This is a genomic window from Brevibacillus sp. NSP2.1 (assembly GCF_000470975.2).
Lineage (GTDB): Bacteria > Bacillota > Bacilli > Brevibacillales > Brevibacillaceae > Brevibacillus > Brevibacillus agri.
In genome coordinates, this window is the sequence record NZ_CP048274.1 from 5,153,934 (window position 1) to 5,202,500 (window position 48,567).

The window sequence follows — 48,567 nt, forward strand, 5'->3', positions numbered from 1 at the left end:
CGCCTGCACCGTCGTGTCGTTAAACGCGGTCGCAAACGTCGCCGCCGTCTCGTAGACGGCCGCGTCAGGAATCGTATACTTCGGATATTTGGTCGTAAGCGTGCGAGAGGCGACGTTTAACAATCGTGTTTTCTTCGCTTCGTCCGCGTCCGTCCAGTCTTCGTTATCAACGACCCACGCCGCGATGTAGGCGTCGGCATCCGTTATCGTTACCGCCATGCGCGGTCACCTCCGTTCGTGCGGCCGTGAGGCCTATTTTGCGGAGGATTTACGCGCTGGCTTGGCGGGCGCTTCGGGCTCCTCCGTTTTGGGTTCGGGTGTATCACCGGTCGCGTCAATATATCCGTAGTTGTTTACGAGTACATTTCGCGTCGCTTCGTCTTTCACTTCGGCGACTCCGTTCACGAACGGAACGCCTTCGGTAATGCCGTTGTACTGCGCGTTCGGCGTTTTAATCGTGTAGATCGTAACCACCTCCGAAAATAATAGGGGCGATCATAAGGACCGCCCGTTATCTACCGTTTATTACGCCTTTTTGAGTACGCCCTTCAAGCGTGCAGCCGCTCTCGGGTGAAATACGGCCATCCCCGCATACCATTCGATACGCGTACGGAATACCGGCTTTTCATCCAATTCACCCAGGTCACGAACGCTTACGCCCCCGTTTTGGAGTCCGGACACATATTGCTCCGCACCGAATTTCACTGCGTAAATAGAACCGGTGTTAGAGGCGATTCCTTGTGTCTCGTTAAACCCGATGATCTCGTTACCGATATTGTCCGTCTCGATAACACGGATCGGGATTCCGCCGTAAGTCATGACCGGACGGCCGAACGCATCATACTGCGACTCGCTGTAGCCGTTGTGTCCCTGAATCACGCGCTTAATTTCGCGACGCATCGCCTTGGAAACGAACAGTGCGTCAGGCTCGCCCTCTACCGCGTCGATCAATTCATCGAGCATCGTGATAGTGAGTTCTGCGCCGTCAGCTCCGGCGGAAATTACTTGATTTCCGGTCAAACGCTTTTTCAAGCCGTCGAACCCTTTCGCATTAACGGCCTGGTCTCCGTTAAAGTATTGGTTCGTGATAGCCAGCGCAAGGGCTTTCGCTTTCATGTCCGTATGGATCGCGCGAACCTCGTTCACGTTGGAGCGAGTCTGGATGATAAAGCGGTCAACGTCAACGTCGCCACCCGCGATGTACAGGCGTTCGGACGCCGGGTTGATTACGCCCTCAGATGCTACGTATCCTTCATTAACGTCACGAAAACCAACGCCAGGCAGCGCGCCCTCAACGTTATACGCGTACGCGTTCCCGCTAATCTCCATCTGCGGAAGCATTTCCAAGAAAGAAGATGTGCGTGCGAACGTTTCGATTACTCCGCGTTGCAGGGTATCTTGCGAGAGTTTCGCTGCTTCGGTAAGAGTCAATGCCATAGTTAAATCTCTCCTTTAGGTTTGATAGAAAATAAAAAGACGCCAATTAAGGCGCCTTATTTAGAGCCGTATCCGGCCATAAACAACTGCATGGGGTTTAAACTGTTGAGATCAACCTTTTGTTTATCTGGCGCGTTCGTGTCGTCGCCAATTTGTTGCTGCGGTTTTTTCGCGAACAGACCTTTTTTCTCTGCGGTCGCGATCCATTCCAACTTTTGCTCGACCGTAAAGTTTGCGGGAATCAAGTCGCGGAAATCCTCGGGAATATTTTCGAGCTTCGCATCCAGTAATTGAGAAATGACGCTTTCAAGCTGCTGTACCCGTTGCTCGGTAGTCTCTGCCTTTGTCTTGAACTCCTCGGCCTGCTTTGTAGTATCTTGGTAGAGTCGCTCGTATTCGCCGCGCTTCTCAGCTTCCGCCTTTTCGCGATCCTGCTTCTCTTTTAGCAACTCTTCAAGCTGGCGCTGAACATCCTTAAACTTCGTATTTACCTCATCGAACCGTGTTTTCGGAATCATAATTTCGGGCTTCTCGGTCGTTTCCGTTTGTGTTTCGGTGTTTACCGTCTCCGCAGACGTTTCGGAATCTTCCGCGAAATATTGAATGTCCATAGGGAAACGGAATTTAATCGACTTTGTTACAGTCATCTCGATACCTCCATTCGTTTTTAACGAGCTACGCCTCGGTATTTGCGTCTTTTAACGTCTTACGCCAGGACACGCCTACTCGACCGGTTTCCTCACCGGCGTTACTACGTGTTTGCAATTCGGGTGAAAGATTTCACGTCCGCCCCGCAAATCTCCGAGATACGGGTAATTGCCGGGAGCGTCCGGGACTAACTTTACGACCTTGCCTTCCCAATTCCGGCAGGCGTCCGTCGCCCCATGTCGCGAGATCACGCCGTAAAACGCCTCGCGTGCCACGCCCTCGTTGATCGTCGCCTCCATGTGCGCCTCCATCGTCTTCGTTCGCGTCACCATATCAACGTAAACTTCCGGCCTCCATCGCCGTCCCGCCGCGTCGATAATCCCGGTGTTCACGGAGTCACCGAGTTTCATCCTCAACCCATCGAGAATGTCGCGGCTGACCGTGCGCCTCCCGTTCACTCCCCGCGCCATGTTCGCGCGCATCGAATCAGCGGTCACTTGGCGGACGGCTGCGCGGACCTTCCGCTCGACGTTCTGTGTCACCGCGAGTAAGTCCGCTTGGGTGTCCGCGATTACAGCGTCAACCATCGCCTTGTTCATCCGGTTAAATTTCGCGATCCTGCGTGCCTCTTCGAACGTATCCGCGACACCGAGTGCGTAGATGGCCGCCGCCACTCCGTCCGCAGCCGCGATTGGAAGATTGCGTGTCACCCACTCGGCTGACTGTCCGTTGAGTTCCGCGAGGATGCGGACGACTTCCGCGAGTGCGGCCGCTGAATTGGCGCGGGTGATGTCCGTAACGTCCAAGCGTTGGAGTTCGGTCGCGATCCGGTACATGGCCTTCGTGTACGCGGATACGAGGCGGGCGATTTCGTATTCGTAGTTGGGTTCAGGTGGCTGGCGCATGGATTACCGCCCCACCTTCGCGTTGTACCAAAGGGTGATTGCGAGAGCCAGCGCGATTACAGCGGCTTTAAACCGATTCACGAGCGCCACCTCCCGGCTCATTAAAAACGGACGAGTCGACGAACTCTTCTTCCGCCGTGATCCGTTTCAATTCTTCCTCGACCTGCTCGTCCGTCAGTCCATCGAGAATCTTGATCGCCGTACGTTGGCTAATAGTTGCCTTTCCGCCTGTCCTTACGCTCATGATGTTCGCCATCTCCATGTCATCGTCCGGCAGTCCGTCCTTGAAGTTGATTTTCGGCCATGTCGGCTTGTAATCGAGTTTATTTGGCGATTGGGCGTGTTCCAATAACTGAGCGATGTAAAGGACGTTCTTTAGCCCCTTGTCGTAATACTGGCGCTTGCGATTAATCTTCGCGAGCAGACTATTCATCCGCCACTTGATCGAGAGACCGGACGCACCGCTCGTACCCGCGTTATCTTTGCCAAGTGCTACCGCTGGTAACTCGGCCGCCGTAAGGAGCATGTCAATCAAACGCTCCAATTCCTTGAACGCGGCGTCTAGTTGGCCGTCCCAGGTGATGTACTTCGGAGGGGCATCTTCCTTGCCATCAACCTCGAACACTTTCATCGAACCAACATGGAAAAACGGCCTTCCGTTCTCGTCGACCTCCATCAATCCAGAAGGAATCGCGATTGCAGGGTCCGCGTGTTTATCGAGGATAACCGCGATCTGACTCAAGCGATTGTTGATCTCGTCAAAAAGCGAAATATGCTCGGTCAAGTCGTCTACGCCTTCCCATGAATCATCGAACGCGAAATTCGGTACGTGAACGACTAGCGGATACGGGACACCCGTTTCAACTTCTTCCCGCGCCTCCGTGATTTCCGCGTAAATCTTCCATGACACGACTTCGCTATCCACGTCCGTATTTAACGCCGTCATACGGAACTGCCGCTTTACGATCTTGCCGGGATAATGCGACTCCACTCGCAGAATCCATTCGAGGTTACGCTCGTCACCTACCGGAATAGGGATCGCGATGTGATACGCAACGATACGCTTCTTGTTCCCTGGCAATGTTTCCGGAAAAACGTAACTTGCGTCCTGCACCTCGATAACTGGACGGAACGGATCGACCGTTTCCGGAAGCTGTCCGCGCCAGGTCTGCGCCCACTTGATCTTGTAAAACGTGTCCCCGCGATAGGAGTTGCCGAGTGCCGCCTCGTAGTTCGTAATGTGGAGGTCGTTCTCCTCGATCAATCGCTCGATTGCAGCTTGCTCTACCGAACTCTCTTTACCTGCGGAAATGGTCGGCGTTTCTCCGAACAAAAAATCCGCGCTCTTCTTAGCGATAACGCCCGGAAGGTTCGCGGAAATGTAGATGAGGTCACGCTGCGTTTTCGATAATCGATTATGAACTCGCTCGAAAACGTCGTGATGAAGTCCCTGCGCCAGCTTTTTATTGTCGCGGTAACGCTTGATCCGCTTTTCGTGTTCTAGCGGCGGGAAGTATTCCCCTATCGTAAACAGAAGTTCCACCTCCGTTATAGTCCGTTTGGTTTCGTGTAGAAGGCGCGTCGTTTCGGTCGTGTTCCGCCTGCTAAATCGACCGCTCCCGCAAGTGCGTCCGGCAGGTCATCGTACGTACCTCCGGGGAAATGTTCGAGTTGTTCGATAAGCAATCGGTGGCTACGGTTAAAACGCAAAAAGCCGTTTTCGACCAACGGCTCAAGCGATTCGATCCGCTCCTCTTTTTTCTTGCGCGAGATAATAGGCTTTAGGCGCGTTCCGTAAATCCGTTCGCGACCTAACCGCTCCTGTAATTGACGGTAGAGGTCGTGCTGCGCTTGGACGGTTTCAACGCCAAACGACCGGTGACCGAACTCCCTGATCTTCTCGACCGCCTCCTCCAACGCTACGTGCGCCGGGCACCGCTTGGCCCACGCGTCCAGTACGTAGAGGATGCCGGTTTTCCTATCGCGGCCTACCGAAACAATGGCGTTATAGTCCGCCCGTTTCGATTTCCCGAACGCAATGTCCCAAAACGCGTAAACTTCGAGTGATAGACCGACCAGGTCCGACTCGTCGTAATAGCGGAATTTGTCCGGCACAAATATCTGCGATTCTTCGTCGATCGGCGTATTTTGATACTCGGTCGAGAACGCCTTGGACCCGTTGTCCCACTTCCATTTCATCAGTTTCCACAACGGCTGAACGTCCGGCCAGAGTACGGAAGCTCCACGGTCCATTTCGTCCTTGTTCGCGAGATAAAAGGCTTCGGCATCGTCCGCTCGGTTAGGGTTTTCCGCGTTGAGGTAGATGTCGCGGCACTTCTCCCACAGGTCCATCCGCTCCGGCTCGTCGATTAATGCTTTGAACAGACGCGATTTGAAGTCGGCACGATCCAGTACGTACCGCAAGAGCGACTCCGCGTGAACCATCGTTCCCATGAATACGATAGCGGTCTTCTTTCCGGCCGGGTCGCCCAACGGCATGACCGTCTGCGTAAACCAGTCACGCATCTCTTGGCGGAGTTCGGCCGTATTCGTATTCTTCTTCGACTCTAGGTCGTCGCATATAATCAAGTCCGGACGGTATCCGTTCCAGTTCCGACCGCGAAGCGCCTGTCCGGTAGATGCCGCCTGTACGAGCGTCAGGAGCCGCTGCTCATCGTTATCTCGCGCTTCCCACGCGATGAACTCGGACGTGTTATCCTTCGGATTCACCTGCTGCTTCGGGTGGAGCAACGGACCAAAATCCGCGCGGAGTTTCGCGTTCGATTTCAACTGATTCGCGAGCCAGTCGAGGTTTGACGTCGCGACCGCTGGCGTCTCGGAGATGATAATGATGTACTGACGCTTGCGGAACACGATCTCGTGCAACGGGAACGCCTTCGACAGATACGACGATTTGGCGTGCGAACGTGGCGCGGCCCATCCGATTTTCGCGTTGAAATCTCGGGTGGATACCGCGCTCATGACGTCGCATAGTTCGTGGTGGAAGGCCGGAGCCTCTTCGATAGGACACGGAATCCAGTTACCGGAGTTGTCCGGGTTGTACATTTCACCGAAATATTCGTACGCGAAGTAGAGGAGGTCGACCTCGGCGCGGTGAATACGTTCGAGACGTTTGATTTCCGTAATCCAATCGCGGAGTCGGACGGCCTCGTCCGCCGTTATCGTGCCCGCTTCGAGTTTCTTGCGGAGTTTATCGCGACCCAACCGCAGGGTATCGATCATTTCCTGGCGCGCATCACGTCCGATCCATTTACCGTTTACCCACGCGATGGGACACCGCTCCTTTCTTTAGCGTAATAAAGTCAAAGTTAATTTTTGATGCGCGGATTTTTCCGGTGCCTGTCGACGGGGCAAAGAGGGGGTGCCGGGGGTGGTGGCCCCCTCCGCTAAATCGTACCCATTCCGTTATGCACCCGTATGCACTAACGGTTTACCATAAAGCCGATTATCGGACTCAGCCCGTTCTCACAAACGCAGTAGTGGCGCGGGTTTGCGCAATCGCACGTAATTACCGTTTATGCAGCGTTTATGCAAATCGCATAACGGCGCGGGTTAGCGCGATCCGACCGTTTTTATTTCCCGACCGTTTATACATCGTTTATGCACGTAGGATAACGGTGCTAGCGAAAGTTTTCGGAGGGGTCACGCGCCGGGAGCGTGCAGCGGATGTAAACGGCCGCCCGTGAAACGGAACGCAACCGGTCATTCCCGTCTCTTCATTAGAGCGCGCCCTCACTCGTCAATTTCAGCGACCATCCGTTTCAGCTCGTCCAGGTCCGGTGTCTCACCGCTCGCCTTCGTCTCCACTTCGACCTTATCCGTAAGGAGTCCGACCTGCTGATACAAGAGCTTGGCAGCCGCCGCGTTCCCTTCCTTGATCGCGGTGTCATACATTGCTTTGTTGACAGCCGGGATCATATCGCGAACGTTCCGCCTCATCTGCGCGATCAGTTCGCGTTCGAACGCGGGATCGTTCTTCCAGTTGTAGATCGTACGCTCTGATACTCCGCATTCCTTCGCGATCTCAGCGTGTGTCTTACCGCCTTGTTGCGGTTGCGCGAGATAACCGATAGCGATGTACTGTTCCGGTGTTAAACGTTTAGCCATCGTGTAGATTGCGCCTCCTTCCGTTAGTTAATGATACAAAAAATAAAACGCGGCGGCCCTTGGCCTTGCGACCTTCGGCGGACAAGCCGCCTCGGTAGCCACATACTCCGCGTCATAATTGGTATTCATATCTTACTCGCGATAACACAAGGCGTTAGCCGCAGTGTCGGCGTCAGCCGTCGTCTTTATGGGATAAGAAAGGGAAAACGCTAGAAACCGCGCCCTTATGCGGTTTTGCCCTTCGGATATGTTACGCTGGCATAACATATATGTTACGGTAGCATAACATATTGTTTACGTAATATCCCCGTCACCTTCGTTATCGATCGCCGCCTGCTCGAACAACCGGACGGCCGTCGCAAGTACACTCGTATCGCCCCGGTAAATAAAATGCGGATTGAGCATGTAGTATTTCTCGCGCCCGATCTTCGTTACGCCGAGTAATCGTTTATCTCGCGCCGTCAGTCCGTCAAGTACGCGAGCCGCCCGCTGTCTGCTCCATCCCATGAGTTCGGCCACGCGGTTAACGTTAAAGTAGAAAGACTGCTCGTCCTTTACGTACTGGTCGTAGTCCAGGAATATGAGGATCGAAAATAGCAGCGATTTTTCATCGTCAGACAACCGCTTGTTCCGCACCATCTCCCGGTTACTCGCGTGAAATACCATCGTAAACTCGTGCATCTTCTCGAACTTCTTCGGTCGGAACGGTTTCACACGTTGTCCTGGCGCGACTTCTACGATAACTTTCCGTGCTTCGTCCGTTCCGTTGTGGAAGTGACCGGATTCGATCACGTCAATAATTTCGCCTGTCTCCCTATCTACGTATTGACTCACTCACTCGCTCCTCCCGAATGTACTTCGATATGGCAGTCGCGGCAGAGCGTTAGTAGGTTGTCTACGTAGTTGCTCCCGCCATTACTCCGCATGATAATATGGTGAACGTGAAGGCCCTGCGCGTTCCTGCGTTTATGCTCGTGCTCACTGATCCCGCAATGGGAACACTCGTAATTGTCCCGTTTCAGCGCCTTCTCCCGTTGGTACCAAAACGCCTCACGCAAGAGCACCTCCGCCACCCACTGGCCTTCGTGGTCCTTTCCGCAATACCTCCGGCGGCGATCTGTCAGTTCCACGCCACACCAACGACAGAACGGGCGAAATCGCTCGTCATCGCGCAGATCAAGCGGTAGCGGGAATGTCAACCGCGATCACCGCCCGCAACGCCTTCGTAATGCGCCCGAAACTGTCCGTCAATGACCGCCTGCGCCCGTTGCAAGAATCCGCCGACCTTGCGTGCGGACTCCGGACCGTCTCCGTACATGAACGTGAGGAGTTCCTCCAATCCGGCCATTAGCGAGGATGTCGGTTTCAGGCGCTCGTCGTACGGCGTGTCTAGTTGATGGACGCCAAAATGACCGCGAATGGCCATTACCTCGTCCTCTCCGCGCTCCTCCACGTCGCGTTTAACGTGGTCGTACGCCGCGTTGCACAGCGCGGCAATCTCGTTGTGGAAGGCGTGGAGTTTACGTTCGTCGTCGATGATGAGGCGGCCGAGGTCGAACAGACCGTACATGACGTTGGTCCGCATCGACCATGCGCTTTCCTTTGCGGTTGCTCCCGTGCTCTTGCTTAACAATTTACCCATACGTACCCTCTCCCTTGTGAATAGAATAGGCGCGGTCGGCTTTCGTCATATGCCGCGCCTTTGCGCAAACAAAAAGAAAAACACCGGCACGCGACCGATGTCCTTCGTTTTGTTTGCGCTTTAGTCCATTTCTACGGTGATCGAATCCTGCCTGCAATTTGTGCATAAGAACGTGATGCGAATGTTCGTTACTTCGACATCGCCTTCGCTAATCTCTGCCATTTCCTCAAGATCGCCAGTATTAGCCACGTCCCACGCAACTTCGATTTCATTTCTCAAGTTGCTGTGTATAACACTTCTCCCTACATTGTCGGACTCGATTACGTTGTACTCATTGCACTCCTCGCACAGCACCAATAGTTTCATCAAAACACCTCCTCCCTGCCTAGTTCTTTCGACAGGGATTCGGCATTTCCTTCCAATTAGTGCCTTTCCACCTCCAATACTAACTATCGCGTAAATTGTCGCTAGTCACCGATCAAATATACCACTACGTCGCCTGCTCTTGTATCTTTCGCGTACTGCTTCATCCGCTCTTTGTTCCGTACCTTCGCGATCCTATCCACGAACATATTCTCGTAGTCCGACCGCCTCCTCCGCGTCGGCATCCGATAATTCCGCCCGTCTGTCCCCTCATAGTGCGCCGCATGTAACGGAGCGCTCGCGTTTTGCCGCCGTGTCAACTGCGTCTCGCTCATAATCGGGTACTCCTCGCGCGTCACCTTGTCCGGGTGTCGATTCGTCAACTCCTCGTGCAGCACCGCGTTCGCCAGCCGTTCCAACTCGGCCGCGTCCGGGCGCTGACCGATCGACTCCACGTATTCGTCGATGAGAGCCTCGATCGCGCGGGCCCGTTCGGTGCGGTCCGGGAACAGTCCGGCGCGCACTCCGCTGGCCAACTCGGTGACCGCCGAGGAGAAGGCGGATTTGTAGTCGTGGTTGTCGCGGAAGTGTTTCGGTGTGGTATCGTTAGACTTGCGTTTCATTCGGTGGCCTCCTCGGAATGTACGGCGTCTAAGCGCTTGTTGGCAATCTCAATGTATTCGCGCTCGATTTCAAAACCGATAAAGTTTCGACCCATCTTCAACGCTTGGACTGCGGTTGTCCCGGAACCCATAAACGGATCAAGTACGATGTCTCCTTCGCGAGAGAAACAGACGAGCAAATCATCGACCAGTTTATCCGGGAAAGTCGCCGGATGCTCATGCTTGATTGATCGTTTTTCTGATTTCGACGGGTCGATGTACCATATGGTTCCGCGGCACTTTTTCTCTGCTTGAACGTTGTCAGATGTGCCTACCAATTCTCCGTTGTTTTTCCGAGTTGTCCCGTGAAATCTGGTACCTGCGTATATCGCTGGGACTTTCAAAGGCTCTTTGTTGAAGTATCGCGGTCGATCGCCTTTGAGGAAAAGCAGGATGTATTCGTGGTCAACGCGAAACCGTTTGTTCCACCATGCGCCAGGCCGACCACTCTTGGCCCATATTACGGTTTCAAAAAGCTTGAATCCGATCTCGTCCACATATTTCACAATGGTTCTCGCGGTAGTACAGGACTTTCCGAAGTCTTTCGTTTGGTCCTGTATCACAACGGCCATGATCGCTCCGTCTTTCATCACTCGGAAGCATTCGCGGCCGACTTCGGTTAAATCTGCCGCGCTATTATATGTCCGGAGGTTATCGTACGGCGGGGAAGTCACGACAAGATCAATCGTTTCTTCCGGAATCATCCGCATCCCCTCGATACAATCGCGTTGATATATCCGGTTCAACTCGATACTCCCGAGCAGCTTCTTTTCCGCCAATTACTCGTCCTCCCCTTCGATCGATTCCGGAATCTCGTCGCCCAACTCCCATCCGCACTTCGGACACTCCACGTACGTCACGAGCATTCCACGATTCCCGTCCGCGTCCGTGTACTCGTTAACCTTCCGCGCCCGCAGCGGCGTTTTCGGGCCGCATACCGGGCACCACTCCTCGTACCAATCGTATTTCATCGCGATTCCCCCTCTATTTTCGCTTCTGCATCTGTCGCTTTCTCCCATTGTTCCTCGCGCGTCACTTCCCCGTAATTCCACCGGCTGAACACCGCCGCAATCCGATTCAACCCGGTAATAACGAGCCGACTCGCGCGCTTCCGTCCGCTTTCGAGGCCCATCCGTGCGCCCACGTCCTCTAGCGTCATATCCTCGACGTAATACAAGCGCAGGGCCTCCGTCTGCCTCGCGGTGAGTTTTGCCGCCTTGATCGCGCGGGCAAGGTCGATCAGGACGTCACACGCCGCGTAATCCCCGCGCTCGAACCGCCGTGAGGCCAGCCGGTGGAAGTCCGAGAGGAGCGCGTCGACGCCCTCTCGGTCGTTTAGCGCGTACTTGACGGTGTACTCGCGGTGACCTTTCGTTGTGTCTACTCGGCAGACTCCGATGTTAAACCGCCTCCCTTCTCGATCATTTCCGTTAACTTTACGTCTGCTTCTCGAACAAGCAATAACTCCTCATCTAGCGAGGTGCCCGTAAAGCTACGCATGAATGGCTCGCCGCGATAACGCCATGTAGTCATGCCGACGCCGCAATCATGGCGTTCTTCCCAATCGGCACCTAACGCTTCCCACCGCTCTTTGATCGCGCATATTTCTCGCGCTTTCGCCATCCACGCTTCCTCTAGCGCCTTTTCCGCCTCTTTTTCGCGTTCCAGGTTCCGTATATACCGATCAAGCTGCGCAATTCTTCGTTCTCTGAACGCCGCGTCCCTATTTTCTGTCAGGTAGGCCAAGTATTTGAGCGCATCATCCTCAGATAAGGTTTCTTCCCGTCTGATAAAATGAGCGATGTACTTACGCTCCATTTCTTTGATATCGATCATCTTCGCCTCCCTCCGCGTGATATTGCCGCACCAACTCGTCCTGCAACGCGAGCATACCGTCAACCCACGTTGGCCACTCGCGACCGTCCCACACGATCTCTTCGCCCGCCCCGAGCGTCAACTCGTTCCAACGGTAGGGTCCGTCGGCGAACGTGCGGCTTGCATCGCGGTAGCCGTCACATGTTTCGTTCCCATGCGAAAAGAAAAACGCGTCATTCCCACGCTCGACTCCGTACCAGGACGGAATGTGCGGGTACAAGTTCTCGCGCATGAGTCCGCCGTCCGTGAAGTCTTCGAGCAGCGCGTCCAGTTGCGCCGTGCCCGTTTCGCGACCCTTCGCGTCCCATCCGATGTCCGTCACCTGCGCGAAGTAGGCCGGAGTTTGGCCGAGCAGGAACCGCGCATTGTATTGCGTAATGTCTCCGAAATCGCTCCGGCGGAAGTTCGATCCCCACCGTTTAGTCGCGGGCTCGACAAGCGGAGTGTCCGGCGGTGCCTTGCGGAGAATGAGAATTTGCGTCGGGATTGTCGTTCCTACATGAACGAACGTTTCTCCCGGTAGCATGATTGTGGCAACGTGCCAACACGTTTCGTGCATGAGCTTGCGTATCTTGGTGGAGGCTTGCGAGAATCCGACGCCCATCGGAAGGATGTATGCGATGTAACCGCCGGGCTTGACCGCCTTGATCGCGAGCTCCAAGAACGCGTTTTCGGATTTGCCGCGATAGATACCGCGAGATTTCGATAGCGTAATCCAATCGGAACCGTCCGCCAGTTCGACCGTCTCTCCATACGGCGGGTTCCCGATCACCAAATCGTAGTAGTCGCGCCGCCCGTGTTCGAGCGCATTGCCGAGGATTACGTTGGCACGCGGATAGATGAGCGATGTTACCTTCGCGCTCGTTTCATCGAGTTCCAGCGTGGTCACTTCGGCATCGGGCGGTAGGTGTTCGAGGAATACGCCGGACCCGCACGACGGTTCCAGGACGCGAGAGCCAGGCGTGAACCCACCGGACAATCCCGCCAACGCCTCCGTGATGAATCGCGCTACGTGCGTCGGCGTAAAGAACGCGCCACCGTTGAACCCTTTCGGGAGCAGACCGCCCATTGACGTGTAGTTTTCGCGAAGAAACGCGATGTCTTCGGGTGTGATTTCTTCGCGCGGCTTTGCGACGATCTCCATAGATCGAACGTTTGCCTGCCAGCGCTGCCGGTCCATCTTCGCCAGTTAAACCGCCTCCTTCGCGTTTTCTTTTCGTATAACATTCGTTAACTGTTCCGCCAGCGCCCGTCCGAGATACCACGCCACCCGCGACGCCACCCCGTTGCCCACGATCCGGTATTGCGCGGAGAGCGATATGTCGTCCGGCAGCACGTACCAGTCCGGCACGGATTGAATGCGTAGGCATTCGCGGACGGTGAAACGGCGGGGCTGCGGTAGATTTACGATTCCATCCGGCGCGCCTTTAGCGAGATGCGCGGTTAGTGTTGGGCTTGGTTCGGAAAGTTCGCCCATCGGGTGTTTCTTGAAATACCTGTCGTAACCACCGGCCTCTAATCGTTGCATCACGCGCTCACTCAACGGCTGCGGGTTGTGGTTCGGAATGCCGTCCGGCGCCAGTGCCTGACAATGTGTCGGATTCATTGTCGCGCTTATCGTCCCGGCGGGCTCATTCCAATCCGCTTTCTTGTAAAAAGCCGGAGAACGGTATTCGTTCATGTTGTCGTGGATGTGCTTTAACCGATCGGGTAGCAGTTCGTAAGGAACGTCTTTCCAATTTCCTCCGTTTGGCACATGTTTTGCGACTTGTTCATCTGTAGCGGATAGATGCAACGCTGTGTGATTCGGCGGATAGAAACAATTCGCGCCGCCCGGCACGCCGTGAACGCCAGCGACTATTGCCTTTGCTGGCTCATCGAGAGCGGATGCGGTGTGTCCGGGATACTCTTTCGCGGGGACGCCTCCGGTGTGATTCGTAATCTGCACCGTCTGGCACCGGAATTGCGTCGTCACCGTCGGCTCCGGCTCGTTCATGTCCGCGACACGTTCCGCCTTCTTCACGTTCTTTCCGCAGGTATCGATAGGCTCCGGTAAATCCCCGATAACATCCCGTAGCACCTGCGTACGGTAATCCTCCGGTCGCGGCTCCGGGAACTCGAACGCGAATCCGACGTCAGCCCGCACACCTACGATAAACACGCGTTCCCTCTTCTGCGCTACGCCGTAGTCCCAGGCGTTGATGAGTTTCCATGACACGTTATACCCGATTATCTTAAATTGTTTCAGCAACGCATCGAATGTCGGGCGGTGCTTCTTTGTAATCAGTCCCTTCACGTTCTCGAACACGAACGCCTTCGGACGCTTCCGTTCGATGATCTCGAGGTAATGCCAGACGAGTTTTCCGCGCTCGCCCGCCTCGCCTGCGCCCGTTCCCGCGACAGAATAGTCCTGACAGTTGTGAGTGGCAATCAGGGGCAAGCAGTAAGAGTTGTCTTCCTTAACCTCGAAGTTAAATACAGGTAGATTACTTACGTATTCTTTTTCGAGTCGATCTACCTTAATAAAGACGTAATCATCCGTGAACTTCACCCCTACCTGTTTTCTCGCGCTCCTTACACCAGTCTTGAGAGTGAAGGAATCCTTAACGTTGACTTCTCTTCCTTCGATGTAGCGCTTACCTGCCTTGTGGCTTTGGACTAAGGAATAGAGTTTTCCTTCCGTCTTGAGTAGCAAGCGCTGTAAGCCCTCCAAGAGTTCAATGGATGTTGATGTGAAGCTAATGTACCCATTCGATGTGCACCCATCCCCGTTATAAAACCCGTTCACAAACGCCTTCGCTAGGTGGTGCGGTAGGTTCTGTGCGAATTCCGGGATCATTTTGTCGCTTGCCCTATTGCCTTTTGTGAATTGTTTGAAGAACAGCCAGTATTCTTGAGATGAAAAATGAATTTTGTAGCACGTTCTTTCTTGTGACACTTGGTACTTAATGCCAAGAGAGGTTAAAACCTGAGTAATGTGCTCTTTCTTTTTCTCATTGGCTGCTAAAACAACCCCATAATACTGCCGTTTCGTGTTCGATTTTCGTTTATGTCGGTCTCTTGTCCAACCGTCAGCGACCCAGTAACCCACCAATTCCCAAAAAGCGGTTAGGCCAAACGGCAGGTTTGTCTTGGTAGTCTTCTTCGTGGTCTGGTTTATAACAACCTCGTATTCCAACTGTTCAGGGAGTTTGCTCTCTTTGTTCAATGGAAACCCTAGGTAGTCGTTAGGAGTCAAGTCTTTTGCTTCCACGAAACCGCGCTCTGTCCAGAAAGGGTGCTCCGCCGTTGCTTTAATAGGGATACGATAATACTTTGGAGTTATCGTGTATAAATCTCCAGTGAAATCATGCTTCATAGGAACTACTACTTCACGAAATCTGCCTTTGTGTGTTAACACCTTGTCGCCCTTTTGTATCTCTTCGATCCGCTTAAATCCGTCTTGCGCGATAATGCGCTGCCCTGCCGGAAAACAAGGAGGTCCTCCTGCGATCACGTCAACGTCCGGAATGTCAGCGGGATCAATCGCGGTAATGTCGCCGTGTACGATATGGTCGCCGAGGTTATGGCGATAGGCTTTCACCGCGTTCTTATCGAAGTCGTTGGCCCATACGAGATTGTAACCGGCAGCACGTAGGCCGACCGCCATTAGACCGCCCCCTGCGAATAGTTCCGCGACGGTCAGGCCGCTGTCCGGTAATTGTGGCGTTACATCGAACGTCATGTACTCGCTCCTTTCAAATTGTCCGTATCTATCGGGATGCCACGGCTGTCCTGTAATCGTTCCCGCGCGTATCGTCCAAGACGGTTCATCCCACGGTGCGCCGTCGTTAGCCGAGTCAAATGCGTACTCGCGGTAAGCAGATACCGGCAGCCGACTTTGGTTCGGAACATCTAACATTACATCGCTCCTTTCGGAATTTGGTCCGGGGTGGAGTTGGCATGCGAGCTTTCGCATCGGTCCAGATGTTATTGCTCTGGCTGGCTCATCCCATGACATTCTGCGCAGACCGTTGCTACTTTCACCCTTTGTCGGAATTTTGCCGTTCCAGAACACCGCGATATCTTCGGGAGGCAAATCGTACCAATAGCCTCCGGGCGGAATCTTGTGCGCAAACGGTTTCTCATCGTTTCGCAATCCGTACCCGTAATGGTTACGAACGAACGTCAGTCAAACCGCCCCCGTTCGTCATATTTCGTGTTCCATGCGCTAAATGTCGCGCTTATCGTGCTTGCATGACCTGCGTTTTTTCGCGTATAATGGCAGATAATCGTTAGATGATCGGAGAGTGTCCGTCTTATGCCGTTTATACCGTATAACTTTCGCGCGGGCGACGAGCTGCCCGCCATTACCGTCGATAAATTCGGGCGCCTTTATCTCAACGCCGTCATGCGCGAGAAACTCGGAATTGTGTCGGGTCAACCGTTCAAATGTCACGTTGCCTTCGATCCGGACACGGGCAATATCGGAATCGCGCGCCCTGGCGAAGTCAACGTCGGCGACGAGGTGAGCCCGGCCTCCTTCGATGGCAAACGGTATTACGCAAGCGTGCGCGGATTCATTTCGAAGCATGGCGTCCGTCTCGGCAAGTACGTGTATATCGAGCGTCAGAACAATTGGTACGCGTTCCGCTATCAGGCGGACGAGGCTGCGCCAAGACGCTCGCGGAAGACGGATTAGGGGTGTCGTCCTCCCGTTGGTCCGGTAGTCGAGCGTCATACGGGCGGCCGTCGAGCGCGTCGTTGCGTCCGCGAAAATAGCCCATTTCGTACCAGTAGCGGTGGTCGTCGGATGGGAGGCGGTTGGTCATTCGGCAAGCACCTCCGCCATAATCTCGTCCACCTTCGCATACAATTCCGCCAGGCTCCCGTTGTTTTCGATCTCGTAGTCGACCGCGAACCCGTCCGTGTGCATTTCGGTTTCGTGCATCAGATCGCGCTCGTCGAACGTATCGCCTGCGTCGAGCATACGTTGTCGGCGGACGTCTTCCGATGCGATTACGCGGATGATGACGAAGCCTTCGGAACGGAGGCGGTCATATTCGTCAGGCTGTCGAAGGTCGGTAATTACGATGTTCGGAATACGCCGCATATCCGTTTGTTGTAGCCTGTAATCCACAATATCTCGCATGGTCGCGTTCACCCAAACGTCCGGGTTGAACGCCCGCATCGCCTGCCCCACGCCTTGCAGGAGCGCGCGGGGCTTGTGGGCTTGCGCCATTTGGTCCGGGAACAGCTCGCGGCAGACCTTGCGGATGCCGTCGCCGAATGCAAACCGGACGAATCCGTATTGGCGCGCGAGGTAGTCGGACACGCTGTCTTTACCCGCGCGGGCCTTTCCACAGAGAGCAACCTTTAACACTAGGAACACCTCTCCTTCTCTGAGTTCAACGGCGAGCACTTAAACAGCAATTTTTCTGCTTGTCTTCTCGCTGCTATGGCTTCCTCTATGGTTTCGTAAGTTCCTAAGTGAATGATCTTGTTATTAAAGCCGATTATCGCACGATATTTACCCGTGTCTTTCCGAAAATACACACCAAGAATCCCCGTCGATTCGTTGTCTGCATTTGCTCCCCATCTGTTTTGGATGTTCTCTTGGTGCGAAACTACGCGGAGATTATTCCTTCTGTTATCGAGCGGGTTTCCGTTAATATGGTCTATTACCATGCCATTCGGGAAATCGAACAGGTATCTATGAAGGGAAAAGGATCGCCGTTTTCCGTTTTCTCTTACTGATGCCCAAACGTACAAGTTGCCGGACCATTTCCCGTACCAAGAAGCGTTTACTTCATTGGCTTTATCGAAATCTTCTATGTCGATCAAAGCGATATACTCCTCGCCTTTATACCTGATCGTGATTTCCACTACACTACCGACGATCTTGTAGGGATTGTTTATAATCAAGACACCTCCGTTTCTCCGCGGGAGTCGTCGATGATCTTCACCTGTTCGACGCCCAACCATCCGCTATCGTACGTATGTCTAAACGCTTTCCCTTCTCCGTATAAGTCAAATTTCGGCTCAAACTTCGTCACTATCATCGTTGCGCCAGTAACTAGTCCAGGTTCCGTGACTTGCACGACATCCCCCACACGTACCTCCGTCGGCTGCGGCGCGTTCGTATACTCCGTAGGCACCTCGAGCTCCAACGCTCGGCGCAGCGCAATCGCACGGCCGATATGCGAGTTGAATACGTCACCTGGCGCGCATTTTGCGATGCCGCGATAGACAACTTCATTACCGCGAATCCGCCTCACCAACGCTACCACGGTTCTTTTTTTACGGTTGACCACGTATTCAACGTAGTGCACTGGTGTTATCCCTTTTTCTGCGCACGCTTTCGGCCAGAACGAGACCCTTTTTGCTGATTGCCAGCTCGCAATCCAGCTTCGTTCCAACTCCGTCACATCCCGTTTCGCCCGTTCCACGATCTCGTCGCGGAGCTGCTGCGCCGATTTCGGTTTCGTCTGCTCGACCCTCTTCGCCAACTCCGCCTTCACCGCATCGGCAATCGCCTGCACAGCATCGTCCATCGACGCAACGGTTACGCGGATGGCCGGAATGGTTATTTTGATCGGGGCGGCCGGTTGCGGAGACGGCTCGGTGATTGGCGTAAGGACTACGTATTCTTTAGCCTCGATATAGCGCCCGTCCCTCGTCCGCAGATCACCCTCAAAGTATTCGCTTACTGAATCGACAACGAAAGTATCTCCGTTTCGGTACGGTTCCTCCGCTTGAACATCGGCCGCGACAATCAAAATCCGCTCGCCCACCGCCGCCTTCCGCTTCTCCTCGCGGTACCGCACGCCGTCGATGGTCACTACGTCGGTCGGTTCGAGGACTACGTAGTCGCGATCGGAGTCGCCCGACGCTTCGAGAAACCATCCGTCTGCTACGCAGTCTTTATCTAATACCGTTATAGAGCCGATTGGCAATCCGTGGAGCATTCGGCACGATACGATCTTAACCAGTTCCCCCACGTTTGCCTTACGATTGACCTCGCGATACTCCCGTTGCACACCGTTTCCATCCGTTAAAACCGTTACATTTACGCTCATTCGATCGTTCCCCTTTCGATTATCTCGACTTCCAATTTCCGCCGCCCGAACCGGAGGGCCTCCGATCTGTCCGCGATATACACGTCCAGCCTGCGCCCTTTGATCGCGCCACCACGGTCGAGGCAAACGCGCTCGCCAACGCCCTCGATATGGACGCGCGTGCCGAACGGTAGCTCTGGCGGACAGGCGGCGGTTATGCCTTCGCGGACCCGTGCACCGGATGCGGTGATTCCGTGGGCCGGATGGTCGCGTGTTTTTCCGGTCGATTCCGGCCCTGCCGTGTACGCGGTAACTTCGTATAACTCCGTTTCTGCGAGTGGTACGGACGTAGCGACTGAGATTGCGGTGAGCAATGCGTGGATTAGCGTGATGGTTGCGATGGATGCGCGCTCCTTTCGTTAAACAGCGTCGAAGTACGGGTCTGTCCACGGGTCGACGCGCGTTACCTCTCCGCGCAAGCGTTCCGCGAGTTCCGCAATTTCCCATTGGGCACCGCGCCCCTTCCGGCGCTTGCCGTAGAAATCGAGGAGCGCCCGGAGGTTCGCCGTCAGCGTCAGGTTGGTCGCGGCAGCGTTCGGGAGGACCATGCGGGCGTCTTCGGCGGGGACTCCGGCGGCGCGCAGTTTGTCGTATGCCTCTTGTGCCGCCAGCATCGCGTCTTCGTATATTTCAATCGCACGCAACGGTGACTGTCTCGTCCAAGCTGCGGACGTGCCCTCGTATCGGTTAGTGTCCGGTACCTCCTGGTCGCCGACCGTTCTGGGGACAACGTAATCGAACCCGCCGCTCTTATCGCTCGACCCCATCCGCACGTAGCGCTGGCTCTGGACACTGAACGAAAATCCGACGCGATGTCGCGTGAGTTGCGCCAGGAGCGCCCGGCTGACGCCCTCGATTGCGAACGTGTACGTGATGTGCTCGCAAGTTGACGTGTGGCCCGACCGCGTGATGTGGCGGAACAACCGGTCGGCTTCCGTACCGCCCTCGCCGTCTGTCGCGACGTTGCCGAAGTAGCGTTCGCCTTCGAGCGCCACGATTTCGGACGGTTTGTTCGCGGAATAGCACGTACGGATCGCGGTAAGGGCGACGGCTTGGCCGTCATTTGCTGCGCCGTCTGTCGGCACGTAACCGCTGTCCTCGGCTGCTGACGCAACATTGCGGAAGGACATTGTGTCGGAACGTGTACTAACGTATAGGTGCCGTTTAAACTCGTCGCTCAAGCGTGTGTGTGCGATTAGCATGACGGACATTTGCGTTTCGGTCATCAGGTCGCCCCCTCTTCAAACGAAATCATCGCAGCATCGGCACCACGGGCCCTGTTCACTCCGCGCTCACCCCCGTACTTCCAAATCCGCCAGCCCCGCGCTCCGTCTCGTCCAACTCCGCCACCTCAACGAACGCCGCCCGTGGGACTTTCACGAGTACGCCTTGAGCAATCCGGTCGCCTTTGCGGATGAGGTACGTTCCTTCTGGCACCTCTTTTCTGGACTCGTACTCCCGGTCACCGTACCCACAACGCCACTCTTTTTCCGTAGGTTGAGTTGAGCCGTCCAGTAGCCTGTAGCTCATAGTCTTGTGCGGACCTTCGCCTCGCTCGATGTTATCAACCAGCACGCAAACTTCGCCGCGAAAATCAGCGTCTACCGTACCAGGTGCGTTACTTACGCGCAATTTTGTCTTCGCGCTCACTCCGGATCGCGGACGGATTTGCAGCTCGTACCCTTCCGGAATCTCAAACGCCAGTCCGAGCGGAACCTTCTTCGTTTCGCCCGGCGCGATGACCACGTCCTCCACCGCCACGAGGTCGAAGCCTGCCGCACCTGCCGTCGCGTATTGCGGAATTACCGCGTCCGGGTGCAGGCGCTTGATCTTTACGGGAATATCGTCCATCGGAACCCTCCGTTCGTATCTCGTTGGCTCGCGTAGCCACTCGATGAGATCGCGTTGTTCTTGCGTTATGCGGAACGTCATTGTCCGCCCTCCCTCTCGATTGCGTCCGCATCCGTGGCGAGTCGCCCTCGGAAGTTGACCGTTAATTGACAAACGTGCGCGTACGGTTTGTCGCGGAAATGCTCGATATAGTCCGCGAATCCCGACTTGCTGCCGACAAGATCGCACTGTCCGGTGTGCCCGATGAGGATGACCGTGCAGTCATCGTGAATCCGCGTCAGCACCTTACGGAGGTCCGACCGCGTGAAGTTTTGCGCCTCGTCGATAATCACCGTCATGCCGCGAATGTTCGTGCCGCGAGCGAATACGTGGGACTTCGCGGTCACCCACGCCGAACTTCCGTATTTACTCGTGCTCTGTCCGGCGATTGCCTGCGTCGGGTTTTCGTCGATTGCGAGAAGAGCGTCGACTAGCGGCTGCACGTACGAGGACTCCTTTTCCTCCTGCGTGCCAGGTCGGTAGCCCATGCGGCGCTCTTCCGTCGGGTTGAACACGTACAAGAGCGGCTTGCCGATGAGTTTCGCGGCGGCTACGGCGAGCGTCGTCTTGCCGGTTCCGGCTTTCGCGTTGACGATCGTAAGTTGACGGTCGAAGATCGAGTCGACGTACTCGCGTTGCTCGGCGGTTAGTTTCGGAGCGAATCCGAAGAACATGTTATCGCGTGGTAACGGCATTGGACTGCGCCTCCTCTACGACGAAAATTTTTCCGCGTTGCGCGATGATCTCGTACTTGGACGTGTCAAAGGCGGACATGTCCGTAATGAGGACTTCGTACTTGGGCGGGTCTGGCGTGAGGTAGTTCGTGCTTGCACCTATGCACACCAGCGTAAGAAAGACGAATCCGATGCCTAGGATAATCGCGAGTGAAGCCTCGCCATCCCTGACCGCGAAATAAACGAGGGACAGCAATAACAGTGCCATAAATCCGGACGCAACCGCCCCAAACAAATCCCCAAAGTTACTTGCCGGTTCGACCACGTTCAAAATCTCCATCTACCATCGCCACCTTTCGGATTTCGGATTATTGACCGGCCGGAGCCGGTAGGAGCGCCGGGTGGCGCCCGCCTTTACTCAGTTTCTTCGATTACGTTCTGAAACGCGAACTCACCGTGGTATTTACGTGCTGCCTCGTTATAAGCACGGGCCGCGTCGTGCTTGCTGGAAAAATGTCCGACGCACATCTTCTTTCCATTAAAACGGATAAGCGCCTGCCACTTACCGACATCTCTCCTCCACCATACCCCTCTATATCCACTAGAGTTATCAGACCTTAATTTTGTGTTAACCATATTCTGGCTTGGCGTTACAAACCGGAGATTAACACTCCTATTGTCACTTCTGTCCCTGTTAATATGGTCAACAACTTGTCCTTTTTCTGCTTTCATAATAAGCCTGTGCAACAAGAGTACTCCGCATTTTCCATCTACATGGATTGAAGTGCGCGCATATCCATTTCTCATCCTGTTCCACTTAAATTTACTGGCGAGGTTGTACCCGACCTCGTCGACTAGAAACTTCGATCCATCACTGGCGATAATGTAAAACTGCTTATCTGATTGGACAAACGTTTCCATCGCAACTGTCAGCCCCCTCTAGATCGCTGAGTCCATCGGTTTCGTATTTTTGCAAAACCGTAGGATCGAAAGGTTTCATTTTAGTTTTTAATGCTTCGTAGTGCTCCTTGGAGCATGCCTCGTACGGCGCGAGTTGGTATGTGCCACCATCAAGCGCTAAGAAACTCACACCTACGAAATCGTCCCAGTTCTCGTACACGATCCGTTCGACCTCCGGCCATTCATGCGGGCGCACCGTAATCGTGTTCGACGAGTTGTGCTCGGTGTAATACCGCTGGAACCGGAAGTACGTCTCGAACTGTTCCGCCGCGCTCACGTCGTCTTTCGTACGAGTCGCACCGGACGCTACCGGAAAGTCGATGACGAGCGTTCGGGCGTTCGCCATACGTTCCTCGTGCGTATCGCCTGGCGTTCCCACTTCGGGATGGACCGGCCATCCGAGGTCGATCACTGCGCGCGCCAACGGATCGGCCGCGTTAATCCGGATACGGCGGATGTAGTACGGCGAGTGCGACCAGTGGAGGCCGGACGATACTCCGCCCGCGACCTGCGATAACGTGCCTTCGGGCTTGACCGTGGTTACGAGGAGTGGCGCATTGACTCGGAGCTCCTTCGCGTACTTGTCCGCCTCTTGCCGTGCGACGGCGCCGAGTAATTCGATGAGGTCGCGCTCCTGCCATTCGGAAAGCCCTACGGCGGCTACCGCATCCTTAACGCCGGTTAGCGAAGTGCCGAGGAGTCGGTCGCGCTGCTGAACCGCGTCCCAATGCGGGAGTTCGAGCGTAACGAGTGTCATGCGGAGGCCAGCGCGGGCGGAACGGCGTTGTGCGTCGAGCAGCGCGGGAATGTCGAGATAAACGTAACCGTCCGAATGATAGTTGACGAATTGCATAATGTTAACGGTGGTCAAGTTGCAGACTCCGTAGGAATCGAGGAGTATCTCAAAACACGGATTAACACCCTCCGCGTTCGGTCGACGGCGTCGTGCTTCTGCTGCATTCCCCAGGCCGGGTTCGCCTTCAAGTTGCATAATTTCAAAGATAAGGTTCAGCATTTCTCGCGACGGTTTTTCTTCGAACCAGACGGAGTTGTTGCTCATTCGACGGTGATCGAGTCCGAATCGCCCGTCCCCCACCTTCGTGATGTCGTCGAACCATTTCGGCTTTTTGCTGATAGCCTCAAGCATTTCGCCGATCTTACGATGTCTTTCGAGTTGTTCTTCCGTCCACAATCCGTTAATACCGTATTTTGCGAGCATGCATTCGTAATCATCCGCGTCCATTAGAAACACTTCCGCCGTTCTGCGCACGCCCCCGACCACCACGTTCGCGCCGATGAGGTTTCCGATGTCCAAAACGTGGATCGGACGGACGCGACGGTAGTCACCATAACGTCGACCCTCGTCTTCGGCGTACAACAGACCGAGTGGGTCAGGATACGCTATTTCCAACGGTTCCAGCGACGGATCAATCTCGTTCTTGAGCACGCGGTCGATCCCCGTGAACATTTCCGCGAGTGGTTCGTGGCCGGACGCGGTTCCACCGAACGTATTCAAACGCTCGCCCTTCGGCCGGACGGAGTTGTACGAGATTTTTACGGTATGGACGTGCTCGTAACGCGGCTCCGTCAGGACTTCGAAGTAGTAGCGCAGGGCCTCGACCCACCCCTCCTTGCTGTCTCCGACGTAAATCTTCGCGTATCCGTTATCGAGTTCGGTAATCTTCGTCCGCTCAAGTCGGCGCTCTTTCGGAACCGGTTCGTATGGCGCGTTAATCAACGTCACGTTCGTGCGGATAGGTGCGAGGCCCGCCGCCATCTCCTTCGTACACTTGAATCCGGTGCCAGTACCTACAAGCAACAGATAAAACATATCGCCGAGGTCTGCCCAACTACGAATGTTCAAGAACGAGCAATTGAAGTTGGCCAGCGGATACTTTTCCGCGACTCCGCCTTCCGCACCGCCGACCCACATCGTCCGGCCGCTCAAGAACTGCCGCAGATTGAACATCGCGTCGAACAGCGCTTCCGCCTCCGCCCGCAACTCGTCCCACGGCACCGCGTACCCGATCTTGGCGTAATGTTTGGCGGTCAGCCCCACGTTATATTCGACCGCCCTCCGGCAAGTCTCGCGCCAGTTCTCGCGTCGCCCCTTCTCCGGCAGCCATCGCGAGTACGTCCGGTAGTACACGAACTGGGCCAACTCGTTCATATGCGCCGGGGCTTCCGGGTATTGTCCGATAAACTCATCCGTCAGCAATTGCGTCAATCCACATCGTCTCCTTCGCGTATATAGCGTTCATTATCGTTAATCGCGTCGATCAGCGCGTGCCTGCGCGTTACCAAGTCGAAGCACCTCCGCCGGGCCTCCGGTATCATCCGCTCGACATCCGCCAACTCATCGCGGAGATACCGCAGGTTGCGGATGGCGAACGGAGCCGACCAGTCGTCGAACCCTCGCGTCATTCCTTCGTCTTGCGGCGCAGTCCGCTGAACGCGATGTTGCTGAACACGCCGAGCAGCAGAATCGCCGCAAACGCCTGCCAAAATCCGAAGTCTACCGTGAACAGGAATGAGACGAGCGTTGATACGAGCCATGCCGTGATAGAAACGCCTGCGAACCACAACGCAATAGTCGCGGCGACAATCGCGAGTCCTGCGAGAAATGTGTGCATCATTCCGCCTCCTTAACGTCAATCAAATTTTGTCCGATCAACCACGCCAACACCACCGCGCACGCATCGGATTCATCGTCGGTCGCGAACTGGTAGTCCTCCGCCAGCCCGAGCAATTTCCGCACGCCCTTCGCCACGTCCGCCTTCTCCGCCTTGCCGCTACCGGCTATGCGTTTTTTGATGTCGGTCGGCGAAATTACGTCCGCGACCTCCACGCCATACTTGTGCAAGCCGCGATCCACCGCCGCCCACGCCCCGTAAATCGTCTGCGGCAGGCGGGCGTTACGGGATGGCGGGAGGGATTCGCGGATAATCGCCTTGATCGGCCCCGCCCGCAATTGCTCGCGAATGAACAGTGTCGTGAACGCCTCGATCACTTCGTAACGTTGCGCGTAATTCTCGTCCGTTCCCGTTTTGACGTGCGTTGCCGCGAGGAGTCGCGGTCGCCTGTTCCGCACTCCGATCGCCGCGAAACCGGGGCTGGCGAGCGAGAGGTCGAGTCCGATGTACACGTCATCCTTCGCGATTGGCGGGCACCTCCTCTATGCGGAACCAGATTCCTAGCGAGGAACCCTCGCGGGCTTTTTCCGCCACCCTATGCGCCGCCTCGTACGTGTCAAACTGCCAAGGCACATCTGTCCAAGGGCGGAGCAGATAGCCACACTCGTCAAACCCCGCAAACACCTTCACCCTGTACATTAATCCACCTCCACGACTTTTGCGTTATACGGAACGAACGTGAGCGGTCGTTCCGGCGAATTTACGACCACATTCCGGTACTCGATTCCGCGAGCCTCCGCAATCGGCGCCAATTTCCGGAACACTTCGATGGTTGCGAGTACGTCGTTCATCGCGCGATGGTGTCCGGTCAGGTCAACCCCGTGGCGTGCGCATACGTCCTTTAGTGAAGGCAATTCCGTTGGCTCAACGAGTTTGGCGAGGGCGCGAGTGCAGACGAAAGACTCCGGGTGAATATTATGTGCGTGCAGGAACGCAAGGTCGAACGGGGCGTTATGTGCAACGGCCGTAGACTCCCCGATAAACCACGCGAGAGGAATAACAGACCAATCGCCCCACAAGTCGTCGTGTAAGTCTTCCTTAATAATTCCCGTCAAATCCGTAATAAGCTCCGGCAACTCGCGTCCCTCTTCGAGACGTACGAACGTCTGAAACCGTCCATACTCACGCTCCAAATCCGTCTTTACAGCCGCGATCTCGATGATTTGATCCGTCCGATAGTCGAGTCCGGTCGTTTCCAAGTCGATGAACGTGTAAAGTTTGCTCATCACTCCGCCTCCTTTTGCTGCGTATTGGCGCGGTGTATCCCCGCATCCCGTTCGAGCGCCTTCGCAATGTCCACGAGCGCGTCGTAAATGCTATCGTGATCCTCCGTATGCAGCGTCGCGGCCAGTTGGCGCAGGTCATCGGTGGCGACGCGGACGGATGCGCGGATGTCATCGTACTTTTCCTCGATTTCGTGGGCGCGGTCGATGAACTCGGCGGGTACCTGCGGCATCAGGCGGTCACCTCTGGCATGTCCAGATGGCATTCGTGCATAACAGTAGCCTCGCGGTGTTCTTCGGAATATACGATATATACTTTGCCTTTCTCCGCGCCTACTGCGTCTTGATAGAATGCGACCCCTAGTACGTATACCTCATCACCAGAACTAAGTACCGTACGATCAACCACAAAGTCGTTATCGTCTTCATCCGCCCATCCGAAAACAAATGTCTGTTTGAGGGCTGCTTTCGGAAATTTTGTATAATCGATCATCACGCCACCCCCTTTTCGCGCAGAGCCTTGATAAACTCGTACGCGTCGTAATATTGTTGCTTGCGCCACTCCGGTTGCCGCGACTTAAGCATCGCGCGAACCTGACCGCCGATCTCCGCAAACTCCTCGTCTGTGAGCGAAAGGGCACACGCGGTCTTGTACGAGTTGAACGTCCACAGGTCGAGGTCGAGTTTCGGGGGTGTTCCGTCCTTGACCGCACGCACAACGCCAGCCAACTCGTCGAGCAGCGCCATCCGATCATCTTGCGTGATCGTGACGTGGAAGGCGGTCAGGTCCGGACTCTTCGCGTATTCCTCCTCCGTCATCGCCCATGATTTTTTCGCGGCATTAACGTAGACGATCAGGTAGTCGTCGAGGGGCTCCGCCGCTGTGCCGTACATTTCCGAGTAGCCGACCGTCTGCGCGACGTGCTTGCCTTCGGCCTCGCGCATGGAGCCGGTCTTGCTCGCGGTCGTCTGCTTCGACTTGATTTCGAGGCCAACGCGGCGACCGTCCTTGTAACGGAGGATTCCGTCTGGCTTCCCGTAGAGGGCGAACCGGTGGCCGTCATGCTCCACGACGTGGAGGCGCGTGGCGAAATCCTCCCAGGCCGGATAGCCCTCCGACGTACGCTCGACCGTGAATGGCGGAGCCTCACCAAATGTCCGCTCGTAATGGCGCTCGATGAACAGAAGGTCGCGCTGGATCATTCCGCCAATTGCCGTTCCCAACCGCGTCCAACGTCCTTGGTGCGGCGGTTTCGGTTGCACGTCGCGCTTGGCTCCGCGTAACTTTTCGTAGAGCTCACGTTTATCGGCGTTAGCGCTCGATGGCGAAAAGTACGGCTGCGACTTAAAGTCGAAGTAGCGTCGCGTCCGGAGAATTTTCGCCTGTTGTTCGCAGATCAGTGCGTCCAGTTGGTCGTCCCAAACTTCGGGTGCTGCATGCCAACGATCCATCATCGCCAAGAAATCCGTTGTTATTCCGCTAATGCAAACCACTCCTTCACACTTTTTCCTTCGCCCCACCGTTCGCTAATCTCAATGTCCGTCTTGTTCGGCACCGCGAGCGTAACAGTGTTTAACATGACCGACTCGAACTCACGAACGTCATCGAGCGTAATATCTTTCGGCGCGTACAAACCGATCTCGTCATGGATGGAAAACGCCATTTGCCAACCTTTACGTTTACACAACGCATCCAATGCGATCATCGTCAATTTCGTTTGTATCGCGGCCGACCCTTGGATGATTGCGTTCGTCGCCTGGCGCAGCGCACGGAACTGTTCGTAGCGGTCACGCGAGCGCACTTCCGGCAGTCTCCGCTTCCGTCCGTAGAGCATCTCGACGTATCCGTGCTTTTTCGCGAAACGTTCGTTTCCGTCAATCCACGCTTTCACATTCGGATACTTCGCGTAGAACTGCGCGATGAAATCGCGGGCTTCCTTTTCGTTGATTTCGAGTTGTCCCGCCAGCGTTTTCGGTCCAGTGCCGTACATGACCGCGAGGATGCCAGTTTTCAGCATCTTGCGGTACTTCGAGCCGTCTCCGCACTCACTTTCGGGAATCCCGAAAAGTTCCGCCGCCGCCGTCGTATACAAGTCCTTACCCGCGCGGTACGCCTCGATCAGTACGGGCTCTCCGCTAAAGTGCGCCAGCAATCGTGGTTCCTGCTGCGAAAAGTCACCTGACAAGATGACCATGCCGGGCGGCGCGACGAACATCTTACGCGCGTACTTTGGTTGGTTCTGAAAGTTCGGATTGTTCGACGAAAACCGTCCGGTAACGGTCGCCGCCTGGTTAAAGTTCGCGTGGATGCGGCCGTCTCCGCGAACCTGCTGCGGTAACGCCTCGACGTACGTGCCGAGGAGCTTCGTCAACTCGCGATACTTGAGCAGCAACCTGACCGCATCGTGCCGATCTTGTAACGCCTTTAGTGTTTTGACATCGGTGGAGTCGATCTTTTCGCGAACAAGCGCCTCGATTGCGGGCTTTAGCTGCACATGCGAGTTGTAGTTGATGTCTCCGAAGTGGATCGCTAGTTGCCGCTCGACATCCGCGAGCTGTCCGCGCAAGTCCTCGCCCAACTTGGAGGCGTGCTCCGCGTCCAATACGAAGCCCGTTCGCTCCATATCGAGTACAACGTCGATCAGCGGGTTCTCGATCCGCTCATATACGTCCAGTAACTTCGGTAGCCGTTTAAAGTGCTCGCGCTGGAACCGGTACAGTCGCCAGGTCAAGTCCGTGTCCTTTGCAGCGTAAACTAGCGCTACATCCAGCGGAATCGTACTGAATTGCGCCTTTCCGAATAGTTGCTCGAACGTATCGCTCGGCTCTTTGAGATACCGGGTCGCGAGATTCTTCAACGCATACGACGGTTCGTTCTCGTTCAGAATGTGCATCGCAATCTGCGTATCCCACCGGAGGCCGCGCATCCGAATCCCGTGCTTAATGAGCATGTGCGCGTCGAACTTGTAATTGTGAAGCACCTTGCCGACCGATTCGTCTTCCAACACCGGTTTCAGCCGCGCAAGTACATATTCACGCTCCAACTGCTCGCCCTCATCGTGCCCGACCGGAATGTAAACGTGATAGTTCGCGTTCGGAAGCGTCAGCGAAACGCCTACGATCACATCTGAGTCGTAGTAGTCCAGCCCGGTCGTCTCCGTATCGACCGCGACGATCGACTCATTCGCGAGGTCCGCCACCAACTCGTCCATCTGCATGACCGTTTGGATGAGGCGGTAGTGAGGCGGAGTGTTCCGTACCATCTCCGCCAACTTGTCCGCCTTCTGCCGCTCGTTCAACTCCGCCCATAACCGGAGCGCCTCCGCCTTGCTAAACCGCTTGCCATCGGTCGGGTAACCGCCTAAAGTACCCGACTCCATCGCGTGTTTTACCGCAAGCAAACGTTCTCGGTCCGTATCAGAGTTTTTCATCGCGAGAATCCGTTCCCACGCCTGCTCGATCGTCTCGGCCGCCTTCTTCCGCTCGACCGCCACCTCGACCCGTTTCGCGGCCTCTGCGGACTCGGCCGTTGGGGAACGGAGGTTTAAACGGAGGGATACGTTCACGCTGCGTCACCGCGCAGGTTTACGACGGATTCGACGGGGGCAACGAGTTTAAGCTGCTTATGTGGGAGCATATAAACAAAACCTTCGTGATCGTAGACGTTACCTCCCCGGACGTGCTTTACCTCAAAGAATGATCCGTCTGGCAACGCGCACGGGCTATCGACCACTTGAGCGAAGTCACCGACCTTAAACTCGCCCACCTCGCGGCCGATTGCGTGCCATTTCGCTTCGATCTCGTGGAGTTCCAGTTTCCGCTTGGCCTCCGTAATTTCTTCGTCAGTAGCGCGAGTCAATTGGCTCGGCGTGTGGATGTCGGCGCCCACTCCGTTTAGGTGTTCCGTACCATATACGTACTGCCCCGGTCGGTCATCTCGCGTAATTTTAACGATCTTACCGTAATTACCGTGTCCGGATTGTACGACCTTCGCGTAATCCCCGACTCTCAATCGCTGTGCTTCCGCCTCCACACGCTTAACCTCCGCCAGTTGCGCCTCCATTTCGGCAACCTTCGCCTTGGTCGCGGCAAGTTCCGTTTCGAGTGCGGACAGGGACGGAGCTACCGGTTCGAGTACGAGATATTCGTTGTCATCGCGATCCAACGACAGTTCATCCCCGTCATCGTCCGTAACCATCACGTCCTCGCCATCGATTCCGTTCACCGCGTACACTTTCCCCTTGGTAAGGAACGTGTATTCATCGGTCGTGCAGACAACGAACGCATCCCCTTCGCGAACAGGACGGTCGACCTTGCGGTACTGCTTGCCGTCGTGAACGATGATGTCTGCGGGAGCGACCGGTTCCAGGACGACGTATTCGCTGTGGAACACGATTGTTCCGTGCTCTTTAACACAGCATTCATCAGTGAAAACTAATTCAACGGTAAACACATCGCCATCTTTGTACGTCCTAAACGGAGAATCCGCGTCTACAATCTTGATCTTCTCGCCAACCTGCGCCTTACGCGCTACCTCACGATATTGAACTCCGTCAATTGTCGTCATCATATACTAAACCGCCTCCATCATCGTTTTATTTTCGGAGCCTGTCCGCATTCCCACCGTCAACTTCCGCCACTTCTCGTCAATCGCGCCCGCAGCCGCCCAATACTCGCTCTGACCCGTACACGGCACGATGTAGCACGCGTCACCCGCCACGCCGATCATGTAGTCGACCTCGTCCGGCCCATACGTTTCGCCGCTATTGCGCGTTCCGTTGAGCACGTAGTAGCCGCTATCTCCGCCCTTGTCCGCCCGGAACCGGAGCGACTTCACCTGGAACGTCTGCCATTCGCCCGACCCCGGCTCCTTCGCGACCAAATCGTACACTTCCGCCGCGACCGGATCGGCCACCTCGTAGCCTGCCGCAAGGAGCGCAGTCATGGCGATTAGTTCCGCGTGAGTTCCGATGTTGCTCGTATGGCTCGCCATCCGTCCGCCTCCCTTCGCCTAAAACGGCAAGTCATCGTCTGAGATTTCGATAGGTTTATCGGTCGCGTCCGGAGTTGTACCGCCTGTGCTCGCGCCTGCCCCGAGCGTCAGTCCGAGGATCCCGATGTCAAATCCGGCCACGACGAGGTTCTTGATCTGCTCCGTCTCGTCCGCGACGTACAAGCAATCCTCGAACAGTGCGAAATCGAACGGTTTCTCGCCGCACTTGGCGAAGTTTGCGCGCTCGGCATCCGTCAGGTCTTCGTCCATGTCGAGGATTGGCGTGAGCGTGACGGCCGTGTCCGTGGAAGAACCGGACTTGGACAGTTCGAACGCGATCTTGTCGAGCTTTTTCGCGTACTTCTGAATGGCGGCGATGATCGTTTTCGCTTGTTTCGCGGACAAATCGACTACGATGTCCTCGCCGGTTTCGAGCGATCCGAAACCCATCAGGTAGCGCGGCTTCCCTTTGAAGAGGTACGCAGCGTCCGAATGTTCCTTGGCGGCCGCCTCGTCGCCAGCCTCACGCGCCTTCTTAGCGAGTCCGTAGTAGTAGTCGGCCGCGCGGTCCCACACCGTCGGGTTCCCCGTAATGAACCCTTTCGCGTTACGTTCCGCAGGCTTTTCGGGGACGAACGTATTCACCTTTTTAAAGATCGAGTATCCGTAATACTCGGCGGAATCCTCGGCGGATTTCACACGCACCTTGAGCGTCGTACCGGACGGGAACGCCACCAGGGCGCTACCGCCTCCGTCCTTCTCCGCTGTTGCGGACGCAACCGCTTCGGAACCGCGCTTCGTAAAAATACTCATCGTACAACATCGCTCCCTTATCGTATTGGTTTCGTTACACCGCGCAATACAGCGTCAGCTATAGTCGCGCAGCATCCACGCCATCAGGCGGTCGCCGAGCGGCCCGTCCGGCACTCGACTAACGCGGAACACCTGGAACATCTTGAACTGCGGCGGCTGGCGGTCGGGGCGGCGGCCCCTTCGCCGATTACGTTGTGCCATCGTTACATCGCGCTCCTTTCGTATCTTTCTCGTTTCGGACACCGGAATTTCCCGCGTCCGCAAGACGGCGTAAGCGTTGCGCGCCGACTTTATCCCGATACACGGCCGCGCTGCGGAAGGTAACGGGCAGTCTCGCTTACTCCGCCTTGTCGACGCGAGATGGGCGGTCCCATCTCGGCCGTTTCCTCTAATAGTAGGCGGCGACCGTCTTCGCAATCGCTCGCTTGTTGCCGATAACCCTGCGTAGCTCTTCGTCCAATTCCGCTATTGCCGTATGGAGCGCGTTAATCCGCGCCTGGCACGCGATACGAACCGCCTCCGACCGAGATTTGACCATTCGAAGGTTGATCTGCGCAATCTCGACGACAATCTCCGCTTTTTCCACCGCAATCCTACGTGCAGTCTCGCGTTCCTTGCGTTCCGCATTACGTAGCTCTTTCGCCACCATTTCGCGCACTTTATCGCGAATGGCGGCTACGACCGGCTCGGTCTTGAATACGGTGACGACGACGGGGCCGCGCTCGTCGTGACGGACGATATAGCACGCGCCGCCATAAGCGTAGAGCACGCCTGACTTGCCGTCCGCCCCCGTGACCTCGGCTATGTGCGTCGCTCTCCGGACGTTTACGCCGATCCGGCTACGCGCCTGCTCGACCGTACCTCCGAAATCCTTTACGTATTCTTCCGCCGCATGCTGTGATACGCGGACTCGACCGTCGATCATGCGAGCCTCACCGCCTTGGCGCGAACCAGGCCGTGGCTGCGGCGATGGCGACCTCCGTACTCATCGTAATCGAACGCGGTGCCTTCGCATACTTCGCGTAGAAAGCGTTCGTAGGCGGATGGGCTGGCGCTGGTGATGCGCAGGTATGTCGAGCGAAATTGCGAAACTTCTTCGGTGCGGTTGCGTATAGTATCGTAAGTCATCGTTATCCCTCCGTGTGGTTAGCGTTGTACTAGCGTAGGAAAGCGTGACAAATATGCTTGACAAAATAGTGTCAAACTTATAAAGTAGTAAGTGTGGTTAAAATAATTGGAAAAAACCTACAGACGTTGATTATACGCAGCAATGACGGTTATACTTATGTTGAGGGGCGGAATTACGGCACAACGCCTAAGTACCGTAATTCCGATGGCCTCGCTAGACCGCGAGGTAGTCTTGGATGTCGCCAAAGCGATTGCCGTCGTAGTGGCGAGCAAGGGATTTCAACTTCCGGTCTACTGTGTTTCGCGAAAGACCCAGCGCTTTGCCGAGCGCGTTAAGGGTCTTGTGTCGGGGGAACTCTTCGATGATTGCCGTCATCGTCGAGTCAAACTGAATCTTGGCGGATTCGAGAAGGTAGTCGATGAGTATTAACTTATCGGCTTCTTTCTTTTTAGACATCTTGGTAATCACTTCTTCTTCGAGATTAAACGAACTAACAAGATAGTTTGGGTCGTTCTGATTACTTCCCTCGTCGTCGGTCATTGGTTGAATAGGTATCTCTCGATACTTCCGGACCCGCATGTACCTATAACGATCTCTCTTCGCGTTTTTATAACAAAAACTTAGTAGACTTACAAAGTCACCGCCTTTGAACGATGCGACCGCTTTGCAAAACACTTCATTAAACAAGGAGCAGTCATCTGGTCGTTGCGTACTAATTCTCCAAGATCGGCAGATAGACCGATATAGGTCATCCAAAAGGTCCTTGTTGCCTGTTTCGAAGTAGTCGTTTGCGGTATTATTCAGTTTTTCTTTATCCAAGTAGCTCACCTCTTTTGTGGTATATACTTCTTATAACGACTAAGATTGAAAAGTGTACAAGTTCTTGGTAAGTTTTTTTAGAATTAGACTTCAATAGACAACGAGGTGCCTCCGATGTCATTCAAGGTCGGTAGGTGCCTGCTCGCCGATAGATTACGTGAGGCGAAGATGACGCAGCAAGAACTTTGCGAAAAGCTCGACATGCCTCCGTCTCAAGTATCCGACTGGGCAAACGATGTAAAGAAGATGTCGCTCGGGAACGCAAAAACCGTAGCGCACGCTCTGCGCATCCACATTGACGATCTGTACGAATGGATTCCCGTCAAGCCCACGGAAAGAAAGCGAGCAAGGCGCCGTAAAGAGTAGGTCTTTCCTACTCCTGGCCTTGATTACTCTTTAAAGAGAACTGACCACGGTTCAATCATACCAAATTTTGTCGAACTTGCACCTCGGAAATTGTCGACTTATTGCGACAAAAGCGGAAAACCCTTCCATCCGTATTTTACCGCGCCTTCCACGATCCCCCTCACCTCCTCCGCCGACCTCACCTCGTTCACATCCTTGTACTCCTTCGGAATCACCACGTCATACAATTCGCAATAGCCCGCCATCTTCTCGACCACCTGCGCCTTTAACTTCGCCCCGGCCTCGTCATTGTCCGTCGCGACCCGCAGCTCCTCTATCGGACTTTTTCGCAACAGTTCCGCCTTTGCCTCGCCAAACGCGCTACCACCGACCGCCACCGCAGGCACTCCGGCCGTCCACAGATACATCGCGTCAATCTCCGCCTCCACCAGCACCGAACGCCGAATATTACGCTCGTACACGATATGTAATCCGTATACCATCTCACGGATCGGACGGCCTCCCTTCACGTACCAAAACGTCTTCTCGTCGACACGTCGGTACTTCACGTTACCCAACGTGCCATCCGCGTTAAACCACGGTATTGTTACGGCGCGGTGGCGTGGTGAATACCCAGTGCCGAACATCCGCTGCACCTCTTCGGATATGCCGCGCGAAGAAAGATACGGATGGGGCGCGGCATACTCGTCCAGGATGCGGACGTCGAGCGGTCGGTCCGGTTCGGCGGGCGGGCGTAGGGTCACCGACATGTCAAGCGTTAACTCGTCGGGACCGACCGTTACCCCGCCGCCATAACCGTAGCGCCACCGTAAGTATTCACGCGTCTCCTCCTCCGTTTCGTTGCGGAGGAAGGCGAGGAGCTTGACGGGACCACCGCGCTGGTACTCCGGATCGGACGCGCCGTAATCCTGCCAGTACCCGGCCTTTGCGTTGGCTACCGGATTGTCCCGGAGCCATACGTAGAACGAGGGCGTTCGGTCATAACGGAAAGGGCTCGCGGCGACTAGCTTGTCCTCCGTCCACGTGGCGCGGGTCCACGGGAAGGTGGCGAGTTCGCTCCGCATGTCCAACTCCATAGGTAGTCACTCCTTTCAACGGCAGAAAACCTCCGTCGATTTCGTGGCTACTGGCGTAGCCTTGGCGCAAGGGGAGCGCCAGTCGTTTCGGGGAGGCTGAATCGGGGGTCGGCGTTGAGGGGGTGCCGACTATATAGTTGAGGGGGTTGCGGCGGGGATGCCGCTTTCGGAATCGCGCGGGGTGGGTGCGCGATTTTTTGTAATGTGGTATACTTTCTTTGGTTAAATTTTCATATAGCGTTATCTGTGTATAACTATAAAACTTTAGGATAATACTGTCAATAGATTGGAGGAATATTTTTGAAAGTAGTTCTGTGTGTTCGAGAGTTACTAGAAAAGCACAACCTTACCCAACAGGAATTATCCTCTATGACTGGAATAGCTCAATCTACGATAAGCCCGATGGTACGTAACATTAAGGAGAGGATCGATCTCGACCATATCCGCAGAATCGCGGAAGCGCTGGATATAAGAGACATGAACGAGATTATCAGAATAATAGACGAGGAAAACTAGAAATTAAATTGTCCCGCTGCCTCCGCGCCCGTCTCCATCTCACGAACGATCCCGTAGTTTGGCAAATACACGACTTCCACCGTTACCCCCTCGCCCCCGTTCCGTCCTTTGTTCAGTTGAATGACGCCGATCCCGTCCAGCGTATCAATCCCGATCGTCAGCGCGGAATCCTCCAGAAACGCCTTCGACTTTTTCAACTCGGCACGCGTCGGCGGACGCAGCTCGCGATTGCCCTCGTCATCCTTATCGTCACGGACCTCCTCCGCTTGTGTGATCCCGTGGATGACCGTCTGCGTCCGGCCTGCCAGCGCCCGCAACTTCTTCGACGTTTCCGCCGCATCTCCCCCGGTCGTCCGACTCGTATTCGCCTCGTACGTCATGTAGTAGTACGGGTCGATCACGACTACATCCGCTTTCGTCGCGAGGATGTCCGCCTCCAAATCACGGACGCGTCGCGAGGAAAAATCCTTGTCGTCTACCGCACGCACCTTGATCGTACCCGGAATGAGGTCGTTCAGCTCCGCCAAAAACGCCTCGAACCCGCGCTCGAACTCCTCCGACAGCTTACCGGCCAGCAACGCACGATTCTCGAACCCCGCCTCATAGTCGACACCGCCGATGGTCGCAGAGATCACGCCACGCCTTGCGCTAATGGACGAGTACGCCCGCGCCATCCACTCGAATCGCGACATCTCCATCGCCCATACGAGTACGTTCGCGCCCTGGAAGGCGGCCTCGATCGCCTCCTCCATCGTAAACACGGACTTGCCGCGACCCGACCGCCCGTACCACGTATAGACGTTGCCGGACAGATATCCGCCAATCTCGCGGTTGATGGTCGGGAACTTCGAGCGCCAAATCTTGAACGAGCGTCCCTCCTTGCGCTTGCGGTACTCGTCCAGGAACGCGCTCGTATCCCGTTTGATGTCCGTTCCCACATTATTGCGAACGGATGTTCTCATTATAACATTTTCTGCCTCCGCTATCAACCAGCCGACAAACTCCTCGGATGACATTTCGGAAAATTTTTCGCCGACCTGCGGACTCGTCAAAAACCGGTGGAGCATGCGCTTGCCTGCGTCATATTTGACTTTTCGCGCCAGCCACTCGAACGAGTCCGCCACTTCCGGCATGTACGTAAACCCGGCGACCTCTGCCGCGACCGTCCGATAGTCCGGAGCGCGACCGTTCGTTTCCGCATAGTCGCGGATGAACCGATATGCCTTACGTTCGGCCTCCGTGCCAAAGTGTTCCTCGCGGATGTCATAACGGGTTAGGGCGGTCGGGTCGTTCGCGTCGATCACCTTCGATAGGAGCGACTCGCCATACGCCACGTTAGCGCACCCCCTTTCGTTTCCGGAGCTCCGTCAGGATCGCGTCCACTCTCCGCTTGTACACTCGGCCGCCGAACGTGCGGTCCAGCAGCGCGTAATCAGCGTACATGTCGAGGAGCGCGTCGACCGTCATGTTTTCGTAGTCCCGGCGTACATTCCGCGCGTCTTCGTCGTGCGTCGCGTCCGGCGCGAAGGTAAAAACGATGAATGGAAAGGGCGCGGCCGCCAGTGTCATGTCCTCCTCGCACGCGAACACCATGTCGGAGGTCGTGCCGTTCTGCGGAACCAGGTCGTACTCCACTTCGGTCATGCACTCGTTTTCTCCGAAAAATATAGACGACATGCAGCCGACGACGCGATAAACGGTGCTGCCGAAACCTTTAACGGTCACATTGTCGCCAATCTTAAACTTCGGGCTTGGCATCGGTACCACTTTGCTCACTCTCCTCTCACCGTCTCAATAAGTCCCACGCGATAAAGTGTCGGTCCCACATCCGTCGCGCCTTCGCCTCCATCCGGACGGACCGGCGCAATTGCCACGCGTGATACCACGTCAACAATCGTTTCATTTCCGTATCCCCCTTTTTGATTCGCCCACGAACGGAACCACCGCGCACTGATCGCGCACCCGATCCGCCAGCCTCTCGTCGAACACCTGCGCCAGCTCCTCGATTGTGACGTTACTCGTGTATACGGTCGGCAGCCGGTTGGTCACGCGATGATTGATTACCGCATGCAGATCGCCCCTAAACGCGTCAGTCGCGTCACGCACGCCAATATCGTCCGCAACCAGGAACGGAACCTCCTGCGCGATGGCTAACGCCCGGTAATACGCCGCCGACGCGGGTCCTGCGATATGGTCCGGCACGCGCGGACGGTTAAACCGGTTGAACAGCGTTTGCCACTCGTTCACATCAAGGAAGTATACCGGTCGCTCCAGCGGTCGCCTATTCCGTTGAAGGCTGCCGATATAGTGCGCGATGAGATACGCGTTCGCGATCGCGGCGGCCGTCGTGGTCTTGCCGGTGCCTGGTTCGCGTGAGAAGAGGTATAGCGATTTGATCCGTTCAGCGTCCGGCGACTCATCGAATTGGCGTTCGAAGGTCGCGACATAGGCGTCCACGATTCGGTATGCCTCCGGTTGGCTCTCGCGAACAATCGAGTCGGCAACGGTGACGCGCCGATAGTCTACCGGGATGTTCGCGGCGGCCACCCGACCTCCCTGTCCGCTGGCTCCGTGGAGCGCGATGAAATGCGGGCAAAGGCGGGTGCATATCGCGGGGTCATCCGCTGTTTTACACGGGCCGCGGAGGATACAGCTACTCGAATTGGTCAATTAGCCTCACCACCTTCTTGATATACAAGTGTGTACCTTGTGTATTGGGTTTCGAGTTATTCACAACCGAACCCATGCTTATCCCCAAGTGTACGCGCGCTGGTATCCGCGACAAACGAGTATCTCGATGTAATGACCGTCCGCTCCTTCTTCGTGTACCTTACGGACTTCGACGCGAGTGTCCCCGGTTGCTTTCGCTACGGAACGGAGGTCATCTCGCTCTTTTAACTCGGTGACGGCTTCTTGAATCCATTCGTTAATCTCTTCGTCAGTAACGGGAACCCCTTTACCGAAATCAAAGAAATCCTTAGGATATTGCGGAATCATATTACGCGCCTCCTCTCATTCATAGCCAATCGGCCAATTCTTCCGCCGTCATCTCGTACCTTACATCGTCGGCCTGTTTCACACACGCCTGTTCCCGCGCCGCCTCCGCCAGCACCTTCGGGAGCACCCGACCGCGCATATATGTATACATGAACGTAAAGTTTACGCCAGGATACTCGCGAGTCGGCCGGTACTCGCGGAAGCACCCGTCGATAAACCTCCTGACGACTTCCGCCCCGTACTCGCCGACCATCCGCTTAATCACGCCCTGTTCCATCCGCCAGCCGCCGCGTCCGGGCACGTACGGGATGCCGTAGAGTTCCGTGTGGCGGTCGGACAGATACGCGCAGAATGTCGTCGTGTTCCACGTTTCGACCGGACGGGCGCGCCAGTCTTTTGCGGGTGGGAGACGGTTATTCCGTTTGGTCACCGGCGGTCGCCTCCTTGTAAATGTCCGCACGGATACGGTCAATGATCGCCTGTTCCTCCGGCTCGAGTTTTTCGGGAATCAACGTGAGTAGCCCGACAAGTGCGTCGAAAGTGGCGCGCAAATTTCCGGATAGACGATCCACCTCCGCCTCCGCCGCCAACGCCCGTTCGATTGCGTGGGGCCATCCGGTACGGGATTCGGCGATGAACGTATCCACAGTCTCGTCCGCAAGGATTTCGCAGATCATTTCGCCGTGCGCGTCGACGATAAAATCGTTGCACGTCCGCGACCAAGGACCGGGCACAGTCGCGTTACATATCGCTAGGTCGGCGCGAAGATCGCGTCTACTCATTCCGCATCCCCTCCAATCGTTCATTTACGCCTTCATGAAAGTCGTACCACTCCGCGTATCCAAAGCGATACTCACCTTCGTCATTCATAACCCACACCAGTCGGCGCAGCCGCTCAACCTCCGCGAGCAATTTCGGAATGTCCTCGCGAGCTTCGGCGATGAAATAGCCATCACGCGCCCCCTGTCCAAAACTATCGGTCCAGCAAATAACCTCTTGTTCCGGCACGCTGACGATATCGAGCGAATACTGATCGTGTTGTGACGTCTTCCAAGGCCCCGGCGTTGCCCTCTCCGCACGCTCGCGGATCGTGGCGAGTTCTTCTTTCGTCAGCATAGCGTCTCCACCTCGCCTTTCCATTTGATTTCGGGCAACCCGGTCGACACCATGATCTCCTCGATCTCCTCGTCGTACTCCGCGCCCGATACGTGCAACAAGAACCCTACCGCTTCAAGTACAGTATCTCTCAACGCCTTGTCTGGCAAGTATTCGTATACATACTCATCCACCGCAACTAGGGCTGAATCAAGTCCCTGTATAATTCGCTCAATTAGCTCATTTTTTCGTTCTACGCGCTTGATTTCTGCCGTCTGCTCTGGATCAAACAGCACATAAGGACGACCGCAAATAACAGGTGGTCCGGGGTTTGGTTTTGTTGTCATTGCGTTACACCTCCGTTTTCTCCTGATTACTCCGTGATTTCTCGCGATAACACCTCGGCGGGTACTCTTTATCCCGGCGCGAGTGTTCCGTCGAGTTTTCGCCTATTCGCTAGGGCGTTTTGGACGCAATCTCGCGGCAATCTCGGCGCGCTGCTCGTCCGTTAGTTCCCGCCGCTGCGGCTCCGTCACCATCCGGACTTGTTTCGCGGTAAGCGTGGCGCGGACGGCCAACGCATCGCCCGATTCGGCGCGATCCAATACGGTGTAGACCGGAGCGATGTCGATGATGCGGCGGACGTGGGTCGGAACGCAACTGTACGCGGTCCATTCGTTGGATTCGCGGTCGAATACGAGCGTCGTCTCCTGTTCGGTGCGTGGGTACTGCGGCATGCTAGTACCACTCCTGTCGGTTGTATTCGATCGCTAGTATTGCGTCTGCCTCCGTCAACTCGCGGATAGGTTCCGAATCCCACGCGATGAAGGCGTTACTCGTCCGACCGCGATCCTTGTACCACGTCATGACGATGTATCCGGAGTAGTCGCCGCCTTCGAACGGGACCGTTCCGATTGAGGCTACCGCGTTATCATCGCGGTAGTTCGTGCCGATTTCGCGAGATATTTCGCGAAGAGCGATCATTGTCGCGCAATTCCAGTTATCGGGCGAGAACGTCCCATTTTCGAAGGCGCAACGCGGGTCATCGCCTTTCCACGGCTTTCCGCGTTCAATACACAATTTGCACGGCATGTTATCGTACTCCTTTCGCGTTATTCGTGGCATATGCGCGTAGCAGGCGTAGCTTGGTGGCGCGGGATAGGGTGCGCCAGGTTCCGGTGCGGATTCGCATGGTGGCGGGCTCCTTTTCGGTTTAATGGGCGGCATACAACGGGTTCAGGCGGAGGGTAACCGCCTGTTTAGACGAAGCGATTTGCTCACGTATATACGCCGCAAGGCTGTCGCCATGCCCATCGAGGATATAGCGCATCAGCTTCGTAGGCTTTTCGCTACCGAACGACGGATGCTTCGCCTTCTCGCGCGGTGAGTATCCGGTAAGCATACGATACCCGCGATAAATGTTTCTCCAAGTGCAGGACATCGCCCAGTTGTCATTGGTATCGTATCCCTTCGCGGCTACGTATTCCTCGTGCAATTCGAGGATTACGTGGTACTGGCGCTCCCACTCCGTGAGTTGTCCCTTTGACGGGCGACCGGGCTTTCGTTTTGGCGGCAGCACGTCAGCCCCTCCCGGAAATTCCTCGAACTTTCGGCGGAGTGCGGCGATCTCTTCGGCCATTTCCGCGTTCTTGCGCTCGAACCACTCGAACTTTTCCGACACGTACGAAAGATGCGTCTCTAACATTCGAGCGACTCCGTTCAGTGTGTTGATTTCCGTCAAATCCCCGTTCAGCATCGCGCCCATTACGAGCAGCGCCTTCTCGCGATTCTCCGGCGTGTTGTCGAGGTACATACCAAGCTTCTTACCATCCGCTACTTGTTTCAGTTGCAGCATACCCATTCCCCTCCGATTTAACTAACGTTTATGATTACGGGTTTCTTCCCGCGCCTTGCCGGAAGCTGCTTAGACAGCGCGTCCAGGAAGTCGTACATGCCGTCAATGGCCGACTCGTACTCCTTCGCGGTCAACTCGTTCATCGCCGCAAACTCCGCGTCATAGTGCGTGAGATACGCGTACTTCTTGATGAAGTCGCGGACGGCTGCGGAAAATTCGAGTGACCGACCGCCGATCTCCGTCCCCGTCCGCACCTCGCGGATCGGCTGCGGCTGTTCCGCGATGGATTCGAGCGTATCGCGGAGGACTTGCGCCGATTCTTCCGCCCGTTGTCGCGCCTCGCGCTCGCGTTTCAACTCCGCCTTGACTTCGCGAAGCTCGCGGACGGTCATCTCGTCGATCGTTTTGACTTCGCCGGTGGACGGGATGGTGTGCGCGGTAGAGACGAACTCGGCGCGGTCGATGTCGGGTGGGAGCGCGAGCATCTCGAAGATTTTTCCGACGGACAATCCTCGCGACGTCGCGAGGTTCCCGAACTGCTCATGCGCATTGATTATCTTTTGCGCAGTTTGGTGTGCCATATCAATGGATTCGAGCCATTTCATCCATTGACCGCGAACCAGGTCATTCTCCTTTACGTGCTTCAACCTTCTGCCGATCTCGAAGATCGCCTCGCCCGCGACTCTCTTGTAGGCGTTGATCTCGGCTGTGATTATATTCAGATCGTCGGAGAGCGCGGCCTCTTGCTTGGCTTGTACATTCATCACTACCTCCCCCTTTCTCGCGAATCATCTATCGCGCGGCTATATCTTTTATATGACTGACCTCGCGAACGATAGTGAGCGATATCTTTTGTCTTGTTAAAGATTAGTTCTTGTTAAAAGATTAGTTATAGTTATTGTGACACTCGCGCCATGCGGCACTCATCCATGTTAGACGCGCGTCACATGGCTACGCCCTCCCCGCCAAATATCGCCAGATGGCTGATCGGCAGCACCGTATACCGCGTCGTCCGCCACCGCCCGCCCGCGTCACGCTCCTTCACCGCGCGGATCACCTCCCGCCCCTGCCATCTGTACGCGAGCAGCCGTTTGATCCGCCGCCCCGCCGTCTCCCGGCTGACTCCGAGCCTGTGCGCGATCAACTCTTGCGTCGGATAGCACTCGCCGCGCTCGTCCATAAACGCCGCGATGACGCAGAGCGTCCGCCAGTTCTCGTCGCCAATGTCCGCGAGTAGTCCGGAGTGTACCGCGTCGACGTACATCTTGACGAAGATGCGCGTCTCACGGCGGCCAGTCGTGACGGAATATTCCGACTGTGTTTCGATGGATACGAGGTTATGTTCGGTCATTTACGCGGTCACCTCCCTTGAGGAGCTTTTTGTTTTATCCTCTCTAATTACATAACTACAAAAGGCTAAAAATTTGGTACATCGCCTCTCCGAAAACTTACGTTCACCGTATATTGCGACGCTATGGAAGACGTCGCACACCTTCCGCGAAAATTTTTCCGTTACTACTTATAACGACTAAGTTTTGTTTTCGTACAGGCACGCGCAAAAAAAAAATAACGCCAGCTCAAAAAGAGCCAGCGCCATCCTATTATCCGCCGTACACATATCGTTCTTTCCCGCCTACGATCCGGCCGCCAATCGTTTGCGTGTAGGTGATTCCGTACTGGTCCGTTACTAGTAGCGCGTACCGAGGGTTGTCCGGATTGAACGGAACGAACCGCGTTACTTGGACGTTTCCCTGCGCGATCCTGCGGTTGATCTCGGCTGTCATGCGTGGGAAGTTCGGGATGGGGTCGATCATTGGCGTCCCTCCAAACTCTCCAGCGGAGAAAATTTCCGGTGTTGTGCGGCGATGTCCGTCCCGAATAACGACACGTACGTCTGCACCATCTGTAACGTCGTATGTCCGAGAATCTTTTGCAACGAAAAAACGTCGCCACCGTTCATGATGTAGATTTTGGCGAAAGTATGGCGGAAAGTGTGCGGACTGACCCGAACGCCCCTAAGTCCTGCCTCCAGTCCGGTCTTCCGTATCTCGTCCTGCATGGCGCGTTTCTTCTGCGGCCCATTGTCGATGTTGACGAACACGTAATCGTGGTCGAGTGCGCCTCGGATCGTCACGTACTCCTTGAGGTGTTTTTCGAGCGTCTTCTGAAACGGAACCATCCGCTCTTTGCGCCCCTTCCCGTACACCACCATGATGCGGTCGCGCCACCGTATATCCGTCACCTTGAGCGCTTCCGCCTCCGCAATTCGGATGCCGGTTTCTAAGAGCGTGAGCATGAGCACGTAATTGCGGTATCCCGTGAACGTCGAACGATCAGGAACCGCCAGGAGCGCCTTGACCTGTTCGCGCGAGAACGTTTGGACGATCCGCCGTTCCGCCTTTATCAACCGCGTTTTTTCAGTGGGGTTGGTCGGCAGGTATCCGTCATCATGCAGGAACCGGAAGAACACGCGCCACCCCCGCAGGAGCGAGTTGACGTACGCATCCGATAGCCCGTCATCCTTCCTCGTGAGCACGATTTCGTTAACGTGATCGGCAGTCACATCTAACGGCTTGTCCACGCCAAGATCGCGCAGACCATCGAACAGGGATTTGAGCCCCTCGCGATAATACCGTAGGGACTGGTCGCTTAGGTTCTTGACGCGACAATTTCGCAGGAACGTTTCGCGCGCCGTATCGAAATCAAGTGCCTCCTCCGCATAATGACTCTCCCCTCCGGACACGAACGATTTAATCGTATTCGGTCGTCTCGTTCGTTTTTGCGCCAAAACAAAAACACCTCCGTAACCACATTTTATTTGCGTTCGGCAGGTTGCCGCCGCACATAATCGCGTGGTTGCGAAGGTGTTCGCGTATATAGACGATACAAAAGCGCGTCGTTAGATTATCCGTTGGTGGCCCGTTTTGGCAGCCGTACCAGAAACGGAGAAGCGCATTGGTTCCGTATGGGCTACCGATTGGGCTAACGGGTTTATGGCGGTGGAACCTAAATCTGGTGCGTCTGCCATTCCGCCACACCCGCATGGTAAAACAGAAAAGGGCATCGATATTTCTATCGTGCTGCGTGTTTCTATGTTTGTAAAAACTGGTGAGCCATGAAGGACTCGAACCTTCGACCCTCTGATTAAAAGTCAGATGCTCTACCAACTGAGCTAATGGCTCGCAAGTGGCTGGGGTACTAGGATTTGAACCTAGGAATGACGGAGTCAAAGTCCGTTGCCTTACCGCTTGGCTATACCCCAATGGTGGTGCCGGCAATAGGACTTGAACCCACAACCCCCTGATTACAAGTCAGGTGCTCTACCAATTGAGCTATACCGGCAAAATATCATCTGTAAATGGTGGCTCGGGACGGAATCGAACCGCCGACACGAGGATTTTCAGTCCTCTGCTCTACCGACTGAGCTACCGAGCCTCAAAAATTTGGTTGCCATCTCTCTAGCTAAGAAATGGCGGAGCTGACGGGACTCGAACCCGCGACCTCCGGTGTGACAGACCGGCGTGAACTCCAACTTCACCACAGCTCCATACGTGACTGCACCCGATGGGCACTTCGCTTCTACTTCACTCTGGAGCAGTGCGAGTAGAAAATTTGGTTGCGGGAGCAGGATTTGAACCTGCGACCTTCGGGTTATGAGCCCGACGAGCTACCGAGCTGCTCCATCCCGCGACGATTCGGACGATCAATGTCAGCACCTATCTTAGAAGCAAGACGCTTTTGGCTGACCATCCATATGATTATGATAAGTGGTGGAGGCTGACGGGATCGAACCGCCGACCCTCTGCTTGTAAGGCAGATGCTCTCCCAGCTGAGCTAAGCCTCCACAATCCCCGACTCTTGTCGGGGCCTTCACAAAGCTTTTTGTGCTGCAGTATAGCAAGCACTTTGCTTTATGAAGAATTTGTAGGTGACCCGTAGGGGATTCGAACCCCTGTATGACAGCGTGAAAGGCTGCTGTGTTAAACCGCTTCACCAACGGGCCAAGCTATTAAGATATGGTGCGGTCGGCGAGACTCGAACTCGCACGGGTCGCCCCGCCACCCCCTCAAGATGGTGTGTCTGCCAATTCCACCACGACCGCAGCTTAGGATGGTAGCGGCGGAGGGAATCGAACCCCCGACCTTTCGGGTATGAACCGAACGCTCTAACCAGCTGAGCTACACCGCCATAAAGCTGTTTGTTTGAAAATATATGGCGGAGAGTGAGGGATTCGAACCCTCGCTACGCTTGCGCATACTAACGGTTTAGCAAACCGTCCCCTTCGGCCTCTTGGGTAACTCTCCGCATATATGGCTCCTCGGGACGGACTCGAACCGCCGACCGATCGGTTAACAGCCGATTGCTCTACCAACTGAGCTACCGAGGAACGTTGAAGGATTTATTCCTTCAAAACTGAATACGCATGTTTGCTAAGAGTGTGTGGATAAGTCCTCGACCGATTAGTATTCGTCAGCTCCACGCGTTGCCGCGCTTCCACACCGAACCTATCAACCTCATCGTCTATGAGGGGTCTTACCAGCTTAACGCTGTGGGAAGTCTCATCTTGGAGGGGGCTTCCCACAGCGTTAAGCTGGTAAGACCCCTCATAGACGATGAGGTTGATAGGTTCGGTGTGGAAGCGCGGCAACGCGTGGAGCTGACGAATACTAATCGGTCGAGGACTTATCCACACACTCTTAGCAAATCAGACTTTCGTCCATTGTGGAAAATTCCCTACTGCTGCCTCCCGTAGGAGTCTGGGCCGTGTCTCAGTCCCAGTGTGGCCGGTCACCCTCTCAGGTCGGCTACGCATCGTCGCCTTGGTAGGCCGTTACCCCACCAACTAGCTAATGCGCCGCAGGCCCATCTCCCAGTGATAGCGAAAAGCCATCTTTTCTTTTCAGATCATGCGATCCAAAAACCTATCCGGTATTAGCATAAGTTTCCCTATGTTATCCCAGTCTGAGAGGCAGGTTGCCTACGTGTTACTCACCCGTCCGCCGCTAGCCCCCGAAGGGACTCGCTCGACTTGCATGTATTAGGCACGCCGCCAGCGTTCGTCCTGAGCCAGGATCAAACTCTCCAATAAAGTTTGTTACTGGTTCAAAGCTGGCAAATCATTTCATGATAGACTCATCAACGCTTTCGCTGTTCAGTTTTCAAAGAGCATTTTCATAGTCGACTTTCGCCGACATTTATTAACTCTACCAGATGCACTCCGTAAAGTCAATAGTTTTTTAGAAGGATTTGTTCCTTCAAAACTGAATACGCATGTTTGCTAAGAGATGTGTGGATAAGTCCTCGACCGATTAGTATTCGTCAGCTCCACGCGTTGCCGCGCTTCCACACCGAACCTATCAACCTCATCGTCTATGAGGGGTCTTACCAGCTTAACGCTGTGGGAAATCTCATCTTAAGGGGGGCTTCACGCTTAGATGCTTTCAGCGCTTATCCCGTCCGCACATAGCTACCCAGCTATGCCACTGGCGTGACAACTGGTGCACCAGAGGTGCGTCCATCCCGGTCCTCTCGTACTAAGGACAGCTCTCCTCAAACTTCCTGCGCCCGCGACAGATAGGGACCGAACTGTCTCACGACGTTCTGAACCCAGCTCGCGTACCGCTTTAATGGGCGAACAGCCCAACCCTTGGGACCTACTTCAGCCCCAGGATGCGATGAGCCGACATCGAGGTGCCAAACCTCCCCGTCGATGTGGACTCTTGGGGGAGATAAGCCTGTTATCCCCAGGGTAGCTTTTATCCGTTGAGCGATGGCCCTTCCATGCGGAACCACCGGATCACTAAGCCCGACTTTCGTCCCTGCTCGACTTGTAGGTCTCGCAGTCAAGCTCCCTTCTGCCTTTACACTCTACGAATGATTTCCGACCATTCTGAGGGAACCTTTGGGCGCCTCCGTTACCTTTTAGGAGGCGACCGCCCCAGTCAAACTGCCCACCTGGCATGGTCCTCTCGCCCGATGAGGGCGACGAGTTAGAAACTCCGTACATCAAGGGTGGTATCCCACCGACAGCTCCACAGAGGCTGGCGCCCCTGCTTCTCAGCTTCCCACCTATCCTGTACATGATGCACAAAGTTCCAATACCAGGCTACAGTAAAGCTCCATGGGGTCTTTCCGTCTTGTCGCGGGTAACCTGCATCTTCACAGGTATTATGATTTCACCGGGTCTCTTGCCGAGACAGCGCCCAAGTCGTTACGCCTTTCGTGCGGGTCGGAACTTACCCGACAAGGAATTTCGCTACCTTAGGACCGTTATAGTTACGGCCGCCGTTTACTGGGGCTTCGGTTCAAAGCTTCGCTTGCGCTAACTCATCCCCTTAACCTTCCAGCACCGGGCAGGCGTCAGCCCCTATACTTCGCCTTGCGGCTTCGCAGAGACCTGTGTTTTTGCTAAACAGTCGCTTGGGCCTTTTCACTGCGGCCCCCTCGGGCTCAGCCCACCCAACGCAAGCTTACGCTCACGTTGGGCGGGGACCCTCACCCTACCGGGGCGCCCCTTCTCCCGAAGTTACGGGGCCATTTTGCCGAGTTCCTTAGCAAGAGTTATCCCGCGCACCTTAGGATTCTCTCCTCGCCTACCTGTGTCGGTTTGCGGTACGGGCACCTTGTTCCTCGCTAGACGCTTTTCTTGGCAGTGTGAAATCAGGGACTTCGGTACTAAAATTTCCCTCGCCATCACAGCTTGCCCTTAGC

General features: G+C 55.4%; 67 protein-coding genes, 12 tRNA genes, 1 rRNA gene and 1 other annotated feature (2 of these 81 running past the window's edge). Of the genes, 6 read left to right on the forward strand and 74 right to left on the reverse strand.

What is annotated here, in order from left to right; translation table 11 throughout:
* The 7 genes from M655_RS25195 to terL form a co-directional block, all read right to left on the reverse strand.
* On the reverse strand, window positions 1–219 hold the 5' portion of the coding sequence (locus M655_RS25195; RefSeq protein ID WP_026558359.1) for a hypothetical protein. It extends 171 nt beyond the left edge of the window; only the first 219 of its 390 coding nucleotides appear in the window; its start codon is at window positions 217–219; its stop codon lies beyond the left edge, outside the window.
* A gap of 33 nt (window positions 220–252) precedes the next feature.
* Window positions 253–474, reverse strand: coding sequence for a hypothetical protein (locus tag M655_RS25200; RefSeq protein ID WP_026558360.1), 222 nt, complete (start codon window positions 472–474; stop codon window positions 253–255).
* 51 nt (window positions 475–525) lie between these two features.
* The gene (locus tag M655_RS25205) at window positions 526–1,437 is read right to left on the reverse strand and encodes a major capsid protein (RefSeq protein WP_025846500.1); all 912 of its coding nucleotides are present in this window, start codon (window positions 1,435–1,437) and stop codon (window positions 526–528) included.
* Window positions 1,438–1,493: 56 nt separating this feature from the next.
* On the reverse strand, window positions 1,494–2,084 hold the full coding sequence (locus M655_RS25210) for a hypothetical protein (protein WP_025846502.1): 591 nt from the start codon (window positions 2,082–2,084) through the stop codon (window positions 1,494–1,496).
* Between the two features lie 75 nt (window positions 2,085–2,159).
* On the reverse strand, window positions 2,160–2,990 hold the full coding sequence (locus M655_RS25215; protein WP_026558361.1) for a phage minor capsid protein: 831 nt from the start codon (window positions 2,988–2,990) through the stop codon (window positions 2,160–2,162).
* A gap of 67 nt (window positions 2,991–3,057) precedes the next feature.
* Window positions 3,058–4,533, reverse strand: a complete 1,476-nt coding sequence (locus tag M655_RS25220; RefSeq protein WP_502708117.1) for a phage portal protein — start codon at window positions 4,531–4,533, stop codon at window positions 3,058–3,060.
* Between the two features lie 5 nt (window positions 4,534–4,538).
* Window positions 4,539–5,876, reverse strand: a complete 1,338-nt coding sequence (gene terL, locus M655_RS25225; RefSeq protein WP_353505610.1) for a phage terminase large subunit — start codon at window positions 5,874–5,876, stop codon at window positions 4,539–4,541.
* Window positions 5,877–6,104: 228 nt separating this feature from the next.
* On the opposite strand from terL, the gene M655_RS25230 reads away from it, so the two are divergent.
* Window positions 6,105–6,308, forward strand: a complete 204-nt coding sequence (locus M655_RS25230; protein ID WP_235694710.1) for a hypothetical protein — start codon at window positions 6,105–6,107, stop codon at window positions 6,306–6,308.
* Between the two features lie 435 nt (window positions 6,309–6,743).
* Here the strand turns inward: M655_RS25230 and M655_RS25235 are convergent, their stop codons facing one another.
* From M655_RS25235 to dcm, 12 genes are all read right to left on the reverse strand, one after another.
* Window positions 6,744–7,118, reverse strand: a complete 375-nt coding sequence (locus M655_RS25235) for a phBC6A51 family helix-turn-helix protein (protein WP_025846511.1) — start codon at window positions 7,116–7,118, stop codon at window positions 6,744–6,746.
* Window positions 7,119–7,412: 294 nt separating this feature from the next.
* Window positions 7,413–7,952 carry a hypothetical protein gene (locus M655_RS25240; protein ID WP_026558364.1) on the reverse strand — a complete coding sequence of 180 codons (540 nt, stop codon included), beginning with the start codon at window positions 7,950–7,952 and terminating at the stop codon, window positions 7,413–7,415.
* Window positions 7,949–8,248, reverse strand: coding sequence for an HNH endonuclease (locus M655_RS28185; RefSeq protein WP_353505647.1), 300 nt, complete (start codon window positions 8,246–8,248; stop codon window positions 7,949–7,951). Before M655_RS28185 ends, M655_RS25240 begins: the two co-directional genes overlap by 4 nt.
* A gap of 65 nt (window positions 8,249–8,313) precedes the next feature.
* Window positions 8,314–8,760: a hypothetical protein gene (locus tag M655_RS25245; protein ID WP_026558366.1), complete on the reverse strand. Its 447-nt coding sequence runs from the start codon at window positions 8,758–8,760 to the stop codon at window positions 8,314–8,316.
* Between the two features lie 120 nt (window positions 8,761–8,880).
* On the reverse strand, window positions 8,881–9,126 hold the full coding sequence (locus M655_RS25250) for a hypothetical protein (protein WP_026558367.1): 246 nt from the start codon (window positions 9,124–9,126) through the stop codon (window positions 8,881–8,883).
* Window positions 9,127–9,227: 101 nt separating this feature from the next.
* Complete coding sequence (locus M655_RS25255) at window positions 9,228–9,746, reverse strand: hypothetical protein (protein WP_051353973.1); 519 nt, start codon at window positions 9,744–9,746, stop codon at window positions 9,228–9,230.
* Window positions 9,743–10,564, reverse strand: coding sequence for a DNA-methyltransferase (locus M655_RS25260; protein WP_026558368.1), 822 nt, complete (start codon window positions 10,562–10,564; stop codon window positions 9,743–9,745). Before M655_RS25260 ends, M655_RS25255 begins: the two co-directional genes overlap by 4 nt.
* A complete protein-coding gene (locus M655_RS25265) occupies window positions 10,565–10,756 on the reverse strand; it encodes a hypothetical protein (RefSeq protein WP_026558369.1) in 192 nt (63 codons plus the stop codon). It lies immediately after the preceding gene.
* Entirely contained in the window at window positions 10,753–10,962 is a 210-nt protein-coding gene (locus M655_RS25270) for a hypothetical protein (protein ID WP_286085925.1), read from the reverse strand. Before M655_RS25270 ends, M655_RS25265 begins: the two co-directional genes overlap by 4 nt.
* Window positions 10,963–11,165: 203 nt before the next feature.
* A complete protein-coding gene (locus M655_RS25275; protein ID WP_026558371.1) occupies window positions 11,166–11,621 on the reverse strand; it encodes a hypothetical protein in 456 nt (151 codons plus the stop codon).
* Window positions 11,593–12,840 carry an HsdM family class I SAM-dependent methyltransferase gene (locus M655_RS25280; RefSeq protein WP_026558372.1) on the reverse strand — a complete coding sequence of 416 codons (1,248 nt, stop codon included), beginning with the start codon at window positions 12,838–12,840 and terminating at the stop codon, window positions 11,593–11,595. Before M655_RS25280 ends, M655_RS25275 begins: the two co-directional genes overlap by 29 nt.
* 9 nt (window positions 12,841–12,849) lie before the next feature.
* Window positions 12,850–15,561: a DNA (cytosine-5-)-methyltransferase gene (gene dcm, locus M655_RS25285; RefSeq protein WP_035423312.1), complete on the reverse strand. Its 2,712-nt coding sequence runs from the start codon at window positions 15,559–15,561 to the stop codon at window positions 12,850–12,852.
* A gap of 399 nt (window positions 15,562–15,960) precedes the next feature.
* Between dcm and M655_RS25290 the strand changes: the two genes are divergently transcribed.
* The gene (locus M655_RS25290; protein WP_026558373.1) at window positions 15,961–16,341 is read left to right on the forward strand and encodes a hypothetical protein; all 381 of its coding nucleotides are present in this window, start codon (window positions 15,961–15,963) and stop codon (window positions 16,339–16,341) included.
* Between the two features lie 126 nt (window positions 16,342–16,467).
* Here M655_RS25290 and M655_RS25295 read toward each other — a convergent pair whose 3' ends face one another.
* The 4 genes from M655_RS25295 to M655_RS28190 all read right to left on the reverse strand — a co-directional run bounded on the left by M655_RS25295 (window position 16,468) and on the right by M655_RS28190 (window position 18,948).
* Window positions 16,468–17,022 carry a deoxynucleotide monophosphate kinase family protein gene (locus tag M655_RS25295; protein WP_026558374.1) on the reverse strand — a complete coding sequence of 185 codons (555 nt, stop codon included), beginning with the start codon at window positions 17,020–17,022 and terminating at the stop codon, window positions 16,468–16,470.
* Entirely contained in the window at window positions 17,022–17,483 is a 462-nt protein-coding gene (locus tag M655_RS25300; protein ID WP_286085926.1) for an HNH endonuclease, read from the reverse strand. Before M655_RS25300 ends, M655_RS25295 begins: the two co-directional genes overlap by 1 nt.
* Before the next feature lie 77 nt (window positions 17,484–17,560).
* Window positions 17,561–18,718 carry a hypothetical protein gene (locus tag M655_RS25305; protein WP_026558375.1) on the reverse strand — a complete coding sequence of 386 codons (1,158 nt, stop codon included), beginning with the start codon at window positions 18,716–18,718 and terminating at the stop codon, window positions 17,561–17,563.
* Window positions 18,715–18,948, reverse strand: a complete 234-nt coding sequence (locus M655_RS28190; protein WP_353505648.1) for a 3D domain-containing protein — start codon at window positions 18,946–18,948, stop codon at window positions 18,715–18,717. The genes M655_RS25305 and M655_RS28190 overlap by 4 nt, the downstream gene beginning before the upstream one ends.
* On the opposite strand from M655_RS28190, the gene M655_RS25310 reads away from it, so the two are divergent.
* Entirely contained in the window at window positions 18,914–19,120 is a 207-nt protein-coding gene (locus M655_RS25310; RefSeq protein ID WP_035423313.1) for a hypothetical protein, read from the forward strand. The two genes, M655_RS28190 and M655_RS25310, sit on opposite strands and share 35 nt — an antisense overlap.
* Here M655_RS25310 and thyX read toward each other — a convergent pair.
* The 22 genes from thyX to M655_RS25420 form a co-directional block, all read right to left on the reverse strand.
* Window positions 19,117–19,968: an FAD-dependent thymidylate synthase gene (gene thyX / locus M655_RS25315; RefSeq protein WP_026558376.1), complete on the reverse strand. Its 852-nt coding sequence runs from the start codon at window positions 19,966–19,968 to the stop codon at window positions 19,117–19,119. The genes M655_RS25310 and thyX overlap by 4 nt on opposite strands.
* A 70-nt stretch (window positions 19,969–20,038) precedes the next feature.
* Window positions 20,039–20,608, reverse strand: a complete 570-nt coding sequence (dut, locus tag M655_RS25320; RefSeq protein ID WP_035423358.1) for a dUTP diphosphatase — start codon at window positions 20,606–20,608, stop codon at window positions 20,039–20,041.
* A gap of 77 nt (window positions 20,609–20,685) precedes the next feature.
* Window positions 20,686–21,342: a PhoH family protein gene (locus M655_RS25325; protein WP_026558378.1), complete on the reverse strand. Its 657-nt coding sequence runs from the start codon at window positions 21,340–21,342 to the stop codon at window positions 20,686–20,688.
* Window positions 21,323–21,661, reverse strand: a complete 339-nt coding sequence (locus tag M655_RS25330) for a hypothetical protein (protein WP_026558379.1) — start codon at window positions 21,659–21,661, stop codon at window positions 21,323–21,325. Before M655_RS25330 ends, M655_RS25325 begins: the two co-directional genes overlap by 20 nt.
* Before the next feature lie 74 nt (window positions 21,662–21,735).
* On the reverse strand, window positions 21,736–22,242 hold the full coding sequence (locus M655_RS25335) for an HNH endonuclease (RefSeq protein WP_152344140.1): 507 nt from the start codon (window positions 22,240–22,242) through the stop codon (window positions 21,736–21,738).
* Window positions 22,217–24,451, reverse strand: a complete 2,235-nt coding sequence (nrdJ, locus tag M655_RS25340; RefSeq protein ID WP_081414795.1) for a ribonucleoside-triphosphate reductase, adenosylcobalamin-dependent — start codon at window positions 24,449–24,451, stop codon at window positions 22,217–22,219. The genes M655_RS25335 and nrdJ overlap by 26 nt, the downstream gene beginning before the upstream one ends.
* A 53-nt stretch (window positions 24,452–24,504) precedes the next feature.
* Window positions 24,505–24,705 carry a hypothetical protein gene (locus tag M655_RS25345; RefSeq protein ID WP_026558381.1) on the reverse strand — a complete coding sequence of 67 codons (201 nt, stop codon included), beginning with the start codon at window positions 24,703–24,705 and terminating at the stop codon, window positions 24,505–24,507.
* Entirely contained in the window at window positions 24,702–24,914 is a 213-nt protein-coding gene (locus M655_RS25350; RefSeq protein ID WP_026558382.1) for a hypothetical protein, read from the reverse strand. Before M655_RS25350 ends, M655_RS25345 begins: the two co-directional genes overlap by 4 nt.
* Window positions 24,914–25,372: a crossover junction endodeoxyribonuclease RuvC gene (locus M655_RS25355; protein WP_286085927.1), complete on the reverse strand. Its 459-nt coding sequence runs from the start codon at window positions 25,370–25,372 to the stop codon at window positions 24,914–24,916. Before M655_RS25355 ends, M655_RS25350 begins: the two co-directional genes overlap by 1 nt.
* Before the next feature lie 55 nt (window positions 25,373–25,427).
* A complete protein-coding gene (locus M655_RS25360; protein ID WP_026558384.1) occupies window positions 25,428–25,613 on the reverse strand; it encodes a hypothetical protein in 186 nt (61 codons plus the stop codon).
* Window positions 25,613–26,200 (reverse strand): 3'-5' exonuclease, encoded by a 588-nt coding sequence (locus M655_RS25365; RefSeq protein ID WP_026558385.1) that lies wholly within the window; start codon window positions 26,198–26,200, stop codon window positions 25,613–25,615. Before M655_RS25365 ends, M655_RS25360 begins: the two co-directional genes overlap by 1 nt.
* Window positions 26,200–26,430: a hypothetical protein gene (locus tag M655_RS25370; protein WP_026558386.1), complete on the reverse strand. Its 231-nt coding sequence runs from the start codon at window positions 26,428–26,430 to the stop codon at window positions 26,200–26,202. Before M655_RS25370 ends, M655_RS25365 begins: the two co-directional genes overlap by 1 nt.
* Window positions 26,430–26,690, reverse strand: a complete 261-nt coding sequence (locus M655_RS25375; protein WP_026558387.1) for a hypothetical protein — start codon at window positions 26,688–26,690, stop codon at window positions 26,430–26,432. Before M655_RS25375 ends, M655_RS25370 begins: the two co-directional genes overlap by 1 nt.
* Window positions 26,690–27,652, reverse strand: a complete 963-nt coding sequence (locus tag M655_RS25380) for a hypothetical protein (RefSeq protein WP_152344141.1) — start codon at window positions 27,650–27,652, stop codon at window positions 26,690–26,692. Before M655_RS25380 ends, M655_RS25375 begins: the two co-directional genes overlap by 1 nt.
* Window positions 27,653–27,669: 17 nt before the next feature.
* Window positions 27,670–29,763, reverse strand: coding sequence for a DNA polymerase (locus M655_RS25385; protein WP_026558388.1), 2,094 nt, complete (start codon window positions 29,761–29,763; stop codon window positions 27,670–27,672).
* The gene (locus M655_RS25390; RefSeq protein ID WP_026558389.1) at window positions 29,760–30,767 is read right to left on the reverse strand and encodes a hypothetical protein; all 1,008 of its coding nucleotides are present in this window, start codon (window positions 30,765–30,767) and stop codon (window positions 29,760–29,762) included. The genes M655_RS25385 and M655_RS25390 overlap by 4 nt, the downstream gene beginning before the upstream one ends.
* Before the next feature lie 3 nt (window positions 30,768–30,770).
* Window positions 30,771–31,190 carry a group I intron-associated PD-(D/E)XK endonuclease gene (locus tag M655_RS25395; protein WP_051353977.1) on the reverse strand — a complete coding sequence of 140 codons (420 nt, stop codon included), beginning with the start codon at window positions 31,188–31,190 and terminating at the stop codon, window positions 30,771–30,773.
* 18 nt (window positions 31,191–31,208) lie between these two features.
* Window positions 31,209–32,003 carry a hypothetical protein gene (locus tag M655_RS25400; RefSeq protein WP_026558390.1) on the reverse strand — a complete coding sequence of 265 codons (795 nt, stop codon included), beginning with the start codon at window positions 32,001–32,003 and terminating at the stop codon, window positions 31,209–31,211.
* 54 nt (window positions 32,004–32,057) lie between these two features.
* Window positions 32,058–32,204 (reverse strand): hypothetical protein, encoded by a 147-nt coding sequence (locus tag M655_RS25405; RefSeq protein ID WP_286085928.1) that lies wholly within the window; start codon window positions 32,202–32,204, stop codon window positions 32,058–32,060.
* Between the two features lie 187 nt (window positions 32,205–32,391).
* A complete protein-coding gene (locus M655_RS25410; protein WP_026558391.1) occupies window positions 32,392–32,928 on the reverse strand; it encodes a hypothetical protein in 537 nt (178 codons plus the stop codon).
* Complete coding sequence (locus M655_RS25415; RefSeq protein ID WP_026558392.1) at window positions 32,925–33,131, reverse strand: hypothetical protein; 207 nt, start codon at window positions 33,129–33,131, stop codon at window positions 32,925–32,927. The genes M655_RS25410 and M655_RS25415 overlap by 4 nt, the downstream gene beginning before the upstream one ends.
* Before the next feature lie 214 nt (window positions 33,132–33,345).
* Window positions 33,346–33,951 carry a hypothetical protein gene (locus M655_RS25420; RefSeq protein WP_026558393.1) on the reverse strand — a complete coding sequence of 202 codons (606 nt, stop codon included), beginning with the start codon at window positions 33,949–33,951 and terminating at the stop codon, window positions 33,346–33,348.
* 168 nt (window positions 33,952–34,119) lie between these two features.
* On the opposite strand from M655_RS25420, the gene M655_RS25425 reads away from it, so the two are divergent.
* Window positions 34,120–34,317: a helix-turn-helix domain-containing protein gene (locus tag M655_RS25425; RefSeq protein WP_286085929.1), complete on the forward strand. Its 198-nt coding sequence runs from the start codon at window positions 34,120–34,122 to the stop codon at window positions 34,315–34,317.
* A 98-nt stretch (window positions 34,318–34,415) separates the two neighbouring features.
* Here M655_RS25425 and M655_RS25430 read toward each other — a convergent pair whose 3' ends face one another.
* Window positions 34,416–35,393: a toprim domain-containing protein gene (locus M655_RS25430; protein WP_026558395.1), complete on the reverse strand. Its 978-nt coding sequence runs from the start codon at window positions 35,391–35,393 to the stop codon at window positions 34,416–34,418.
* Window positions 35,394–35,762: 369 nt separating this feature from the next.
* Here M655_RS25430 and M655_RS28195 point away from each other — a divergent pair, with 369 nt between their 5' ends.
* Window positions 35,763–35,909, forward strand: coding sequence for a helix-turn-helix domain-containing protein (locus tag M655_RS28195; protein ID WP_353505649.1), 147 nt, complete (start codon window positions 35,763–35,765; stop codon window positions 35,907–35,909).
* Here M655_RS28195 and M655_RS25435 read toward each other — a convergent pair.
* From M655_RS25435 to M655_RS25505, 15 genes are all read right to left on the reverse strand, one after another.
* A complete protein-coding gene (locus M655_RS25435) occupies window positions 35,906–37,243 on the reverse strand; it encodes an AAA family ATPase (protein WP_026558397.1) in 1,338 nt (445 codons plus the stop codon). The two genes, M655_RS28195 and M655_RS25435, sit on opposite strands and share 4 nt — an antisense overlap.
* 1 nt (window position 37,244) lies before the next feature.
* Window positions 37,245–37,667 (reverse strand): YodN-related protein, encoded by a 423-nt coding sequence (locus M655_RS25440; RefSeq protein WP_502708210.1) that lies wholly within the window; start codon window positions 37,665–37,667, stop codon window positions 37,245–37,247.
* Window positions 37,668–37,808: 141 nt separating this feature from the next.
* Entirely contained in the window at window positions 37,809–38,579 is a 771-nt protein-coding gene (locus M655_RS25445; protein WP_026558399.1) for an ATP-binding protein, read from the reverse strand.
* Window positions 38,580–38,657: 78 nt separating this feature from the next.
* Window positions 38,658–38,906 carry a hypothetical protein gene (locus M655_RS25450; RefSeq protein ID WP_026558400.1) on the reverse strand — a complete coding sequence of 83 codons (249 nt, stop codon included), beginning with the start codon at window positions 38,904–38,906 and terminating at the stop codon, window positions 38,658–38,660.
* A 19-nt stretch (window positions 38,907–38,925) separates the two neighbouring features.
* Window positions 38,926–39,336 (reverse strand): hypothetical protein, encoded by a 411-nt coding sequence (locus M655_RS25455; protein ID WP_026558401.1) that lies wholly within the window; start codon window positions 39,334–39,336, stop codon window positions 38,926–38,928.
* Window positions 39,320–39,688: a hypothetical protein gene (locus M655_RS25460; RefSeq protein ID WP_026558402.1), complete on the reverse strand. Its 369-nt coding sequence runs from the start codon at window positions 39,686–39,688 to the stop codon at window positions 39,320–39,322. Before M655_RS25460 ends, M655_RS25455 begins: the two co-directional genes overlap by 17 nt.
* Window positions 39,681–40,022: a hypothetical protein gene (locus M655_RS25465; RefSeq protein WP_051353978.1), complete on the reverse strand. Its 342-nt coding sequence runs from the start codon at window positions 40,020–40,022 to the stop codon at window positions 39,681–39,683. Before M655_RS25465 ends, M655_RS25460 begins: the two co-directional genes overlap by 8 nt.
* Window positions 40,016–40,348 carry a hypothetical protein gene (locus tag M655_RS25470; RefSeq protein WP_026558403.1) on the reverse strand — a complete coding sequence of 111 codons (333 nt, stop codon included), beginning with the start codon at window positions 40,346–40,348 and terminating at the stop codon, window positions 40,016–40,018. The genes M655_RS25465 and M655_RS25470 overlap by 7 nt, the downstream gene beginning before the upstream one ends.
* Window positions 40,349–40,450: 102 nt before the next feature.
* On the reverse strand, window positions 40,451–40,738 hold the full coding sequence (locus M655_RS25475; RefSeq protein ID WP_026558404.1) for a hypothetical protein: 288 nt from the start codon (window positions 40,736–40,738) through the stop codon (window positions 40,451–40,453).
* 1 nt (window position 40,739) lies between these two features.
* Complete coding sequence (locus M655_RS25480; protein ID WP_026558405.1) at window positions 40,740–41,093, reverse strand: hypothetical protein; 354 nt, start codon at window positions 41,091–41,093, stop codon at window positions 40,740–40,742.
* 121 nt (window positions 41,094–41,214) lie between these two features.
* Window positions 41,215–41,856 (reverse strand): hypothetical protein, encoded by a 642-nt coding sequence (locus tag M655_RS25485; protein ID WP_026558406.1) that lies wholly within the window; start codon window positions 41,854–41,856, stop codon window positions 41,215–41,217.
* Between the two features lie 17 nt (window positions 41,857–41,873).
* Window positions 41,874–42,620: a DUF3102 domain-containing protein gene (locus M655_RS25490; RefSeq protein ID WP_081414791.1), complete on the reverse strand. Its 747-nt coding sequence runs from the start codon at window positions 42,618–42,620 to the stop codon at window positions 41,874–41,876.
* Between the two features lie 179 nt (window positions 42,621–42,799).
* Entirely contained in the window at window positions 42,800–43,207 is a 408-nt protein-coding gene (locus M655_RS25495; protein ID WP_026558407.1) for a helix-turn-helix domain-containing protein, read from the reverse strand.
* Window positions 43,208–43,457: 250 nt separating this feature from the next.
* Complete coding sequence (locus M655_RS25500; protein ID WP_026558408.1) at window positions 43,458–43,670, reverse strand: hypothetical protein; 213 nt, start codon at window positions 43,668–43,670, stop codon at window positions 43,458–43,460.
* Window positions 43,667–44,437, reverse strand: a complete 771-nt coding sequence (locus M655_RS25505; protein WP_152344142.1) for a tyrosine-type recombinase/integrase — start codon at window positions 44,435–44,437, stop codon at window positions 43,667–43,669. The genes M655_RS25500 and M655_RS25505 overlap by 4 nt, the downstream gene beginning before the upstream one ends.
* 343 nt (window positions 44,438–44,780) lie before the next feature.
* Here M655_RS25505 and M655_RS25510 point away from each other — a divergent pair, with 343 nt between their 5' ends.
* On the forward strand, window positions 44,781–44,975 hold the full coding sequence (locus tag M655_RS25510; protein ID WP_152344143.1) for a hypothetical protein: 195 nt from the start codon (window positions 44,781–44,783) through the stop codon (window positions 44,973–44,975).
* On the opposite strand, the gene M655_RS25515 is transcribed toward M655_RS25510, so the two are convergent.
* The 13 genes from M655_RS25515 to M655_RS25575 all read right to left on the reverse strand — a co-directional run.
* Window positions 44,963–45,038 (reverse strand) — tRNA-Lys (locus M655_RS25515). The genes M655_RS25510 and M655_RS25515 overlap by 13 nt on opposite strands.
* Window positions 45,039–45,043: 5 nt before the next feature.
* Window positions 45,044–45,118, reverse strand: a tRNA-Gln gene (locus M655_RS25520).
* Between the two features lie 4 nt (window positions 45,119–45,122).
* A tRNA-Thr gene (locus M655_RS25525) sits at window positions 45,123–45,198 on the reverse strand.
* A gap of 17 nt (window positions 45,199–45,215) precedes the next feature.
* Window positions 45,216–45,291, reverse strand: a tRNA-Phe gene (locus M655_RS25530).
* A 35-nt stretch (window positions 45,292–45,326) separates the two neighbouring features.
* Window positions 45,327–45,403: transfer RNA gene (locus tag M655_RS25535), tRNA-Asp, on the reverse strand.
* Window positions 45,404–45,469: 66 nt separating this feature from the next.
* A tRNA-Met gene (locus tag M655_RS25540) sits at window positions 45,470–45,546 on the reverse strand.
* 78 nt (window positions 45,547–45,624) lie between these two features.
* A tRNA-Val gene (locus M655_RS25545) sits at window positions 45,625–45,700 on the reverse strand.
* Window positions 45,701–45,785: 85 nt separating this feature from the next.
* Window positions 45,786–45,859 (reverse strand) — tRNA-Glu (locus M655_RS25550).
* 14 nt (window positions 45,860–45,873) lie between these two features.
* Window positions 45,874–45,958: transfer RNA gene (locus M655_RS25555), tRNA-Leu, on the reverse strand.
* A 9-nt stretch (window positions 45,959–45,967) separates the two neighbouring features.
* Window positions 45,968–46,044 (reverse strand) — tRNA-Met (locus M655_RS25560).
* A 25-nt stretch (window positions 46,045–46,069) separates the two neighbouring features.
* Window positions 46,070–46,160: transfer RNA gene (locus tag M655_RS25565), tRNA-Ser, on the reverse strand.
* 7 nt (window positions 46,161–46,167) lie between these two features.
* Window positions 46,168–46,243: transfer RNA gene (locus M655_RS25570), tRNA-Asn, on the reverse strand.
* 255 nt (window positions 46,244–46,498) lie between these two features.
* Window positions 46,499–46,937, reverse strand: a sequence feature (16S ribosomal RNA rRNA prediction is too short).
* 208 nt (window positions 46,938–47,145) lie between these two features.
* Window positions 47,146–48,567 (reverse strand): 23S ribosomal RNA (locus M655_RS25575); it runs 1,550 nt beyond the window's last position.

What these genes read in the sequence shown, in the direction of transcription:
- M655_RS25205 (WP_025846500.1), bottom strand. Translation starts at nt 1,437, where the DNA reads ATGGCATTGACTCTTACCGAAGCAGCGAAACTCTCGCAAGATACCCTG.
- M655_RS25210 (WP_025846502.1), bottom strand. Translation starts at nt 2,084, where the DNA reads ATGACTGTAACAAAGTCGATTAAATTCCGTTTCCCTATGGACATTCAA.
- M655_RS25215 (WP_026558361.1), bottom strand. Translation starts at nt 2,990, where the DNA reads ATGCGCCAGCCACCTGAACCCAACTACGAATACGAAATCGCCCGCCTC.
- M655_RS25235 (WP_025846511.1), bottom strand. Translation starts at nt 7,118, where the DNA reads ATGGCTAAACGTTTAACACCGGAACAGTACATCGCTATCGGTTATCTC.
- M655_RS25245 (WP_026558366.1), bottom strand. Translation starts at nt 8,760, where the DNA reads ATGGGTAAATTGTTAAGCAAGAGCACGGGAGCAACCGCAAAGGAAAGC.
- M655_RS25250 (WP_026558367.1), bottom strand. Translation starts at nt 9,126, where the DNA reads ATGAAACTATTGGTGCTGTGCGAGGAGTGCAATGAGTACAACGTAATC.
- M655_RS25255 (WP_051353973.1), bottom strand. Translation starts at nt 9,746, where the DNA reads ATGAAACGCAAGTCTAACGATACCACACCGAAACACTTCCGCGACAAC.
- M655_RS25265 (WP_026558369.1), bottom strand. Translation starts at nt 10,756, where the DNA reads ATGAAATACGATTGGTACGAGGAGTGGTGCCCGGTATGCGGCCCGAAA.
- M655_RS25275 (WP_026558371.1), bottom strand. Translation starts at nt 11,621, where the DNA reads ATGATCGATATCAAAGAAATGGAGCGTAAGTACATCGCTCATTTTATC.
- M655_RS25280 (WP_026558372.1), bottom strand. Translation starts at nt 12,840, where the DNA reads ATGGACCGGCAGCGCTGGCAGGCAAACGTTCGATCTATGGAGATCGTC.
- dcm (WP_035423312.1), bottom strand. Translation starts at nt 15,561, where the DNA reads ATGTTAGATGTTCCGAACCAAAGTCGGCTGCCGGTATCTGCTTACCGC.
- M655_RS25290 (WP_026558373.1), top strand. Translation starts at nt 15,961, where the DNA reads ATGCCGTTTATACCGTATAACTTTCGCGCGGGCGACGAGCTGCCCGCC.
- M655_RS25305 (WP_026558375.1), bottom strand. Translation starts at nt 18,718, where the DNA reads ATGAGCGTAAATGTAACGGTTTTAACGGATGGAAACGGTGTGCAACGG.
- M655_RS25310 (WP_035423313.1), top strand. Translation starts at nt 18,914, where the DNA reads ATGCCTTCGCGGACCCGTGCACCGGATGCGGTGATTCCGTGGGCCGGA.
- thyX (WP_026558376.1), bottom strand. Translation starts at nt 19,968, where the DNA reads ATGTCCGTCATGCTAATCGCACACACACGCTTGAGCGACGAGTTTAAA.
- dut (WP_035423358.1), bottom strand. Translation starts at nt 20,608, where the DNA reads ATGGACGATATTCCCGTAAAGATCAAGCGCCTGCACCCGGACGCGGTA.
- M655_RS25325 (WP_026558378.1), bottom strand. Translation starts at nt 21,342, where the DNA reads ATGCCGTTACCACGCGATAACATGTTCTTCGGATTCGCTCCGAAACTA.
- M655_RS25330 (WP_026558379.1), bottom strand. Translation starts at nt 21,661, where the DNA reads ATGGAGATTTTGAACGTGGTCGAACCGGCAAGTAACTTTGGGGATTTG.
- M655_RS25335 (WP_152344140.1), bottom strand. Translation starts at nt 22,242, where the DNA reads ATGGAAACGTTTGTCCAATCAGATAAGCAGTTTTACATTATCGCCAGT.
- nrdJ (WP_081414795.1), bottom strand. Translation starts at nt 24,451, where the DNA reads ATGAACGAGTTGGCCCAGTTCGTGTACTACCGGACGTACTCGCGATGG.
- M655_RS25345 (WP_026558381.1), bottom strand. Translation starts at nt 24,705, where the DNA reads ATGACGCGAGGGTTCGACGACTGGTCGGCTCCGTTCGCCATCCGCAAC.
- M655_RS25350 (WP_026558382.1), bottom strand. Translation starts at nt 24,914, where the DNA reads ATGCACACATTTCTCGCAGGACTCGCGATTGTCGCCGCGACTATTGCG.
- M655_RS25360 (WP_026558384.1), bottom strand. Translation starts at nt 25,613, where the DNA reads ATGTACAGGGTGAAGGTGTTTGCGGGGTTTGACGAGTGTGGCTATCTG.
- M655_RS25365 (WP_026558385.1), bottom strand. Translation starts at nt 26,200, where the DNA reads ATGAGCAAACTTTACACGTTCATCGACTTGGAAACGACCGGACTCGAC.
- M655_RS25370 (WP_026558386.1), bottom strand. Translation starts at nt 26,430, where the DNA reads ATGCCGCAGGTACCCGCCGAGTTCATCGACCGCGCCCACGAAATCGAG.
- M655_RS25375 (WP_026558387.1), bottom strand. Translation starts at nt 26,690, where the DNA reads ATGATCGATTATACAAAATTTCCGAAAGCAGCCCTCAAACAGACATTT.
- M655_RS25380 (WP_152344141.1), bottom strand. Translation starts at nt 27,652, where the DNA reads ATGATGGATCGTTGGCATGCAGCACCCGAAGTTTGGGACGACCAACTG.
- M655_RS25390 (WP_026558389.1), bottom strand. Translation starts at nt 30,767, where the DNA reads ATGATGACGACAATTGACGGAGTTCAATATCGTGAGGTAGCGCGTAAG.
- M655_RS25395 (WP_051353977.1), bottom strand. Translation starts at nt 31,190, where the DNA reads ATGGCGAGCCATACGAGCAACATCGGAACTCACGCGGAACTAATCGCC.
- M655_RS25400 (WP_026558390.1), bottom strand. Translation starts at nt 32,003, where the DNA reads ATGAGTATTTTTACGAAGCGCGGTTCCGAAGCGGTTGCGTCCGCAACA.
- M655_RS25405 (WP_286085928.1), bottom strand. Translation starts at nt 32,204, where the DNA reads ATGGCACAACGTAATCGGCGAAGGGGCCGCCGCCCCGACCGCCAGCCG.
- M655_RS25410 (WP_026558391.1), bottom strand. Translation starts at nt 32,928, where the DNA reads ATGATCGACGGTCGAGTCCGCGTATCACAGCATGCGGCGGAAGAATAC.
- M655_RS25415 (WP_026558392.1), bottom strand. Translation starts at nt 33,131, where the DNA reads ATGACTTACGATACTATACGCAACCGCACCGAAGAAGTTTCGCAATTT.
- M655_RS25425 (WP_286085929.1), top strand. Translation starts at nt 34,120, where the DNA reads ATGACGCAGCAAGAACTTTGCGAAAAGCTCGACATGCCTCCGTCTCAA.
- M655_RS25430 (WP_026558395.1), bottom strand. Translation starts at nt 35,393, where the DNA reads ATGGAGTTGGACATGCGGAGCGAACTCGCCACCTTCCCGTGGACCCGC.
- M655_RS28195 (WP_353505649.1), top strand. Translation starts at nt 35,763, where the DNA reads ATGACTGGAATAGCTCAATCTACGATAAGCCCGATGGTACGTAACATT.
- M655_RS25440 (WP_502708210.1), bottom strand. Translation starts at nt 37,667, where the DNA reads ATGCCAAGCCCGAAGTTTAAGATTGGCGACAATGTGACCGTTAAAGGT.
- M655_RS25450 (WP_026558400.1), bottom strand. Translation starts at nt 38,906, where the DNA reads ATGATTCCGCAATATCCTAAGGATTTCTTTGATTTCGGTAAAGGGGTT.
- M655_RS25460 (WP_026558402.1), bottom strand. Translation starts at nt 39,688, where the DNA reads ATGAGTAGACGCGATCTTCGCGCCGACCTAGCGATATGTAACGCGACT.
- M655_RS25465 (WP_051353978.1), bottom strand. Translation starts at nt 40,022, where the DNA reads ATGCTGACGAAAGAAGAACTCGCCACGATCCGCGAGCGTGCGGAGAGG.
- M655_RS25470 (WP_026558403.1), bottom strand. Translation starts at nt 40,348, where the DNA reads ATGACAACAAAACCAAACCCCGGACCACCTGTTATTTGCGGTCGTCCT.
- M655_RS25475 (WP_026558404.1), bottom strand. Translation starts at nt 40,738, where the DNA reads ATGCCGCAGTACCCACGCACCGAACAGGAGACGACGCTCGTATTCGAC.
- M655_RS25480 (WP_026558405.1), bottom strand. Translation starts at nt 41,093, where the DNA reads ATGCCGTGCAAATTGTGTATTGAACGCGGAAAGCCGTGGAAAGGCGAT.
- M655_RS25485 (WP_026558406.1), bottom strand. Translation starts at nt 41,856, where the DNA reads ATGCTGCAACTGAAACAAGTAGCGGATGGTAAGAAGCTTGGTATGTAC.
- M655_RS25490 (WP_081414791.1), bottom strand. Translation starts at nt 42,620, where the DNA reads ATGAATGTACAAGCCAAGCAAGAGGCCGCGCTCTCCGACGATCTGAAT.
- M655_RS25495 (WP_026558407.1), bottom strand. Translation starts at nt 43,207, where the DNA reads ATGACCGAACATAACCTCGTATCCATCGAAACACAGTCGGAATATTCC.
- M655_RS25500 (WP_026558408.1), bottom strand. Translation starts at nt 43,670, where the DNA reads ATGATCGACCCCATCCCGAACTTCCCACGCATGACAGCCGAGATCAAC.